Raw genomic sequence first — 56,951 nt, 5'->3', positions numbered from 1 at the left:
TGTGGCTTCCGCGGGCACCCCTCTGGCCGGCGCGAAGCTGATGATCGACGAACCCCAGGGCGTGGCCCGATGCCGAAGCTGCCACGACGACTTCGACCTGACTGACCTGATCCTGCTGTGTCCGTGCGGAAGCGCCGACGTCGAAGTCCTCAGTGGCCGCGAACTCATGCTGATGTCGGTGGAGGTGGTTTAGCCAGTGTGTACAACCTGCGGATGCGGTGACGAGACAAACATCAGGGTTTCCACCATTCAGGAACCTGCCGGCGCCCTGCCGCCGGAACAGCCGCATGCTCATTCGCACGACCACGAGCACGTCCATTCGCACGACAACGACCACGAGCACAACCATTCCCACGAGCACACCCACGACCATTCCCCCGATCACACTCCTGAGATCATCCCCCTGGAGCAGAGCTTGCTCCACAAGAACGAGGTGCTCGCGGCGAGGAACCGGGGCTGGCTGGAGGGCCGCGGAATCCGGGCGCTGAACGTGATGAGCTCCCCGGGTGCCGGCAAGACCACCCTCCTGGTCCGCACCCTTGCGGACCTGGGCGAACAGCTGCGCGCCGGCGTCATCGAAGGCGATCAGGAGACATCCTTGGACGCGGACCGCATCCGCGCGGTGGGACGGCCCGTCGTCCAGATCAACACCGGGGCAGGCTGCCACTTGGACGCCGACATGCTCAGGCGCGGGCTGGACGCGCTGGACCCGGAGGCAGGGTCCACGTTGTTCATCGAAAATGTGGGCAATCTGGTCTGCCCGGCGCTGTTCGATCTGGGTGAAGCAGCCAAAGTAGTAGTTGTTTCCGTGACGGAAGGTGATGACAAGCCGCAGAAATACCCGCACATGTTCAGGGCAGCCGATCTGGTGGTCATCAACAAGTCGGACCTGCTCCCCTACGTTGATTTCGACGTCGACGGGTTCCAGCGCAGGGCCCGGCAGATCAATCCGCGCAGCGATTTCCTGGTCCTTTCGGCCTCCACCGGTGACGGCCTCACCGGCTGGTATGACTGGCTCGGGGGGACCGGTCCCCGCTCATCCACCTTGACCGAATCTTTGACAAACACGCTGAGCCCCTAGGGCCCCGAAAGAGGCAACGATGCCTACCGAAACTTCCCTGAAGGCCGAAGAAGCCCTCATTCACGTGCTGTGGATCAACGCGGGGCTCAGTTGCGACGGCGATTCTGTGGCCCTGACTGCGGCCACCCAGCCCAGTGTCGAGGAAATAGCCCTCGGCGCCTTGCCGGGCCTGCCCCGCATTGCCATGCATTGGCCCCTGATCGACTTCGAGTGCGGCCCGCAGGAAGGGGCCGACGACTTCCTGGAATGGTTCCGCAAGGCGGACCGCGGCGAACTGGAGCCGTTCGTCCTGGTGGTGGAGGGATCCATCCCCAACGAAAAGCTCCACGCCCCGGGCGGCTACTGGTGCGGGTTCGGGAACGACCTCGAGACCGGCCAGCCCATCACCACCAGCGAATGGTTGGACCGCCTTGCCCCCAAGGCCACCGCGATTGTCGCCGCCGGCACCTGCGCTACCTACGGCGGCATCCACGCCATGGCGGGGAACCCGACCGGGGCCATGGGCGTGCCGGACTACCTCGGGTACGACTGGAAGTCCAAGGCAGGCATTCCGATCGTGTGCGTGCCCGGCTGCCCCATCCAGCCGGACAACCTCTCCGAAACCATGACCTACCTGCTCTATCAGGCCACCGGGCAGGCGCCGATGATTCCGCTGGATGAGGCCCTGCGGCCCACGTGGCTGTTCGGCAAGACGGTCCACGAGGGCTGCGACCGGGCCGGGTACTACGAACAGGGCGACTTCGCCACCGAGTACGGCTCCCCCAAGTGCATCGTCAAGCTTGGCTGCTGGGGGCCGGTGGTCAAATGCAACGTGCCCAAACGCGGCTGGATGAACGGCATCGGCGGCTGCCCGAACGTCGGCGGCATCTGCATCGGCTGCACCATGCCGGGCTTCCCGGACAAGTTCATGCCCTTCATGGATGAACCGCCCGGCGGCAGGCTTTCAACCAACACCATCCGCCCGTACGGCACGGCCATCAGGGCGTTGCGTGGAATCACCACCCACACCCTGGACCAGGAGCCCAAGTGGCGCCGGCCCGGCACTGAGCTCCTCACCGGGGCCCGGCGCACCTGGTAACCACCCCTTCCAGACAGGTGAAGAACATGACGTCAACGATTCCAATGCCGTCCGGAAGCGGGACAGGCAACAACAACCTGGTGGAGATGGCGTGGGACCCGATCACGAGGATCGTCGGCAGCCTGGGCATCTACACGAAGATCGATTTCGCGAACAACCAGGTGGTGGAGTGCAAGAGCACGTCCTCGATCTTCCGCGGCTACTCCCTCTTCATGAAGGGCAAGGACCCCCGGGACGCGCATTTCATCACCAGCCGCATCTGCGGGATCTGCGGCGACAACCACGCCACCTGTTCCTGCTATGCGCAGAACATGGCGTACGGGGTGAAGCCGCCCAACCTCGGCGAGTGGATAGTGAACCTCGGAGAAGCCGCCGAGTACATGTTCGACCACAACATCTTCCAGGAAAACCTGGTGGGCGTGGACTACTGCGAGAAGATGGTCTCCGAGACCAACCCGGGCGTCCTGGCCAAGGCGGAAAACACGCCTGCACCGCACGAGGCTGACCACGGCTACCGCACCATCGCCGACATCATGAGGTCCTTGAACCCCTTCACCGGCGAGTTCTACCGCGAAGCCCTGCAGGTCAGCCGCGCCACCCGCGAAATGTTCTGCCTCATGGAGGGGCGCCACGTGCACCCCTCCACGCTCTACCCCGGCGGCGTGGGCACGGTTGCCACGATCCAACTGATGACGGACTACATCACCCGGCTCATGCGGTACGTCGAGTTCATGAAGAAGGTCGTCCCCATGCACGATGACCTCTTCGACTTCTTCTACGAGGCCCTCCCCGGGTACGAGCAGGTTGGCCTGCGGCGCACACTGCTCGGCTGCTGGGGCTCGCTCCAGGATCCGGACTTCTGCAACTTCGAATACAAGGACATGACCGAATGGGGCCGGAAGATGTTCGTCACCCCGGGCGTGGTGGTGGACGGCAAGCTGGTCACCACGGACCTGGTGCGGATCAACCTGGGCATCCGGATCATGCTGGGTTCCTCCTACTACGAGGACTGGGAAGACCAGGAAATGTTCGTCAGCCACGATCCCCTGGGCAATCCCGTGGACCGCCGGCACCCGTGGAACCAGCACACGAATCCGCGGCCGCAGAAACGCGACCTCGCGGAAAAGTACAGCTGGGTGATGTCGCCGCGCTGGTTCGATGGCCAGGACAACCTGGCGCTGGACACCGGCGGCGGACCGCTGGCCCGGCTCTGGGCCACCGCGCTGGCAGGGCTCGTGGACATCGGCTACATCAAGGCCACCGGCCGCAGCGTCCAGATCAACCTGCCCAAGACCGCCCTGAAGGGCCCCGTCACCTTCGAGTGGAACATTCCGGAATGGAGCAACACACTCGAACGCAACCGTGCCCGGACCTACTTCCAGGCTTACGCCGCCGCGGCGGCGCTGCATTTCGCCGAAAAGGCGCTGGAGGAAATCCGCGCCGGCCGCACCAAGACCTGGGAAACGTTCGAGGTGCCGGAGGAAGCCATCAGCTGCGGCTTCACCGAGGCCGTGCGCGGCGTCCTCTCGCACCACATGGTGATCCGGGACGGCAAGATTGCCAACTACCACCCCTACCCGCCGACCCCATGGAACGCCAGTCCCACGGATTCGGCCGGCGTCTCGGGCCCGTACGAGGACGCGGTGCAGGGCCAGCCCATCTTCGAGGAAAACGACCGCGAGCACTTCAAGGGCATCGACATTATGCGCACCGTCCGCAGCTTTGACCCTTGCCTGCCCTGCGGCGTCCACATGTACCTGGGCAACGGCCAAACCCTGCAACGGCTGCACTCACCGACCCAGACCCTGACCGGCGAGTAGCTGGCATGCACGGCGCAGACCAGCCGGGGCAACCCGGCGAGCGCATAGGGACTCTCCTCGACGCCCTCGGCTCCGGCGGGGCGGTGGCCCGCGGGCGCGCCGAAGACCTCGTGCGCGAAGTGACGGACCTGTACGGCGCCGGCCTGGCAAGGATCCTGGAAATCCTGGATGACCGCGGGCAGCTCGACCGGGCCACCCTGGACGCACTGACCGCCGATGAACTGGTGGCCGGCCTGCTGGTGATCCATGGCCTGCACCCGCAGGACACCCAGACCCGGGTGGCCGCCGCACTGGATGGCGTGCGGCCCTACCTCGGCTCGCACGGCGGCGACGTGGAGCTGCTGGACGTCAGCCCCGGCGGCGTCGTGCGGCTGAAGCTGCTTGGCACCTGCCAGGGCTGCCCGTCGTCGTCCGTCACGCTCAAGTTCGCCGTCGAGGAGGCCATTGAGTCGGCGGCACCGGAGGTGACCGCCATCGAGGTGGTCGAGGCGGAGTCGCGCCCCGCCGTCCCTGCCCTGATCCCGGTGGACGCGCTGCTGGTCCGGCTTAACTCGTCGGACCACGCCGGCGGCGGTACAAGCAGCGGCAACGGCACCCGTGCCAGCCAGCACTGGCAGGAACACTCGCCCGGCTCCTGGCAGGCGGTGCCGGAGATCGCCGGGCTGGAACAGGGCGAAGTGGCGGGCTTCCTGGTGGGCGGCTACCCGGTGCTTGCCTGCCGGACGGGGCAGGATCTGTACGCCTACCGGGACTACTGCCCCCGCTGCACCGGGTCCATGGCCGGCGCGGTGCTCCAGCGCGCCCTCGCGGGACCGGTGGGCGGCGGCCTGCTGCGCTGCCCGGGGTGCCGCGCGCATTTCGACGTGCGGCAGGCAGGCTCCTGCCTTGAGGACCGGAGCCTGCACCTTGACCCGCTGCCCCTCCTGGTCCGGTCCGGCGTGATGTCCGTGGCCGTGCCGGCAGTCTCCGGCCAGGACGCCTGAAATGCCGGCGCCTGAAATGCCAGCACCACAGATGTCCGGTCCGGCCCGTGACGCGGGCCGGGCGCCGGGTCTGCCCGTCGCCCTGCTCCGGCGGATCGCCGCCCAGCCGGCAGCCCGGCCGGCCGGCGAGCGCTGCGAAATGTGCGGCGACCCCATCCCCGAGTCCCACCAGCACGTCGTGGACGTCGAAAGCCACGCCATGATGTGCACCTGCCGGCCCTGCTACCTCCTGTTCACCGACAGCACCGCCCACCTGCGCTACCGTTCGGTGCCGGACCGGTACGTCTCCTTTCCGGACTTCGAGCTGGGTCCTGGCCAGTGGGACGAGCTGGAGATCCCGGTGGGGCTGGCCTTCTTCTTCCGCAGTTCACGGCTAGACCGGACCGTCGCCTTTTACCCGGGCCCGGCGGGGGCCACCGAATCCGAGCTTCCCCTGGACGCCTGGGGCGCCGTGCTGGCACGCAATCCGGCCCTTGCCCTGGCGGCCCCGGATACCGAGGCTTTGCTGATCCGCGGCCCCGGACCCGACCGCCCGCAGGCCGACTGCCACCTGGTGCCGGTGGACGCCTGCTACGAGTTGGTGGGACAGCTTCGCCTCGTCTGGCGGGGGTTCGACGGCGGACAGGAGGCCCGCGACCGGCTCGCCGCCTTCTTTGCGGACCTCGGCCGCCGCAGCAAGCCGGCGCAGGACGATACCCGCGAGCCGGTCCCGGGCGGCCCGCAGTGACCGGCCTGGTGTTCGCCGTCGTCGACGTCCGGCCGGAGCCCTACACCGCGGCCCCGCAGCTGACCGCCCGGCTGCGCCTGACCGAAGCCACGGGCACGGCCGTCCATGCCATCGCCCTGCGCTGCCAGGTGCGGATCCTGCCGCAGCGCCGCGGCTACGCGCCGGAGGAGGAGCCGGGGCTGCTGGACCTTTTCGGCGAGCGCGGGCGCTGGCCCACCACGCTCAAGTCCTTCCTCTGGATGCAGTGCAGCACCATGGTCCAGGGCTTCTCCGGCAGCACCGAGGTGGCCCTCCCGCTGCCGTGCACGTTCGACTTCGACGTTGCCGCCGCCAAGTACCTGAACGCCCTGCAGGACGGCGAGATCCCGTTGGAGTTCCTGTTCTCCGGAACCGTCTTCACCAAGGGCCAGACGGGCTTCGGCGTGGAACAGGTGCCCTGGGATCTCGAGGCGCCGTACCGGCTGCCCGTGGCGGCTTGGCGGCAGCTGATGGACATGCACTTCCCCAACACGGGCTGGATTCGGCTGGATCGCGAGGTCCTGGCGGCCCTGTCGCAGTACAAGTCGGTGCGCGGCCTGACCTCCTGGGAGGCCGCCATCGAATCCTTACTGGCGGCGGCAGCCTCGGGGGTGGGCGGGAAGCCGCTGCCATGAACATGAGCCTGAGCCTGGCCCGCGCGGTGGCCGACGCTGTCCTCTACGAGGGCTATCTCCTCTACCCCTACCGGGCGTCCTCCCAGAAGAACCAGGCCCGCTGGCAGTTCGGCATCCTGGGGCCACCCGGCGCCGCGTCCGCCGGTGTCGGGGAAGAACCGGACATGTTCGCCGATTGCCTGCTGGGCCCCGGACCAGATGCGGAGGTGGGGATCCATCTGCGCTTTCTCCAGCTCCAGGCCCGCACCGCGGAGCAAGCGGACGACGCCGGCCGGTTCACTGCGGTGGACGAACTCGCCGTCGGCGCGGCGCGCTGGCTGAGCTGGGACGAGGCCGTGGAGCACGAAACCGCCCTGGGTCCGTTTCCGCTGGCCCAACTGCTGGACGGGGACGCCGGGCTCGTGCTGCCGGTGGACGTCCCCGCCGGCACGGACGTGGAGGAACTGCGCGACGACGCCGGCCGGCTGGCCGGGCGGCTGGTCCGCCGCCGTCGCGCGCTGCACGGCGAGGTGACGCTGAGCGCCACTACCGTCGAAGGCGGACGACAGCGCGGCCTGCTGCGGCTGCGGGTCTCGGCGGCCAACACAATCCCTTCCGTCGGGGAACCGCCGGACCGCCAGACGGCCATCGCCACGTCCTTCATCGGCGCCCACCTGCTCCTGGACCTGCGGGGCGCTGACTTCCTGTCGCTGCTGGACCCGCCGGACTGGGCCACGGGGGCCACGGCGTCCTGCGCGCAGCACCGCTGCTGGCCGGTGCTGGCCGGGCCGCAGGGGCAGACGGATGTGCTGCTGGTGTCCCCGATCATCCTGTACGACCACCCGGCGGTGGCCCCGGAAAGTTCGGTGGCCCTGTACGACTCGACGGAAATTGACGAGATCCTCACCCTGCGGGTGCTGACCCTGACGGCAGAGGAGAAGGCCGAGGCCCGGGCGACGGATCCGCGTGCGGCGGCGATCATCGACCGGTGCGAGGCGATGTCGCCGGAGGAGCTCCAGCAGCTGCATGGAGTCCTGCGCCATCCGCACGCGTTCGACGTTCCGGAACCCCGCGGGAGCTCCGCCGGCGCCGGAGGGGAACCGCCCGTCTGGTGGACGCCGGAAGCGGAAGCCCTCGTCCAGCCGCACGCGGATGCGGTCCAGATCAAGGGTGTTGCGGTGGCCCGGGGCAGCCGGGTCCGGGTGGCACCCAACCGGCGGGCCGACGCGCAGGACCTCTTCTTCGCGGGCCAGACCGGACGCGTCACCAGTGTGCACTTCGACGTCGACGGCAGCACGCACGTGGGGCTTGTCTTGGAAGATGACCCAGCGGCGGATCTTCATGAAGGGTATGGCCGGTCCTTCTACTTCGCCCCCGACGAACTTGAGCCGCTGGAACCGCCAGGTCAGGACACCCGGCCCCGCACCGAGGATGGAAGGGAAACTCCGCTATGAGAATCATTGGAATGGCCACGGTCTGCCTATTGCTGGCGATGGCCGCCGGAGCCGCCTACGTGGGCATCCGGTCGGTCCCCGACATCCGCCGCTACCTGAAAGTGCGCCAGATGTGACCGCCGCCCTCCAGCCCGGAAACGCCGCCGGCGGTCCCGGCTCCGAAGCTGCGCGCGTCCTCGTCGCGGGCGTGGGCAACATGTTCCTGCGCGATGACGGGTTCGGCCCCGAAGTCGCCCGCCGTCTCACCGGGGATCCCCTCGGCCCGGCACCCGGCGTCCGCGTCGAGGACTACGGGATCCGCGGCATGCACCTGGCCTACGACCTGCTGGCAGGCGTGGACCTGCTGGTGCTCGTGGACACCGTGCCGCCGGACAGCCCCGTGGAGCACGGTACGGCGACCGGCCCGGGGAGCATCCGCGTGCTGCGCGTCGGGCCAGAGGACCTCGACAGCGGAGCACCTCTGGATCCGCACGGCATGGACCCCGTCGCAGTCCTGGGTCGGCTCCGGTCGCTGGGCGGTGAGGTGCCGCTTACCTACGTGGTGGGCTGCGTTCCCGCCGACCTCACCGAGGGCATCGGGCTTTCCGCCCCCGCGGCAGCAGCCGTCCCGCGGGCAGTGCAGGTCATAGGCGAGCTGCTCGCACAATACACGTCGACCCAGGCTTAGGAAGGACTCCTCTCATGTGCCTTGGCATACCAGGCCGGGTGGTTCAGCTGCTCGACGGTTACGGCGGCCAGCTGGCCCTCGTGGACGTTGCGGGGGTGCAGCGGAAGATCAACATCGGGCTGCTGGATGAGGGCCCGCTGGAACCCGGCACGTGGGTCCTCATCCACATGGGCTTCGCCCTGGAACGGGTGGACGCCGCGGGTGCCGACCAGGCGATGGACGGCCTGGAGTTGATGGGCCGCCCCAGGGACGCCGACGGCGACGCCGGTCCAGGCTAGGGCCTGCACTTAAACGACCAACCCAGCACACCAAGGAGAGCACAATGTCACCGACGACACCGTCCGGGCCTGCCGAACCGCCCCAGCCCACCGACCCGGCCGAGGTATCCGAATCGGGCAGGACCAACGACGCCGCGGAAGGAACGGCCCCTGGCACGGCCCGCGCTTTCGGGAGCGAACCGCCCCTGAAGGAACCCGCGCAACCGGGACCCGACGAGACCCCCGACGACGCCGCCATGGCCCCCGCCGACGTCGGGGTAAGTACCACCCGGCGGGGCGAGGACGTCATCAAGGAGGAAGGCGAGGAAGCCGGGCGGGAAAAGACCGAAGCCGACGCTTCGCCCTCCGGACGGCCGGCGGGCGAGTCCTCGCCGCGCCTCGCCACGGGAGTCAAGGCCCCGGAGGACCCGGACACCGCCGCGCCCCACGCCCCCTAACCGCCCCCAGCCGGCTTAGCCCTGGGCGTCCCGCAGACGGGACTCGCCCTCCGCGTAGGTGTCCAGCAGTCGCCGGGCGTGCCCGCCGTCGGGGCCTTCTTCGGCCAGCGCGGACCGCATGCCCTCCAGCTTCTGGGCTCCGGCGGGGAACGGCGGAAGAAGCGGAATGTTCGGGTCCGTCAGCACTTCCAGAACCGCCGGCCGGTCAGCGGACAGCACTTCGTCCCAGGCGGCGCCAAGCTGCGAAGGGTCGTCGACGCGGACACCCTTCAGACCCAGCAGTTCCGCGTAGCCGGCATACGGGAAGTCCGGGATGACCTGGCTGGCGGGGAAGCGCGGCTCGGCCTCCGTCTCGCGCTGCTCCCAGGAGACCTCGGCGAGATCGCGGTTGTTGAAAACGCAGACCACGAACCGTGGATCCCCCCAGTCCCGCCATCGGTGCGCGACGGTGATCAGTTCCGCGACGCCCAACATCTGCATGCCGCCGTCACCGGCCAGCGCCAGCAGTGGCCGCTCCGGATGGGCCAGCTTCGCCGCGAGTCCATACGGGATGGCGCAGCCCATGCTGGCGAGAGTTCCGGACAAATGCGCCGGGACTCCCGATGGCACCACCAATTGCCGGGCGTACCAGTAGACGCAACTGCCGACGTCGATACTCAGCTGCACGTCGGCGGGAAGCCTTCCGTTGAGCTCGCGCACCACCCGCTCCGGGTTGACGGGCTCGGCTGCGACGTTGGCGCGTTCCGCCGACAGGTCGCGCCAGGTGCGTACCTGGTCTTCGACGTCGGCCCGCCACTGCGCGCGTGAGGGCTGGTTCGGCTGCTTGTCGAGCCGCGCGCTTAGCTCGCGAAGCGTTGCGGCGGCGTCGCCCACCAGCCCAACTTCCACGGGGTACCGGTTGGCGATCTTCCGGCCGTCGATGTCGATCTGCACGGCCTTGGCCGTGCCGGGTTTGGGGTAGAACTCCGTCCAGGGATCGTTGGACCCAACGATCAGCAGGGTGTCGCAGTTTTCGAGCAGATGCGCGCTCGCCGTCGTGCCCAGGTGGCCCATGGTGCCAGTGGCGAAGGAAAGCGTCTCGTCAACGTACGGCTTGCCCAACAGGCTCGTGGTGATTCCGGCGTTCAACTTTTCAGCCAGGGCGACAACCTCGGCTTGCGCACCGCGGGCACCCTGGCCGACGAAGAGCGCAATCCGCTCGCCCTTCGAAAGCAGCTCTGCGGCGGCGTCCAGTTCTTCCTCGGCGGGCATCACCCGGGCAGGGTGCCATACAGGAGCGGTGACTACTATGCCGTGTTCGTGGTCGAGTTCCGGCGCCTCCGCGGTCTGGATGTCGTGGGGCACGATCACCACGCACGGGGACTTTGTTTCCAGTGCCGTGCGGAACGCGCGGTCTATCAGCATCGGTACCTGCTCCGGGGAGCTGGCCAGCTGCGCGAACTGCGCGGCGACGTCCTTGAAGAGTGTCAGCAGGTCGATTTCCTGCATGTACGCCGAGCCCAGCACGGTGGTGCTTTGCTGGCCGATGACCGCCACCACCGGAACGCTGTCCAGCTTGGCGTCGTAGAGGCCGTTGAGCAGGTGGACGGCGCCGGGACCTTGCGTGGACGTCACCACTCCGACGCCGCCCGTGTACTTACCGTGTCCGACCGCCATGAAAGCTGCCGCTTCTTCGTGCCTTGCCTGCACGAACTCGATGGCGTCCTCGGACCGGCGGAGGGCGCCCATGAAACCGTTGATGCCGTCTCCGCTGTACCCGAAGACCCTCTCCACGCCCCACGCCTGGAGGCGTTCCACTATGAGATCCGAAACCGTTCGCTGAGGCATGCCAGGACTCCTGTAGTCAGTTGATGGTTACCGCCTGGACCATAGTAAGCATGCTTATAGATTCAGCGCAGAACCGACCACGAGCAGCAGCGGAAGGTCAGCGATCGTTCTAGGTCGATCGTTCCAGGGCGATCGCCGCGCCGCGGTGCTCGACGCCGTCGTTCGCAATGCGGAGATGGCGCGCCGTGAAGTGCTTCAGCCGCTGCAACTGATGCGGGGAGAGCCGGTCACACACCCAGTCCCAGTGCAGCGACACCACGTCCCCGACCGCCAGCCCTGCCACAAAACCTGTGCCGTTCACGGCGTATTTCGCGCTCTCCACCACGGGTTCACCCACGGACAGCGCGACGCCGTCCCACACCAGCGGCCGGGACCGCACCACGGCTTCATCGCCGGTGATCGCCAGCACCTCGCCCCACCGGATCCGGCAACGGTCCAGCACGCTCAGGGCAGTGGCGTGGCGCCGATCGTCGCGGAGCAGGCCGAGCCAGGGGTAGATCTCAAAGACATGAAAGCTGTGGTGCGGCACCCCGCCGGCCAGGACGCCCTCGACCAGATGCGGGAACTGGTGCCCGGTGCGGGCCCGGAACCGGTCCTCCATGGAGTTGCCGATGTTGGTGACCCCCACTGAATCCAGGAGGCTGTTGCCCACCCAGTACGCCTCCACCACGCGGCCGTCGAGGGGATCGGCGATCCGGTTGGCCCCTGCGATCAGCTCCAGATAAGGCCACGCGCCGGCGAAGCCCTTGGCCAGCTCACGGAGGCCCGCGTCCGTCACGCCGGACTGCCCGTAATGCAGCAGGGCATCGCTGTCCGGGGGCCCGCAGCTGCCGCGGGAATTGGGCGGGTAGGCATAGCGGACAAACAACTGCGCGCCGTCGAGAACCATCATCTGGCCACCTTCTGCACAAGGTTCTTCGAACGTAGCACCGGCCCTGTGCCCCGGCAAGGGCCACGAACCCGGTTGCCGTTGACAGCCTTGGGCGTCGGGCGGATCCTGTGAAGAACCTACGCACAGGGGGTCAAATCCATGCGAACCGACGATCTCAGCCGGCGCTCCGTGCTGCAGGTTTTCGTGGCAGGCGGCTCGGCGGCCCTCCTGGCCGGATGCGGCGCGTCCGGGCAGTCGCCGGCAGTGTCGCCCAGCGGTTCCGGAACGGTTTCCGAACCCATCAGCATCACGGACCAGCGGGGCAAGACCCTCACCTTCGCCAAGCCGGTCAGCAGTGTGGTCACCATCCCCATGCCGGCCGCGTCGCTGCTGGTCGCCGTCGACGGCAGCGCCGACCATCTGAGCGCCATGCACAACGCGTCGTGGGTGGCGATGCGTGACGGCGTCATGGGAACCATGTTCCCCCGCGCACTTGAACTGCCGCACGACGTCGCGACGCAGGACTTTACGCCGAATGTGGAGACGGTGCGGTCACTGAACCCGGACGTCGTGGTCCAGTGGTCAGACGCCCAACTGGTCGAGCCCCTGGAAAACGCCGGTTTGACGGTGCTCGGCCTCAAAAACACTGGGACGCAGGAGGACGTGGACGCCTGGGTCAGCATGTTCGCCGCCATGCTGGGCAAACCGGAGCGGGCCGCCGAAATCAAGGCGCGCAGCGACAAGGAACTCGCCGAAATCAAGTCGGCGGCGGCAGGGCGCGGCTCCGCGGGACCGAGCATCCTGTATTTCAATCGGTTCACCGGCGGGCTCAAAGTCGCCGCGGCCAACACCTACAACGACTTCTACATCAAGCTGGTGGGCGGCAGCAATCCCGCCACCGGCAAGGACCCGCTGCCGGGCTCCGGCATGGTTGGCCTGGACGTGGAGCAGGTCCTCCGGTGGGACCCCGAGGTCATCCTGCTGGGCAATTTTGACCAGGCGATGCCGCAGGACATCTACTCGGACCCGGTGTGGCAGAACGTCTCCGCCGTGCGCTCCCGGCGTGTCTACAAGGTGCCGCTCGGGGGCTACCGGTGGGACCCGCCCGGCCAGGAGTCGCCTCTCATGTGGCTTTGGCTTTCGGACATCGCGTACCCCCAGGCGCGCTCCGGGCTGCGCGGCAAAGTCACCGAGTACTTCCGGTTCCTCTACAACCACGAGCCAACAGCAGCCGAGCTGGACAAAATCCTCTGGATCAGCGGGAACAGCGGCTCCGCCGACTACCAACAATTCAATGCTGGATGAAACCAGCTCGGCGCGACTGAACCGCCGCCTGCGGGCCCCTCGGCAGGTCCGGCAGGCCCGGCGGCCCGGCAACCCGGAGCGGGTGCGCGGTCCGGCGGTCCTTGGACCCGTCGTCATCGCCGCCGTGTTGCTGGCCGCCGTCGGACTCGTCGCACTAGCCGTGGGCCGTTTCTACGTCCCGCCCGGGCACGTGGTCCAGATCCTCGCCGCCCAGGTTGTGCCTTTCCCCGTCGAGGCGAGCCAGACCGAACAGAATGTGGTCCTGCTGGTCCGGTTGCCGCGGGTCCTGCTCGGGGTGCTGGTGGGCGGCGGCCTGGCCATCGGCGGCGCCGCACTCCAGGCCATCTTCCGCAACCCGCTGGTCAGCCCCGAGATCATCGGCGTTGCGGCCGGCGCGTCGTTCGGCGGCGCCCTGGCCTTGCTGCTCGGGCTGGGCACCTTCCTCCTGGTGGCCGGGTCCTTCGCTTTCGGCATGCTGGCCCTGGGGCTGCTGTTCCTGATTACCTCGGGCCGCGGCGGAACGCCGATGCTCATGATCGTTCTCGGCGGGGTGGTCACGGGTTCGTTCTTCTCGGCCCTGGTGGCGCTGGTGACGTACATCGCGGATCCGAACACCACGCTGCCGGCCATTGTTTTCTGGCTGCTCGGAAGCGTGGCCACGGCTACGTACACCAAAGTCGCCGTCGCCCTGATCCCGGTACTGGGCGGCGCCGTCGTGCTCCTGCTGCTGCGCTGGCGGCTCAACGTGCTCTCCCTCGGCGACGAGGACGCCGCGGCATTGGGCCTCAAACCGCGTCCCCTGCGCTGGGTGGTGCTGGTGGCGGTGGCCCTCATTGTGGCCGGGGCGGTGGCCGTCAGCGGCGCGGTCAGCTGGGTAGGCCTGGTGGTGCCGCACCTGGCGCGGATGTGGGTCGGCCCGGACCACCGTGTGCTCCTGCCCGTGTCCTTCCTCCTGGGCGGCGCCTACATTGTGCTGGTGGACACCGTCGCCCGCACCCTGACCGCAGGAGAGATCCCGCTGGGGGTCCTTACCGCCCTCATCGGGGCCCCCGTTTTCTTCGTGCTCCTGCGCCGCAACCGGGAAAGGATCTGGGAAAGTGCTTGAGCTGGACGGCGTGGGCTTCGGGTACGCCCGGCAGGCCTGGGTGTTCCGGGATGTCACGTTCCGGGTGCCTCCCGGCACGGCCACCGCGGTGCTCGGCCCCAACGGCAGCGGCAAGACCACGCTGATCCGCTGCGCCGCCGGGCTGCTGGAGCCTGCGGAGGGAACGGTGCACCGGGCGGACGGCGCGGGGTATGTGCCGCAGGCCCGCGGCAGCGTGTTCGGTTACGGCGCCCTGGACATGGTCCTGATGGGCCGGGCGCGGCAGGTGGGCGTCTTCCGGACGCCGGGCGCCGCGGACCGGGCCGCCGCCCTGGAGGCCATGGAGAAGGTGGGCGTCGAAGGGTTGCGTGACCGCCGCTTCCCCACGCTGAGCGGCGGCGAGCAGCAGCTGGTCCTGATCGCCCGGGCCCTTGCCACCGGCTGCCCGGTGCTGGTGCTGGACGAGCCCGCCACCGGCCTGGACCTCAAGAACCAGGTCCGTGTCCTGTCGCTCCTGCGCGGATTGATGGCCGACGGCATGGCCCTGCTGCTGAGCACGCACCATCCGGACCACGCCCTGTCCCTGGCCGACCGCGCGGTCCTGCTGGGCCGCGGCGGCGCGCGGACCGGGCCGGCCGAGGAGCTGCTCACCGACCCGGCCCTCAGCGCCCTGTACGGCGTCCCGGTCCGGACGCTCCCCTATTCCGACGGCGGCGCGGCCCGCCGCACGATCGTGGTGCCCTACGGCGAGCCTTAATCCTGACGCCAAAGCCCTGACGCTCCCTCACCTTCGGCATCTAAAACCCGAACGCTCCCGCACGTTCGGCATCTAAAACCCGAACGCTCCCGCACGACGTGAGAGAGCGTTCGGACATTTCCCGCCACACGTGAGAGAGCGTCCGGAAAATACCCGCCACACGTGAGAGAGCGTCCCGAAATTACCCGCCACACGTGAAAGAGCGTCCCGAAATTACCCGCCACAAGTGAGGGAGCGTCCGGAAATTACCTGCCACACGTGAAAGAGCGTCCGGAAATTAGCCGCCACACCTGAGGGAGCGTCGTGGTTGGGCGCAGTGGGCTTAGCCGGTGTTGCGCAGGCCGGCGGCGACTCCATTGACGGTGATCAGCATGGCGCGCTGGAGACGCTCGTCGATCTCGGCGCCAGACATGGTTGTCCCCGCCTCGGCCCGGACGCGGCGCAGGAGTTCCACCTGCAGGTAGCTGATCGGATCCAGGTACTGGTCCCTGATCTCCAGGGAGCGCTTCAGGGTGGGCTGGGCGTCGAGGATGACGTGCTCGCCGGTCAGGTTCTGGATTTCCTGGACGGTGAGCTCGTACTCGGTCCGGATGGCGCGGAACAGGTGGTGCAGCTCCTCCGGCACCAGGGTCGAAACGTAGTAGCCGGCGATGTCCATGTCCGTCTTGGCCAGGGTCATCTCCACATTGGAGATCACCGAGCGGAAGAAGTGCCAGCCCTCGATCATTTCGTTGAGCTGGGCGGAGTTTCCGGCCTCGCGGGCGGCCTTGAGGCCGGAGCCCACGCCGAACCAGCCCGGAACAATCTGTCGTGACTGCGTCCAGCCGAACACCCACGGGATGGCCCGCAGGCCTTCAAGTCCGGCGCCGGAATCGGGCCGCTTGGAGGGGCGCGATCCGATGTTCAAGGACCCCAGCTGCTCCACCGGGGTGGAGGCCATGAAATAGGCCGGCAGGTCGGGGTCGTCAATCAGCGCACGGTAGCGGGCAAACGCGGCGTCGGAAACCGTTTCCATGACGTCGCCGTAGCGCACCCGCTGGTCCTCCGACGTGCGCGGCGCGCGGTGCAGCGCCGAGCCCTGCAGCACCGCGGCGAGGGAGAGCTCCAGGTTTTCGCGGGCCAGCTCCGGCAGGGAGTACTTGTCCGCGATGACCTCGCCCTGTTCCGTGAACTTGATCTCGCCCTCGAGCACGCCGTTGGGCTGGGCCATGATCGCGTCATAGGTCGGGCCGCCGCCGCGGCCCACGGAGCCGCCGCGGCCATGGAAAAGGCGCACCCGGACGCCGTGCTTGGCCGCCACGTCCCGCAGTTTGCGCTGGGTCTTGTAGATTTCCCACTGACTGGTCATGACGCCGGATTCCTTGTTGGAGTCCGAGTAGCCGAGCATGATTTCCTGCACGTCCCCGCGCAGCCGGACCAGTTCGCGGTAGGAGGAATCCGAGAGCAGCCGGTCCACGATCTCCGCGGAGGCGCGCAGCTCCTCGACGGTCTCCAGCAGCGGCGCGAACCCGATCTTGGCGTACGGGGCCTCGCCAAAGAGATTCACCAGGCCGGCCTCGCGGGCCAGCACGGCCGCGGCCAGGACGTCGTCCGCGCCGCGGGTCATGGAGATGATGTAGGTCTCGATCACGTCGGGACCGTAGGTGCGCAGGGCGCGCCGGATTTCGCGGAAGACGTCGTAGGTGCCGTCGGCGGCGCCGTCGAGCTTGATCGGGTGGCCGGAGAGCGGGCGACGGGACGCGAGTTCGGAGCCCAGCACTTCGTGCCGCTCGGCGCGGCTGAGTTCCGCGTACCGGACGCCGGGGCCGCCCAGACGGTCCATGAGCTGCCCGACGGCGTCGTGGTGGTGGTCGGCGTGCTCGCGGATGTCCAGGGTGGCCAGGTGCAGGCCAAAGGAGGAGATGGCCCGGCGGACGCGGGACAGGGCCCCGTCGGCGGCTAGCGCGCCGTGGTGGTTCCGCAAAGACCGTTCCAGCAGTCCCAGCTCGGCGAGGAGCTCCGCGGTGGCGGTGTAATCGCGGCCGGGCTCGTGCGCGGATCCGGCGGCGACCCGCCGGCCGGTGTTGATCAGCTTGGCCTTGATGCAGGTCAGCTTGAGCCGGTACGGCTCCTGCGCGTTCAGCTCCAGGACGCGGCGGTCAATGCCCGGCAGGTTCGCCAGGTCGACGTCGATCGATTCCAGGAGTTCCTGGTCCGCCCCGGCCAGCGCGGTCGAGTTGGACAGGATGGAGATGAGCCCGTCGATCAGGCCGATGCTGATCCGCACGGCGTGCTGGTTCTGGATCTGGAGGATCTCGCGGGTAACGGCAGCCGTGACGTTGGGGTTGCCGTCCCGGTCGCCGCCAATCCATGAGCCAAAACGGATGGGGGCCTTCTCCGGTGGCAGGGTGACGCCGTGCTCGGTCAGCAGTTCCGAAAGGTCGGAGAGCATTTCCGGCATGGCGTCGCTGAGGATGCCGGTCAGGTAGTAGATGGCGTTCCGGGCCTCATCCACGGGGGTGGGCCGGACCTGGCGCAGCTCGTCCGTCTGCCACATCTGGTCGATCACTTCGGAGAGGTTGCGGTCCTGGCGGCGGCGCGCGGACGCGCCCTCCGTGGTGGATTCGGCCAGGATGTCCGAAAGCCGGCGGATCTTGTCCAGCACGGAGCGGCGGGAGGCCTCCGTGGGGTGTGCGGTGAAGATGGGACGGACGTCGAGCTCGTTGACCACTTCCTGCAGCACGGAGTTGCCGGCCTGGTCCGCGATCTCCGCCACGGCCTTGGCGAGCCAGCCGTCCTTCTCCTGCCGCGTGCGCAGGCCGCGGACCCGGTGCACCTGCTCGGCGGCGTTCGCCAGGTGGAAGTAGAACGCGAAGGCGCGGACCAGGTCAGTGGCCTGGTCCAGCGGCAGGGAGCCGAGCAGTTCACGGACCTGGGCGACGACGTCGTACGAGCTCCACGGCCCGGTGGCGTCGGCCCCGCCCCGGGCGGCCTCCTTGGATTCCTTGGTCAGCAGGCGCACCTGCTCGACGAGGTCGAGGAGTTCGGGCCCGTGCTGGCGGACCAGCGATTCGCCCAGGAGGGTGGAAACCCGGCGGACGTCGGCGCGGAGTTCGGCAGCGAGATCGGTATCGGAATGCATTGCAGTGTCAGCCATGGAAACTATCTTTCGAGGGTTCGACTTGGCTCGTACACTGCGCTGGATACTGTGAGCCTGATTACTTCTTCCCATGGGATGTTACTCGCAGGCCTTCCCGGCCGGAATTCCGTCTCAGATAGTGTCAGCCCCTCCAGTTACGCCGGTCGCGGCCGTTTCAACGCGCGTTCAACGCGCGATCTTGAAGTTGAAGTCCGCATTTCCGAAGGCACCCCAGAGCCGCAACCAGACGGGCAGGAGCATCTCCGTGCCGCGCGCCGTGGTGATGTCGCCCAGGTCGATGATGTCGCGGTGGCCGAGATCCGCAAGCAGGCCGCGCACAACGTCCTTGGCGTCAGCGTCGTTGCCCGAGACAAACACGGAGTGGTCGCCGCCGGCAACGCTTGCCGGGTCCACCATGACACTGGCGTTCATCGTGTTGAGCGTTTTCACCACCCGGGCATCAGGGAACGTCCGCTGGATCTGCTCGCCGAGGCTGTCCGTGTTCACCGGGTTTAGCGAGGGCGGGAAGCCTTGGGAAAAGTCGAGCGGATTAGCGATGTCCACGAGCACCTTGCCGGACAGGTTGGCCGCGCCGGCGGCGGCCAGCGCATCCAGGGAACCATTGCCGTTGGTGGCATTGACGACGATGTCGCTGCCGGCAGCGGCATCGGCGAAGGTGGCCAGAGCGATTCCGGCATGCTCGGCGTGCCATTGCGCGAATGGAACGCCGCCCATCGGACCCGGCGCGGTCCGGGCCAGCGTGGCCTGCGGGTCGCGGGTTCCAATGACGACGTCGTGGCCGAGTTTTGCCAGCGCGTCCGCGACGGCGCGGCCCGCCGTGCCGGTGCCGAGCACTGCGATTTTCATGGAGTCCCCACTTCTAGGTCTGGAGTAGACAGGTCCGTCTACCCTTGCTTTGAGGGTACCAGACAGATCTGTCTACAGGCAGACGCCCAGGCTGGAATAGCGGGGCCGCCGACGGGCACCGGAACATGAAGGACCGCCGCACCCTGCACCCTGCCCCTAGACAGACTTGTCTGTGTACGATTGGGTCATGACGCCGCGCCCAGCCTCCGCCGCGCCGGCGGCCCAGGCCCCCGCGGGCCGCGCCGCAAGCCGCGCCGCAGGCCACGCCGCCGCAGGCACGGCCAAGGAAAAGATCCTGGCCACGGCTTTCCGGCTCTTCTATGCGCAAGGCTTCCGAGCCGCCGGCATCGACACGATCATCGCCGAGTCCGGCGTCGCCAAAGCCACGTTCTACAAGTACTTTCCGGCCAAGGACGACCTCATTCTGGCGTACCTGGAGAAGGTCGACGGCGTCTGGTCCCGAGAGCTTCATGCCGCCGCCGAAGCTGCCGGGGACGATCCGGCGGCGCAGCTCGTGGGCCTGTTTGACGCCCTGACTATTGCCTGCCGGCGCGACGGCTACCGCGGCTGCGCCTTCATCAACGCGGCCGCCGAATCCCTCGCCGGCACCCGGGTCCACGACCGGACGGTGGCCCACAAACAGCAGATCCTCGCCTGGATAAGGGATCTGGCCGCCCGCGCCGGCGCCGGGAATCCGGACCAGCTCGCCCGCAGCCTGACCCTGCTGCTCGACGGCGGCCTGGCCAGCGGGGTGCTCGACGGCAGCCCGGACGCGGCCAGCGCGGCGCGGTCCACCGCAGCCCAGCTCGTGGCAGTCAGCCTCAAAACCCCAACCGCCCCCCAAGTGACCCGCAGCCGGCAGCTGGGCTGATACCCCCGGAGGAACCCATGAACATCCAAGACCCGCAGCTTGCCCGCTGGCAGCGCTTCCGGAACAGCCGCAACACCGCCCTCGCGGACGCTCACGGCTGGCTGACGCTGACGTCCTTCCAGTGGCTCGAGGACCAGCCGGCCGGCGTGGAGCTCGCCCCGGGCCTCTGGTCCACCGACGGCACCACGGCATTCCTCACCGCCGCCGCGTCCGACGGCCTGAGCCTCATGGACACCGGCGAACCCGTGGACGGCACGGTGAGCGCCGTGCTAGCGGACGAGGAATCGCTGATGTGGGTGCAGTACGGCGGCGACGACGGCCGCCAGGTTGTGGTGGAGCTCGCCATGCGGGCCGACAAATACGCCATCCGCACCCGGGACTCGAAGTCGCCGGTGTTCACCGAGTTCAACGGCGTGCCCACCTTCGGCTTCCGGCCGGACCTGGCGGTCGAGGCCCGGTTCGTGCCCTACGCGCAGCCCGTGGACGTCCCCATCGGCACCGCCAACCCGTTGGTCGACGGCGTGCACCGCTCGGTGGGCGAGCTGGTCTTCCGGCTTCCCGGCAAGGACCACGAGTTCCGCCTGCAGGCCGAAGAGGAGAAGCTCGGCGCCCTGACCGTGACGTTCCACGACGAAACCAACGGCGAAAGCACTGACGAGTGGCGCAAAGTCTCCACCGCCCGGCCCCGGCCGGACAACACGGTGATCCTTGATTTCAACCGGGCGATCAACTATCCGAGCGCCTTCACCCCGTACGGCACCTGCCCGATGCCGGTGAAAAACAACAGCCTCGACTACCGGATCGAAGCCGGCGAGAAAGAGCCCGCCCTCTTCTGAGGGACCGTCCCGGGACCGGCCACGGCTCCGCTAGACGATCGCGGACACGCCCGTCACGGCACGTCCGGCAATCAGCGTGTTGATCTCGAACGAGCCCTCGTAGGTGTAGATGGCCTCGGCGTCGGCGAAGATCTTGGCCATCCGGTAGTCGGTGACGATTCCGTTGCCGCCCAGCAGGGACCGGCCCATCGCCACGGTCTCGCGCATCCGGGCGCTGACATAGGACTTCGCGAGTGCCACCTGCGGCATGTCCGCCGCGCCCTGCTGCTGCAGCTGCGCGATCCGGACCATCATGCCCATGCTGGCCACGGCGTTGCCGAGCATGGCCACCAGCTGCTGCTGGACCAGCTGGAACTTCGCCAGCGGACGGCCGAACTGCCGGCGTTCGACGGCGTACTGCCGGGCGACGTCGAAGGCCGCCAGCTGCTGCCCCACCGCCTGCCAGGCCACCATGATGCGGGACCCGCGCAGGAGTTCGTTGGTGTCCTCGAAGCTGCTGATGCCGGCGAAGCGGTCCGCCTCGGCCACCAGGACGTCGGTGAAGGTGATGTCCGCGTTCTGCACCGTGCGCAGCGCGATCTTGTTCTCGATCCTGCTCCGGCACACGCCCGGCAGCGTGGCGTCCACGATGAAGCCGCGGATGCCGCCGTCGGCCTCATCCCTGGCCCAGACGAGCATGTAGTCGCAGAACGTCCCGTTGCCGATCCAGCGCTTGGCGCCGTTGAGCACCCAGGCGTCGCCGCCGTCGGCCGCGCCGCCGGGGACCCGCCGCGCCCGGGTTTCCATGCCGCCGGCCACGTCCGAGCCGTGCTCCGGTTCGGTGAGCGCAAAGGCGCCCGTGGTGCGCAGGTTCGCCGCGTCGTCGAGCAGCCGCGCCTTCTGGTCCTCCGAGCCGAAGCCGTAGAGCGATTCCACGAAGAGGTCGTGGTGGACCAGGAAAAAGGTCGCCAGCGACGTGTCCACCCGGGTCATTTCGGCGATGATGATCCCCGCGAACAGGTGGCTGTAGCCGCGCTGGGCGGGGGCGCTGAGCTCCAGGGCCGCCAGCTTGGGCAGGATGTGGGCCGGGAATTCGGCGTTGTTCCACCAGGTGCCAGCGAACGGGGCGACCTCGGCCGCCAGGAACTCCCGCAGCTCGGCCAGCTTCGCCTGCTCGGCGGCGCTGAGCAGGGATTCGAAATCGAAGAAGTCAGCCGCCGGCAGGCCGGCCGTAGCTTCTGCGGCCGCCGCGGCCGGCAAGGTCCCGGTCACTTCGGACCCATGCGGATGGCGCCGTCGAGGCGGATGGTCTCCCCGTTGAGCATGGCGTTGTCCACGATGTGCGCGGCGAGGTTCGCGTATTCGGCGGGGCGGCCCAGCCGTGAGGGATGCGGCACCTGCTGGCCGAGGGAGTCCTGCGCCTCCTGGGGCAGCCCCGCCATCATGGGGGTCTCGAAGATCCCCGGGGCGATGGTGACCACACGGATCAGCGAGCGCGCGAGCTCGCGGGCGATCGGCAGCGTCATGGCGGCCACGGCGCCCTTGGAGGCGGCGTAGGCGGGCTGCCCGATCTGGCCGTCAAAGGCCGCAACGGAGGCGGTGTTGATGATGACGCCGCGTTCGGGGCCGCCGAGCTCCGTGCTGGCGGGCTCTGCGGCAGCCATCGCGGCGGCGGCCAGGCGGGTCACGTTGAAGGTGCCCACGAGATTGATCTGGATGACGCGACTGAACGTCTCGAGCGGCAGGACGCCGTCGCGGCCCAGGACCTTGCCGGGCGTAGCGATTCCCGCACAGTTCACCACGACGCGAAGCGGGCCCAGCGCCACGGCGGCGTCGACGGCGGCCTGCACCTGCGCCTCATCGGTCACGTCGGCCGGGACAAAGACGGCCGTGCGGCCACTAGCCGGGTCCGGCGCGGAAGCGGTCAGCTCGGCTGCGAAGGCGTCCCCGGCGGAGGCCGGCAGGTCCACGAGCACCACCGACGCACCGCCGTCGAACAGGCGCCTGGCCGTGGCGGCCCCGAGACCCGAGGCCCCGCCCGTGATCAGCGCGACAGTACCCTTGATGTCCATCCATCCTCCTTGATGTGGAACCGAATCCCAACACCGAACCCCGGCCGCCAGGCCGACACAAAGCGGCGCCTGCGACAGCGCCCCGCAGGGAACATTAGTTAGTGAATGTTAACTGGAATGCGCACATTCCGCACCTTTGACCGGCAGCCGCGCCCCGCGCCCACGCCGCGCGGGGGTCCGTTCCGGTCACAGCCGCACCGCCACCCGCCATTAGGCTTGGGCCATGACCCGAGCCGGTTCCTCCTCCAACCCCAAATGGTCCTTCCGCGCGGACGAGGCCGCCCGATCGGTGACCAGGCTTTTCGGGCAGCGGCTCTTCTTCCTGCCGGGGACACACATCGCCGCCACCCTCCGCCCCTCGGGCCGGCTGAAAAACCTTTCGCGGCCCTGGCACTACTGGTGGCAAGCGCACTATCTGGATTGCCTCGTGGACACCGGCCGCCGGGAAGTGGGCTCAGCGGAGCATCCGGGGCCCAAGTTCGACGGCGAAAACCGGCCCAGCGCCGGCAGGCTCGCCTCCCGGCTTGTCTCAGGTATCCGGCTGCGCAACTTCTTCACCGTGCCCAGCTTTTCAGGGGCCAAATTCTCCGTAGTCAACAACTACTACGACGATATGGCCTGGCTGGCCCTGGCAACGCAACGGCTGGACAGGCTCGCCGAGGACACCCGCAAACATACCGGCCGCGAGCGCAACGCCAAGATCCTTCAGAGCCTCACGCTGCAGTTCGACTCCGCCTCCACGGACGACCTCGGCGGAGGCACCTTCTGGAGCAGGAAGCGCGACTTCAAGAACACGCCCGCCACCGCGCCTGTCGCCCTCTACTACGCGCGGACGGGCAACCGGGCCAAGGCCCAGGCGCTGCTCGACTGGCTGGACGCCCGCCTCTACGAGCCCGAACAGGGCCTGTACCGGGACGGCCTGCGGATCTCCGGCACGGGCGAAGTGGCGCTGGTGGACACCATTTACACCTACAACCAGGGGCCCGTCCTCGGCGCGCTGCTGGAACTCGGGGGCGACGCGAACCTCGGCCGGGCGGCCGCACTGGTGGACGCCGTAGCGCGAAGCCTCACCGAACCGGCCCCGCTGCTGGGCCGCAGCGCTGCCGTGTTGCGCTGCGAAGGAACGGGCGACGGCGGGCTCTTCACCGGAATCCTGGTCCGGTACCTCGCCCTGGCCGCCGGCGACGAACGGCTGCCCGAGGAAACCCGGGCCACGGCTGCGACACTGGTGAACGATACAGCCGAGGCCTTGTGGGAAGGCCGCCGGATTCTCCCGCCGCAGGACCGCCTGGCCCGGGCCGGGAGCCACCTGGTCTTTTCCGACAGCACGGCGCTTCCCGCACGCCGCAGCTATCCGGAGGGAGCCGCCGTCGAACTCTCCACCCAGCTCCAGGCGTGGATGGTGTTCGAGGCTGCCGCGTCGGTCGCCTCCGCGGCCGCAACCAAGCCCGCCTGAATTAAGTCACGCAATAGTTTCGTAATTCATGTGATCCTGATCACAGAAGGGCCCATCGGGTTGGTTGCTTAGGTTTGGCTAACCTACAGTCGTTGTTAGTGAGCATGCCCTAACTTCCCCGCTCACGGGGAGCAGGCACCTACGACGACTTCCTTGCAGAAAGTAGCCCCATGAAGATCCGCACCAACGCACTGGCGGGCATCGCCCTGGCCGCCACTGCCGCCCTGGGCCTTGCCGCCTGCGGCTCCGGCTCATCCTCCCCTGCCGCCACCGGGGCCGCCACAAACGGCACGGCGTCCGGCGAGATCACGGTCTATAACGCCCAGCACGAGTCCCTGACCAAAGAGTGGGTGGACGCGTTCACCGCCGAAACGGGCATCAAGGTCACCGTGCGCCAGGGCGACGATACTGAGATGTCCAACCAGATTGTCCAGGAAGGTGCGGCATCGCCTGCCGACGTCTTCCTCACCGAGAACTCCCCCGCCATGGCCCAGGTGGAAAACGCCGGCCTCTTCGCGGACGTGGACAAGGCCACTGCCGACCAGGTCCCCGCCGAGTTCCGCCCCTCCACCAACAAGTGGACGGGCATCGCCGCCCGCTCCACCGTCCTGGTCTATGACAAGAACAAAGTCAGCGCCGACCAGCTGCCCAAGTCGATGCTTGACCTGGCCAAGCCCGAGTGGAAGGGCCGCTGGGCCGCCTCGCCGTCCGGCGCCGACTTCCAGGCGATCGTTTCGGCCCTGCTGGAACTCAAGGGCGAGGCCGCCACTGCGGAATGGCTCAAGGGCATGAAGGAAAACTCCAAGGCCTACAAGGGCAACAGCACGGCCATGAAGGCCGTGAATGCCGGCGAGGTGGACGCCGCCCTGATCTACCACTACTACTACTATGGCGACCAGGCCAAGACCGGCGAGAACTCCAAGAACGTCACGCCGTTCTACTTCAAGAACCAGGACCCGGGCGCCTTCGTCTCCATCTCCGGAGGCGGCGTGCTCAAGTCCTCGAAGAACGCGGCAGCCGCCCAGGCCTTCCTGAAGTTCATCACCGGCAAGAAGGGCCAGGAGGTCCTCCAGAAGGGCACCTCGTTCGAATACGCCATCGGCTCGGACGTCCCGTCCAACGACAAGCTGGTTCCGCTCAAGGAGCTCCAGGCGCCCACCGTGGATCCGGCCAAGCTCAACTCCGCCAAGGTCACCGAGCTGATGACCCAGGCAGGACTGCTGTAACTGAAGTGACTAGCAAGCTGGCGATCCCCGCTCCATCTGGGGATACGACGACGGCGGGCAGGGGCAAGCGCCCCCGCCCGCCTTTCGGCGTCTCCGTAGTGTCCATCCTGGCGGTCCTGATCGCCTTGTTCTCCCTGATACCGCTGGTCTACGTGGTCTTCATGACGGCCGCCACCGGGTGGGACACCGCCGTCGCCCTGATCGTCCGCCCCCGGGTGGGCGAGCTCCTGCTGAACACCGTCCTGCTGACAGTTGTCACGGTGCCGCTGTGCCTGGTTCTCGGCGTCGGCGGCGCCTGGCTCGTCGAGCGCACCAACCTGGTGGGCCGGAAGTGGTGGGCCGTGCTGCTCGCAGCCCCGCTGGCCATCCCCGCCTTCGTCAACAGCTACGCCTGGGTGTCCGCGGTGCCCTCCATGGGCGGGCTGTGGTCCGGGGTCCTGGTGGCCACCCTGTCCTATTTCCCGCTGGTGTACATCCCGGCCGCCGCGACGCTCAGCCGCCTCGACCCGGCCATCGAGCAGTCCGCGGCCTCCCTGGGGCTCGGCGCCTGGTCTGCGTTCTTCCGGGTGGTGCTGCCACAGCTGCGCATCGCCATGACCGGCGGCGGGCTGCTGGTCGCGCTGCACCTGCTGGCCGAATACGGCGCCTTTGCGATGATCCGCTTCGACACGTTCACCACAGCGATCATGGTGCAGTACCAGTCCACCTTCAACGGCACCGCCGGGAACATGCTCGCCAGCGTCCTGGTCTTCCTGTGCCTGGTCCTGCTTGTCGTTGAAGTCCGCAGCCGCGGCACCGCCCGGTATGCCCGGATCGGCTCCGGGGCCCAGGCGCGCGCCCTGCGCCTGCCGCTGCACGCCTACCAGCTCCCGGCCCAGCTGTCCCTGGTCGCGCTCACCGGGCTGGCCTTCGGCCTGCCGCTGACGTTCGTGCTGCGCTGGGTGGTCGCCGGGGGCCCCGAGGTCTGGGCGGCGGAGGAGTTTCTGCCGGCCCTGCTGCAGACCCTGGTCTACGGCGTCGCCGCCGCCGCGGTCACCACCCTGGTCGCGTTCCCCATGGCCTATCTGGCCGTGCGGCGCCCCGGCTGGTTCAGCAAATCCCTCGAGCTGTCCAACTACATCACCAGCTCCATGCCTGGGATCGTGGTGGGCCTGGCGTTCGTGACTGTGAGCATCCGGATGCTCCCCAGCATGTACCAGAGCTCCGGGCTCCTGATCGCGGCGTATGTGCTGCTGTTCCTGCCGCGGGCCCTGGTGAACCTCCGCTCCGGCCTGTCCCAGGCGCCGAAGGAACTCGACGAAGCCGCGCAGGCTCTCGGGAAGCCGCCCCTGCTGGCCTTCTGCCGGGTGACGCTGCGTCTCACGGCCCCCGCCGCTGCCGGCGGCGCGGCCCTGGTGTTCCTGGGCATCGTCAACGAACTCACGGCCACCCTGCTGCTCTCGCCCAACGGAACCCGCACGCTCGCCACCGAGTTCTGGAGCAAGAGCAGTGAGATCGACTATGCCGGCGCCGCCCCGTACGCGCTACTGATGATCGTCATCTCGGCGCCCATGACCTACCTCCTTTTCCAGCAGTCCAAGAAAGCAGCCGGACAGTGACCGATTTTTACCCCACGCGCGAGGCACCCTCCCGCCTCCCCGAGCCGCGGATCGCGCCCTCCGTTGCCACCAGCACCAACAGCCATCTGGAGATCGACGCGGTCACCAAGAACTTCGGCTCCCAGGCCGTCCTCCAGGGCGTCAACCTCTCGGTTGCCAAGGGCGGAACGACGGCGATCGTGGGGCCGTCCGGCTCCGGCAAGACCACGCTGCTGCGGCTGATCGCCGGGTTTGAACACCCCGATACCGGCAGCATCTCGCTCAAGGGCAGCAAAGTGGCCGGCGAGAACGCCTGGGTCCCCGCGCACAAGCGCCACGTCGGCTACGTGGCCCAGGACGGCGCGCTGTTCCCGCACCTGACGGTGGGGCAGAACATCTCCTTCGGTCTGGACGCCGGCAAGCTCCCCGGCGGGCACCGCGGCGTCAAGGCGCGGGTGGGCGAACTGCTGGAAATGGTTTCACTGGACGCGGCGATGGCCAGGCGGCGCCCCCACCAGCTCTCCGGCGGCCAGCAGCAGCGGGTTGCGCTGGCCCGGGCACTGGCCCGCGAGCCGGAACTGATGCTGCTGGACGAGCCGTTCTCAGCCCTCGACGCCGGCCTGCGGGTGGCCACGCGCCGCGCCGTGGGCCAGGTCCTGAAGGACGCCGGCGTCACCACGATCCTCGTCACGCACGACCAGGCCGAAGCACTGTCCTTCGCCGACCAGGTGGCCGTGATGCGGGGCGGCCGGCTGGCCCAGATCGGCAACCCCTTCGTGGTCTACACCCGCCCGGCAGACCGGGCCACCGCCGAGTTCCTGGGTGACGCCGTCATCCTGGATGCCTGGATGGAAGGCTCCCTGGCCACCTGTTCGCTCGGCGGCATCCCCGTGCGCCGGCCGCCGGCCCAGGGCCGGGTCCAGCTGATGCTGCGGCCCGAACAGATCCGCATCGCCGAGGACGGCCCCATCCGCGGCACCGTGGTGGACACCGACTACTTCGGCCCCGAGACGACGGTGCGGCTCCAGCTCCCCATCCCGCCGGTCCTGGCCGCCGGCGCCGTTCCGGACCACCGCTACCCCGGCGGCGGGGAAATCATCACCATCCGGCACTGGAACGCCTCCATCGCCCGGCCCGGCACGGAATTGCGGCTGCGCGTGGTGGGCGAGGCCGTGGCCTTCCCGATGGACGAGCAGGCCGCCCCGTAGGGACATGCGGCTAGCCAATCGAGCAGCTCGCCTTATGCCCGTCATAGGGTGGGCGCATGACTGTTCAGCCAGGCCTGCACCGCCAACACTGTTCCATTGCGGCCCCCACCCAGCTGTGGCTCGATCCGGACGGCCGCCTGGCCGGTGAGGCAGGCCCGGCGGGGGCCGGCAACCCCAGCGATCCGGCCGGATTCACCGGCCTCCTCCACGGCGACACCCGGATGCTGTCCCGGGCCCTCGTGCGCGTCAACGGGCTGGAGCCCGAACCTGCCACAGTCGAGACCGAGCCCGGCGGCGTCCTGCGCGTCCGGGGACTCGTCCGGGGCATCCCTGGCCCCACGGAGGATCCCGCGGTGGAGCTCGTGCAGACCTGGACCGTGACGCCCGGCGTGGTGCGGCACAGCCTCCAGCTGCGCACCTCCCTCGATTCCCTCGACGTCGAGGTCGAGGTCGAGCTGGCTGCCGATTTCACGGACATGGCGCAGATCCGCCTCAGCCGCTTCCGCGAGGCGTCGGAGCCGGCCAGGGCCGACCAGTCGGCGCTGCGCTGGCGGGAGGGCGGAAAGACCCTGTCGGTCGCCGCCCCCGGCGCCGTAACCCCGGACGGCCGGCTCGCCTGGCGCGGGAGCCTGGGCCGGGGCCGGACCTTCGAGGCCGAATGGCAGGCCGTCCTCACCGACGATGACGATGCCGTGGTGGCCGCCCGCCCGCCGTCGTCGCGGCCGGCGCGGACCGGGCCGGCGGGGGCTTTGGGCCTGCTCCTGGACAATTCCCTCGATGAAGTGGCCGGGCTCCGGCTGGCCACCCGCCAGTTGCCGGACGCTCCCTTCACCGCCGCCGGGGCGCCGTGGTACTTCACACTGTTCGGGCGGGACTCGCTCTGGGCGGCCCGGCTGCTGCTGCCCCTGGAAGCCGGCCTGGACACCGGGCTTTCCGCAGGAACGCTGCGGGCACTGGCGGCCTTCCAGGGCACGCGGACCGATGCGGCGGCCGCCGAGGAGCCCGGCAAGATCCTGCACGAACTCCGGTCCAAGGAACTCGTGCTCGAGAGCCAGGGCCTGCGCCTGCCGCCGGTGTACTTCGGGGCCGTGGATTCGACGCCGCTGTGGCTTTGCCTGCTCGGCGAACTCTGGCGAGCAGGCCGGAACGACGACGCCGTCCGGTCGCTGCTGCCCAACGCGGCGCGCGCCGCCGAATGGTTGCTCGCCGCCGGGGCTTCCGGAGCCAGCGACGGGGATGGAGCGGGGAACGGGGGGTTCCTCAGCTACCGGGACGCCACGGGGCACGGGCTGAGCAACCAGGGCTGGAAGGACTCCCGGGACGCCATGCAGTTCAGGGACGGCCGCCAGGCCGTGGGACCGATCGCGTTGTCCGAGGTGCAGGGTTACGCGTACCAGGCAGCGCTGGAGACAGCCGAGATATTTGACGCCTACGGCGAACCCGGAAGTCAGGCACTGCGGGACTTCGCCGCCGCCCTCCGGCACAGGTTCCGTGAGCGCTTCTGGGTTGAGGACGACGCCGGCCCGTTTCCGGCCATGGCCCTCGACGGGCAGGGGATTCCCCTCGACATCCCGGGCTCGAACATGGGACACCTGCTGGGCACCGGCCTCCTGGACGAGGCCGAAGCACGCATCGTGGCGGATCGGCTGGTGAGCCCTGAGCTGTTCTCCGGCTACGGGGTTCATACGATTTCGCGGCGCGCTGCAGGGTTCTGGCCCTTCAGCTACCACTGCGGCTCGGTCTGGAGCCACGACACCGCCATCGCCATCCGCGGCCTGCTGGCCGAGGGTTTCATCGCCGAGGCTCGCGTCCTCGCCGACGGCCTGTTGGCGGCCGCGGCGTCCTTCGGGCACCGGCTGCCGGAGGTCTTCGCCGGCATACGGGCCGAGGACTCGGAAGTGGCGGTGCCGTATCCGGCGTCGTGCCACCCGCAGGCGTGGTCCTCAGCGTCCGCGGTGGTGATCGCCCAGGCCATGGGCGTAGGGCTCTGACGGGACTGCCGCCGCAAGGTCAGCGTCCGCCGCCGGCCGCGAGACCCTGGCGGTGCGCAACCCGTCGGCCAGGATGACGATCCCGGTAACGGCGAGCATTAGGCCCATGGAAGCAAGCACGTCCGTAAGCCAGTGGTAGCCCAGGTACAGCCGGCTATAGCCGACCACCAGCGTCCCGGCTGCCGCCGCCGCGAAGGCGAGCACCGACGTCGCCCCTGCGCTGGGCCGTATGGCGGCACGCGGGCCGCGGGCAGCCACCAGCAGGTAGCAGAGGACGAACAAGAAGACGCCGGCACCGAAGGTATGGCCGGAGGGAAATGACAGGGCATCGTCGGGTCCCAGCATGAAATCCCTGGCTGCCGGGCGGGCGCGGCCGACGTCGTGCTTGATGAGCGTGGAGACTGCAAAGGTGGCTGCCATGGCTCCGACCAGCAGGGCGGGACGCCAGACTTCCCGCTTCCACACCGCCCAGACCAGGCCCAACGCGCAGCCGATCACAGTCATCCATAACGGCGACGTGACCGTGGTCACGGCCGTCAGAAAGGCGGTGGTGAGCGAGGTCCGGGACGCCACGATCCCGTCGTGCACGGGCACGTCAAGGGAGGCCACACCACTCTTCGATTGCACCGCGGCAAGCACGGTCCAGAAGACCGTCTCCCCCACAATCAGCAGGCCCGCTGCCGCGAAGAAAAGTCCCCGCTGGGACGGCAGTGCGGTGGAGGGTCGCGGAGCACGCTGGGCAAGGGGCATCGCTCCATCCTGGCAGCAGCAACTACCTGCAGCCCGGAAGATCGCTGGGAGTTCACTGGGACCCGCCTCGGGCGACCGGCGGCCGGCTCGGCCGCAACGGCTGCCGTCACAGTGCGGTGGGCCGTTACAGTTCCGTGGGCCGTTACAGCGCGGCGGCCCGTCACATATCCGTGGGCCGTTTGGCTTGCGGGTACGGCGTTTCGAACCGGGCGAGCATCTCCACGAACCCGGCGATCTTCCGTTCCCGGGTGGAGGCCTGCTTGACCGCGTTTGTCCGGTAGATCAGGGCGTACCGGTTCACAGACGTCAGGACCTCGAACATGGCCTGCGCCCGGGGCTCCGCCGCGATGGCTGCCGCGAGGTCAGCGGGGACTTCCGCCGTGGCTGAGCCCACATAGGCGGCCTCCCAGCGCCCGTCCGCCTTGGCGGAGGCGACGGCGGCCTTCCCGGCCGGGGCCATCCGCCCGGCTGACTCCAGCCGTCCAATCCGCTCCACGTTCCGCGCGGACCACACACTCCTCGGCCCCCGCCGGGTCATCCGCTGGAACGAACTCTCCTCGTCACGCCGCCGGCCCTGACCGTCGATCCAGCCGAAACACAGCGCCTCCTGCAGCGCGGCCTCGTAGTCCAGTTCGGTGACCGAGCCGCCTTTCTTGTGCAGCACGAGCCACACACCCGGACTGTCCGCGTGGTGCCGCTCCAGCCAGGCGCGCCATTCGGCGGCGTCCTTCACCAGCAGTTCCTCAAGTTCAACAGCCATGGCCCCATTGTGCCCCTGGATTGTGCCTCCTGGATTGTGCTCCGGCGGGGCTGACCGGATGAGTGCTTTGGTGGCACGATGTGTTGTGGAGCCAAACCCGTCCTGCCGAGGAGATCCCATGCTGCGCGTCCGCCCCATCCACTACACCTCCCGCATGGATCAGTGGGAGCAGCTGCTGTCCGACCTCGGCATGGTGCGAACGGTCGATCGCGGCGACTGGCAGGAGTTCGACGCCGGTTCGGGCCGCCTTGCCCTGCACCGTGTGGCGCCCGGCGCCGGAGACGGAGCCGTCGGCAGTGCTGCCGGCGCCGGCTCCGGCGGGGACGTGCCGGATGGAAGGACGGACTTCGGCGTCGAGGTCGGGGACCTTGCGGAGTTCGCCCGCCGCACCAACGCGGCCAGCGTGGAGGACGGCAACGCCCCGGCGGAGCTGGTCCAGGCCCGGCATGGCGAGACCTGCCGGATTACGGGCGAGGACGGATTCGGCTTCTTCGCGGACAAGGCCGCCCACGGCGCGCAGTGTGCTGACGCCGATCCTGCCCTGGCCGTCGTCGAGGTCTGGTTCACGCCGGACGCGGCCGGCGCCGCCCAAACGCTGCGGAACATGGGCGCCCGGCTCCGCCCGACCCCGGACGCCGACGAAACCGCGGACTTCACGGCGAAAAACGGCGGGGTGCTGATGGTGCGGCCCGCCAACGGCACCGCCCGGTCCGGCCTGGGCTTTGAATACACGGGCGACCTCACCGCCCTGCGGGACCGCCTGGCGGCGGCAGGCCACCGGGTCAGCATGACGGAAGAGGCCTTCGGGCGGAGCCTGCATGTGGCCAACCCGGACGCGGCCGACCTGCCGGAGAACCCCAACGGCGCGATGCTCTGGATTTCGGCGAAACCGGCGGGCTCCTGACCGGACGTCGTCAGCCCGCAAACGCGGGGATGGGGTAGAACTTAACCATGAATGTGCGCACCCCTGACCCGAATCCCGGCTGGCTCTCCGACGACGACTTGTTTGAAGCCCGGGGCAGGCTGCCGATGGTTTACGTCGAGGCCGTTCCGGTCCGACTGGACCCGCTCGGGTTCGTCAATGAGGTCGGCACCCTCCTGCAGGCGGACGAGGACGGCACCATGGTCCGCTCCCTGGTCTCGGGCCGGGTCCTGTACCGGGAAACCATCCGCGCCGCCCTGCTCCGCCACATGGAGAAAGACCTGGGTCCGCTCGCATTCCCGCAGTTGCCCGTCAGCCCGGTGCCGTTCACTGTGGCGGAGTACTTCCCGTCCCCGTCCCATACCGGCTTCACCGACGACCGCCAGCACGCCGTTGCGCTCGCCTATGTCATTCCCGTCACGGGCGAATGCTCCCCGCGGCAGGACGCCCTGGAGCTGACCTGGATGACCCCGCAGGAGGTCATGAGCTCGGACGTCCAGCTTGAATTCAGTGGCGGCCGCGGCGCCCTCATCCGTCAGGCGCTGGCCTTCGCGGGGGTCGGAAACTAGAGGGCTCTTGTGGGACCGGTGCCTCCCGGGGACGCCCGGGCGAACACCGGCGTCCCCGACTTCACGCACCAGATTTTGTAGACTGTTGGGCGGACTGCAAGAGAACTCTAAGGACTCCCGATGACCCACCCGCCCGCCTCCCGGAACTACAGTGAACAGCAGGCCGGATCTCTGCGGGCCGGTGACCGCCTGATCCTGCCCGACGGAATCCGCTCCGCCGAGGTCCATCGGGTGGACGTCGAAACCGACGATTTCGGTACGCCCGCTATCGTCCTGGCGACCCTGAGCGGCGGCGGCGTGCTCCGGATCGCCGCCGGATCCGCGGTCCGGCTCGCCGAAGACGCCGAGCCCGGACCGGATGCACCGGAGACTGTAGAAATCACGGCCGGAAACGTCGACACAGCAGAAATTTCCCGGAACACGACTCCCCCCGAGCACGCTTCTTCCGCCGCTTCCGACGGCGTTGCCTCCGGGGACTCCCCTGGCGCCCCCGCGGCGCACGCCGTCGTCGTTCCTCCCCAGCCTGCTGCGCCGCCCGCGGTGAGCGGACCCAGCGAAGCGGACCTGGCCCTCATCCCGACGCCGGACGGCACGCCGGAATCCCTGGTGGAGGCGGTCGCCAAAGCGCATCCAGGTGCCGTCGGGGTGCTCCTGCTGAGCGAACGGCTCGCCAAAGGCATCAACACGAAGTCCGGGAGCTGCCTGAAGGACCTCAGCGACCTCGCCCATGAACTCTTCGTCATCCTCAAGGACGCCGAACGCGCCCTGGCGGTCGCGGATCTGCTCAACGTCCTGCCGTTTGACGGCAACCCCGGCCGCTGGGCCTCGGTGGAGGCCTCCCTGGCGCTCTCCAGCTACATTTGCCGCCAGCTGGGCCAGGACGAGCGGGCCGCCGTCTATGAAAAGTTCCTCCGCGCGCCCGAGGTCATGGAAACGGACCCGTTCAAGGCAAGAATGAACGCCAAGGTGCGTCAGCGCTCGCTGAATGAGCCGAACCTGTACGACAAGGAAATCTTCCGCTCGATCGACAGCGCGAACCCGGAGGCCGAACGGGAATGGCGGCTGCTGCGGCTTGAGGCGCTCCTGTTCCTGCGCGCCCACGGCGGCTCTGAGACGATCGGCGCCGCCGAGCTGGAGCGCCGGATCGGCAACGAACTGGACTCGGTCCGCGCCTGACCTACGCGGGGTCCGCCTGTCCCCCGTCGGGCGGACCGGTCCGCTTATCCCTCGGGCCCTACCCGTACCCGGCGCGGCGTTGTAGATTCACCCCATGACGAACAATCTGAGCGTTGTGATCAATTCCGACGCGCAGCAAGTTTGGACCATGCTGCGCGAACCCGCCAGGATCGCCCAATGGCACGGGTGGGAGGCCGATGACCAGGCGGCCGAAATCAACGAAATCTACTTCGGCCCGAATGTGGTCGAAGGCGCGGACCACACTTCCCTGGTGGTCGACGGCGGGGACGTTTTCACACTTAAACCTGTCTCCGACGGCACGGAAGTCAGCGTCACGCGGGCCGCGGTCGACCATAATTCCGAGTGGGCCGCCTGGGACGAGGACATCACCCAGGGCTGGCTGACGTTCCTCCACCAGTTGCGCTTCGCCTTGGAACGCCACCCGCATGGCAAGCGCCGGACCTTCTTCTTCGCCGTCCCCGGTTCCGAGGGGTCAGCGATCGAGAAGCTTGGGCTCGGCGATGTTCCCGCCCGGGGAGAGGCCTATTCGCTCACGCTGCCCACCGGGGAGGAGATCTCCGGCAAGGTGTGGTTCCGCAGCAACCACCAGGTCGGCCTGACGGTCCACCATTACGCCGAGCACGGGGACGGCCTGCTGATCGTCGCGGACCAGCCCGCCGTCGCCGACCTCCGGCCCGACGGCGGATCCCTCGCGATCGTCTCCACTTATGACCTCGGGGCCCATCAGCTGGAGGCGATCCGGAACTACTGGGACAAATGGCGGGCTGAGAACTACCCCACATCGGATCCCGTCCACTAAGGCCTGGGCAGCGTTAGCTGGCACACTTGAACCGTGCCAGCCAATCCTGTCTCCGATCCCCTGTCCGGTCCGGTCGCCGATTCCGTCTCCGGTTCCCTGTCGGCGCCTGCCCTGCAGTCCGAGTTCTCCTTCCGCGTGGGCAAGCGCCTCAGCGAGGCGTGCCCGCCGTCGGCCAGGCAGGTTGCCGCGAACGGCGGGGAGTTCCTGGGGCGGACCGGCACCATCGCCACCCCGCACGGCGAGATCCAGACGCCGGCGTTCATCGCCGTCGGCACCAAAGCCACCGTCAAATCGGTGCTGCCGGAATCCATTGCAGAACTCGGGGCGCAGGCCGTGCTCGCGAACGCCTACCACCTGTACCTGCAGCCGGGCGCCGACGTCCTGGACGAAGCCGGCGGGCTGGGCGCGTTCATGAACTGGCGCGGGCCCACGTTCACCGACTCCGGTGGCTTCCAGGTGATGAGCCTGGGCTCGGGGTTCAAAAAGGTCATCGACATGAAGTCGGTGGACAATTCAGGGCCCGACGACGCCGTCGCCCCGGGCAAGGAACGCCTGGCCCACGTGGACGAGGACGGCGTGTGGTTCAAGAGCCACCTCAACGGCGACCGGCACCGGTTCAGCCCCGAGATTTCCATGAACGTCCAGCACCAGATCGGCGCGGACATCATGTTTGCGTTCGACGAGCTCACCACGCTGCAGAATTCCCGCGGCTACCAGGAGGAGTCCCTGGAAAGGACGCGGCGCTGGGCCGAGCGGTGCATCACCGAGCACTTCCGGCTCACCTCCGCCCGGGCCGGCAAGCCCTACCAGGCCCTGTTCGGCGTGATCCAGGGCGCCCAGTACGAGGACCTGCGGCGCAAGGCCTGCCGCGACCTCGGCGCCATGAACTTCGACGGCTTCGGCATCGGCGGGGCGTTGGAGAAGGAGAACCTCGGCACGATCGTGCGCTGGTGCAACGAGGAGCTGCCGGAGAACAAACCGCGGCACCTGCTGGGCATCTCCGAACCGGACGACATCTTCACCGCGATCGAGAACGGGGCGGACACCTTCGATTGCGTCTCGCCCACCCGTGTGGCCCGCAACTCGGCGTTCTACCACCCCACCGGCCGGTACAACCTCTCCGGGGCCAAGTACAAACGCGACTTCGGCCCGCTCCAGGAAGGTTGCGACTGCTATGCGTGCACGAACTACTCCCGGGCCTACATCCACCACCTGTTCAAGGCCAAGGAGATGGTCTCGGCCACGCTGATCTCCATCCACAACGAGCGCTTCGTGGTCAAGATGGTGGACGACGCCCGGCTCGCCATCGAAGCCGGCAACTTCTTCGACTTCAAGGCCGAAACCCTGGGCCGCTACTACTCCTAGCCCTACGCGCCGTAGCTGGGTTCGCGCCTCTTGACTTTCGAGGCGCCCCGGAACCGGCGTTCCGTAGCCGGCGACCCGCCGTCGTCGTTGTCTGGGGCTGGCGTTAGCGGCGCGAGGCGTCGACCAACCTGCCGTCGTCGTCCGTGCGACCGGCGACCGCGGAACCGGTGGCCGGCTCCCAGGCGTGACCCTGCTCGTGGTCCAGGTGCGTGGACTTCTTGTTCCGCAGGCAGAAGATGTAGACCAGCAGCGAGATGCCGATGGCCACCGTGACGTACGTGAAGAACAGCTCCTCCTGGCCGGCCTTCTGCAGCGCGGCGCCGATCAGCGGGACGGTGCCGCCGAAGAGCGAGTTGGCGATCGCGTAGCCGAGTCCGACGCCGAGGGCGCGGATGGAGGCCGGGAACAGTTCGGCCTTCACCAAGGCGTTGATGGAGGTATAGCCGCCGACGATCAGCAGGCCGCCCATCATGAGCAGGAACGCGGTGAAGGGATCCTTGGTGCCGGCGAGGGTGGACAGGAGCGGCCAGGTGAACAGGAGGCCGGTGACCCCGAACCAGAGCAGCAGGGGTTTGCGGCCGACCTTGTCCGAGATGATTCCGTAGACCGGCTGGAGCAGCATGAAGATGAACAGTGCCCAGAAGTTGATGATCGACGTGTCGGTCTTGGCGATGCCGGAGGTATCGTTCATGAACTTGAGGATGAAGTTGGTGTACGTGTAGAACGCCACCGTCCCGCCAAGGGTGATCCCGATGCAGACCAGGAGCGGCTTCCAATAGCTCGTGAACAGCAGCTTCATGGTCCCCGGCTGCGCCTCACCGGCAGCGGCGGGGGCCTTTGCGGCCTCGATCTGTTCCGTGGAAACCGTTTCCTCCATGGACCGCCGCAGCCACAGGACCACCAGGGCGGCGACGCCGCCCACGGCGAACGGGATGCGCCAGCCCCACTCGCCGAGCTCGGCCTTGGGCATCACGCTCTGCAGTACCACGAGCACCAGCAGGGCCAGCATCTGGCCGCCGATCAGCGTGACGTACTGGAAACTGGAGAAGAAGCCGCGGCGCTTGCTGGTGGCCGCCTCGGACATGTAGGTGGCGCTGGTGCCGTATTCGCCGCCTACGGAGAAGCCCTGGAGTACGCGGATGAGGACCAGCAGGATCATGGCCCAGAGGCCGATCACGTCCTGGGTGGGCAGCACCGCGATGGCGAAGGAACCGGCGGACATCATGGTCACGCTCAGCGTCAGCGCTGCCTTGCGGCCCCTGCGGTCGGCGTAGCGGCCGAAGAACCAGGCGCCGATCGGGCGCATCAGGAACGACGTCGAGAACACCGCCATCGCCTCGAGGCCGGCCTGGAGCTCGTCCTTGGAGTTGAAGAAGTGGGCCTGGAAGTAGGCCGCGAAGACCGTGTAGACGTAGAGGTCGTACCACTCGACAAGGTTGCCTGCCGAGCCTTTGAGGATGTTGCCGACGGCTCTTCGGGTCTGTGCCGCTTCGGACAGTTGGGTGCTCATCAATGAACCTTCCTGGATCCGGCGCCGCCTGCAGGCAACGCCGTCCGCCACCCTAGTCCGCGTGGCCGGGTTCATCAAATGCCTGTTCAGAAGCACAATGCGTGCCGTTGCGGCGAAATGGCAGGATAGGACCATGACTTCTACCGCGTTCGACTCCGCTGCCCTGGCCGTCACCGATACCGCCGCCGGCACTGTCTCCTCCCCCGCTGTCGCGCTGACCATTGCCGGCTCCGAAGCGACCGGCGGCGCCGGCGCGCAAGCTGACCTGAAGACCTTCCAGGAACTCGGCGTCTTCGGGATCGCGAATCTGACCTGCATCGTGTCCTTCGATCCCCAGGACAACTGGAACCACCGGTTCGTCCCGGTGGACCAGCAGGTCATCGCCGACCAGCTGGAGGCGACGACGGCGGCCTACGGCGCAGCGTCCGGCGCACCGGTGCTGGACACGGTGAAGATCGGCATGCTCGGCAGCCCGGCGACGATCTCGACGGTGGCCGAGGCGCTGGCTGACGGGCAGTTCGCCAACGTGGTGCTGGATCCGGTGCTGATCTGCAAGGGCCAGGAGCCGGGGCACGCGTTGGACACGGACCAGGCGCTCAAGGCCCAGATCCTGCCGCTGGCCACGTTCGTGACGCCCAACCACTTCGAGGCGGAGTCGCTCTCCGGTCTGGAAATCACCGACGTCGAATCCCTCAAGGCCGCCGCGGTCCGCATCCATGAACTCAGCGGCGCCGCTGTCCTCGCCAAGGGCGGCGTGCGACTGGCCGGGCCGGACGCCGTCGACGTCTACTTCGACGGCGAAACGCTGGAAGTCCTGTCGGCCCCGAAGGTGGGCGAAGTGGCCGTGTCCGGCGCCGGGTGCTCGCTGGCCGCCGCCGTGACGGCCGAACTCGCCAAGGGTGCGACCCCGCTCGAGGCAGCCCGGACGGCCAAGGCGTTTGTGACCGCGGGAATCCGGAACCGGGTGGCCTCAGGTGCCCCGTTCGATGCGCTCTGGCAGGGCGGCCCGCGCTAACCCCGCCACCCCCGACGCTCCCTCACGTGTGGGAGCTTCCACCCCGACGCTCCCTCACGTTTGGGAGCTTCCATCCCGACGCTCCCTCACGCGCTGCTGTCGGCCCCCTTTTCTTGCGTGCAGGATCCGAGGGAGCCCTTCATCAGGAGCGGGGATCGGCCACGGTTCCCATAAACAGGGGCAGCCCGGATTCGACATGCACGATCTCGTAGTGGAACGGCCGGTCGAAGTCGATGGTCCGCTCCGGCTGCGGCGGGACACCGGTGACTGCGCCGTTGATCTGGGTCACGGCCGCGGCCACGGTGCCCTTCTCTGCGACCGTGATGTTGGCGGCCTGGGCCGCCTGCGTCAGCGTCAGCTTCGGCTGGATGGCGTTGAAGTCCTCCGCAGTGCTCAGCGTTTTGTGCAGTCCGAGGGAGCCGAGGACCTTGCGCAGGTCAAAACTGCATTTGTGATCCCACCGCGGCAACTGGATCTGCACGGTTTCCGTCTGCGCCGCGTCGAAGGCTTCCGCAATCTCCGTCAACTTCCCGACGGCGAACGCCGTGGCCGGCGGGCCGGAACCGGCGTCGGGCAAAACCAGCCGCATGACGAAGCCGTCCGCATACGGCAGATCAACTCCGCGCCAGCCCTCGCCGGCTGCGTACTTCATTTTCAGTTCGTTGTGCATGGCGGGAGTGGTGATTTCCACGCCATCAGCCGTGGTGAAGGCAAGGTCCGAGGTGTTGTTCGGATCAAACGGTGCACTCCAGGCGGCGGCGAAGTACAGCGCATTGAGCAGGCTGAAGGTGTTGTCCGGGTCGTATTTCGCCGGCGCCTCCTTGATCCGGCCGCCGGTGTTCTCCTCCACCCAGGTATCCATAGCAGGCTTCGTGGAGCGCTCGTCTCGGAAGTCCACGGGGTACACACCCGTTCCATAATGCAGGGCGAGGGTGTCAAGGTACTCCTCGCCCGTGGACACGCTTTTGTCCACAAAGAGGCCGGTCGCCATGTGCATCACTGGTATACGCGGCGGGTTCTTCTCGTCCACGGCCCCAGGGTCGCCGTCGAATTTTTCGAGGGAGGCCAGCAGCGCGTTCATGGCTGCGTCCCGCCGGTCCGTGGGGAGGCCCAGCATCTCGTCCAGTTCGGCGGCCGTGTCTCCGGTGGCGCCAGCCCGCAGCATCGCCAGGGCGATCAGCAGGCTTCCGGGCGAGGAAACGACGTTCCCGTTGAGACCGTCGCCGCCGTCGGACAGCAGCGCTCCGCCGAGTTTGTGGGCGGATGCCCGGAAGGCCCTTAGTTCAGCGGCATATGCGGCGCTGTCGGCCGGAATCCGTTCCACGCCATTGGCCTTCAAGAGCGCGGGGCCCGCATGCGAACACGCGGTGAGGGCCACGATGGCTCCCGCCGCTGCGATTCTGGCGGTCTTCAACGTCTTCATGGCTGCCCTCCGACCGGTGCGTCCGACTATTGGCAGAAATCCACCTCTCCACAGTCAACCAGCCGGAACCTGGTGGGACGATGCCAGTACGGTCACAGTTTGCCGTCGTCTCAGCGCCGCGGGATGTTGCGCAGGTTGCTTCGGGCCATGCTGACGGCCTCGCCGGCACCCCGGTTGAGGACCACTTTGGACATGGCCGTGGCGAAGCCCAGAACCTGCGCGCCCTTGATCTTTGGCGGGAGGGACAGGGCCTGGGGGTCCGTGATGAGCTCCACCAGCGACGGCCCGGGGTGGGCAAAGGCCTCCCGGTACGCGGCCTCGATGCGGGTCGGGTCCGTGACGCGGACGGCGTGGAATCCCAGCGCCCGGGCAACGGCCGCGTAGTTGGCGTCCGGGACGTCCACGCCGAAGTCAGGCAGCCCGTCCACCAGCATCTCGAGTTTCACCATGCCCAGGGTGGAGTTGTTGAACACCACGACGTTGACCGGAAGCCGCTGCGCCGCGACCGTGATGAGCTCGCCCAGCAGCATGGACAGGCCGCCGTCACCTGACACGGAGACCACCTGCCGGCCCGGGTAGGCCAGCTGTGCGCCGATCGCGTGCGGCAGCGCGTTGGCCATCGAACCGTGCAGGTACGAGCCGATCAGCCGCCGGGTGCCGAGCGGGTTGATGTAGCGCGCGGTCCAGACGTTGCACATGCCCGTATCCGCCGTGAAGATCGCGTCCTCCGCCGCCACCTGGTCCAGCAGCGAGGCCGCGTACTCCGGGTGGATCGGCTGTCTCGTCCCCACGTTCCGGGTGTACGCCCCCACGGCCTTGTTCATGAGCTTGTCGTGCTTCTTGAGCATCGCGTCGAGGAAACGGCGGCTCTTCTTGGCCGACAGCAGCGGCGTGAGGGCTGCGAGGGTCGGGAGGACGTCGCCATGCACGGCGATGTCGACGTCGGTCCGCCGCCCCAGCTTGTGGGCGGCCCGGTCCACCTGCGCCGTGCGGGTTGCCGGGAGGAACTGGTCGTAGGGAAAGTCGGTGCCCAGCAGGAGCAGCAGATCAGCGTCCTCAATGCCTTCGGCCGCGGCACCGTAGCCCAGCAGCCCTGTCATCCCGATGTCGTACGGGTTGCTGTACTGCATGAAGTCCTTGCCGCGCAGCGAGTGGCCGATGGGCGCCGCGATCAGTCCGGCGAGCGCCACCACCTCGTCGTGGGCGCCCTCGACGCCGGCACCGGCGAAGATGGCCACCTTGCCGGCGGCGTTGATGGCGTCAGCCAGTTCCTGCACACTGGCCGGGTCCGGCACCAGCGTCGCGGGCCGGAAGGACGCGGGAGTCGGGGTTTCCGCCGTCGCCTCCAGGCCGGCGATGTCGCCGGGAAGGGTCACGACGGCGACGCCCCGGAGCCCGACGGCGTGCTGGATGGCGCTGTGCATGACCCGCGGCGCCTGCTCCGCGGTGCTGATGAGCTCGGAGTAGACGGAGCATTCGTTGAAGAGCCGGTCCGGATGGGTTTCCTGGAAGAAGCTGCTGCCGATCTGTTTGCTGGGAATGTGCGAGGCGATGGCCAGCACCGGCGCTTCGGAGCGGTTGGCGTCGTAGAGCCCGTTGATCAGGTGCAGGTTGCCGGGCCCGCAGGATCCGGCGCACACAGCGAGCCGGCCCGTCAGCTGGGCTTCCGCCGCCGCGGCGAAGGCGGCCGCCTCCTCATGCCGCACATGGATCCAGTCGATCCCGCCCTTCTGCGAGCCGCCGGTCTGGCGGACGGCGTCTACGATCGGGTTCAGGCTGTCGCCCACGATCCCGTAGATCCGCTGCACGCCGGCAGCCTGGAGTTGTTCGATGAGCTGGGTGGCAAGTTCCTTGGCCATGGGTGCACGCTCCCGGAAGTCGGTTGATGAGCTGACACAGGCCAATATAGTCCGCCCGCCTGTCAGCCACGCCCAGGAAACGCTCCCCCACCCTTGGCGACCAACTGCCGGACGCTCCCTCACCTTTGGCCGCCAACTGCCGGACGCTCCCTCACCTTTGGCCACCAACTGCCGGACGCTCCCTCACCTGCGATGGCTAACGGGAACGGCTAACGGGAGTCGGCGGAGACGTAGGTGTTCACCGGGCGGCCGGTGGTGCCGTACTCAAGGTGCAGGGTCACGCGCTCCTTTCGTTCGAGCTCGCTCAGGTACCGCTGCGCCGTGGGCCGCGAGATGCCGACGAGGTCCGAGATGTCCTGCGCGCCCAAGGGCCGGCCGGCCGTGACGACGGCGTCGAGGACCTTCTGCATCGTCGGCGGGAGGCGCCGCGCGGAGCCCGGGCCCGCGCCGGGCGAAGCGGCTGCCCGCCGCGAGGCAAACAGTGCATCCACGTCGGTCTGGCCGGTGATGCGGCGCGACTCGGCATCGGCGCGCCACCTCTGGTAGGCCCTGAGCTGCTCGGCGAGCTGTTCGAACCCGAAGGGCTTCACGAGGTAGTACACCGCTCCGCCGCGCATCGCCGCACGTACGGTCCCGACGTCGCGCGCCGCGGTGATGATGATGACATCCAGGTCCTCGCCCGCCTCGCGAAGCGACTGCAGCAGGGAGATGCCATCCTCATCCGGCAGGTAGACGTCCAGGAGCAGGAGATCGGGGCGCTCGCTCGCGATCGCGGCACGCGCCTCGGCCACTGTGTGCGATTCACCGACGCACTCGTACCCCGGAACGCGCGCAACCTGGGCGGCATGGAGCCGCGCGACGCGGTAGTCGTCGTCGACAACGAGCACACGGATCATCCTTCTGCCCCACTTTTCGGAATCCACACTTCGAAGCGTCCGCCCGGTCCGGCGAACACGTCCATCGTGCCACCTGCACGGCGCACGATCCTCGCTACGAGCGCCAGGCCGATGCCGCGGCGCAATGCGTGGCCGCCGGCTCCGCCTGGCCGTTCGGTTTTCGTTGTATAGCCGTCGCGTACGACGTCGTGCACGGACTCCGCGGGCACGCCCGGACCGTTGTCGGTCACCGACACGAAAACGCCGGAAGAGTCATCCAGGGTGAGTGTGACTTCCCGCTGGCCGGGAAGGCTGGAGACGGCGTCGACCGCATTGTCGAGCAGGTTCCCCACAATCGTGAGGAGGTCCTGCGTCCCGAGCCCCGGTTCGCGGAGGCGTGACTCGTCAGACACGGCCACGCTGACGTCCTGTTCCGCGGCCACCGTGGTCTTGGCATAGATGAGGGCAGCGAGTTCGGGCGGCTCGATCCGTGCCCGCAGTCCCTCGCCGAGCGAACGCGACGTGTCTGCGATGCCGGAGATGAAGGTCCGCGCCTGCTCAATGTCACCGAGGTGGAGGAGGGCGCCCACGGTGTGGAGGCGGTTGGCGTACTCGTGCTCCTGCGCACGCAGGGCTGCCATGAGCCCTTCCAGCGCCCGCAGGTCCCGCACCAGTGCCTCCACCTCCGTGCGGTCGCGCAGGGTCACGACAGCGCCCACACTTCGGCCGCCCACACTCACGGGCATGCGGTTCGCCACGAGCAGTGAGTCGTCGGTGATGATCGTCTGGTCCGCGCCGGGCGCCCCGCCCGTGAGGACATCACGGAGCCTGCCTGCGGGGATGAGCTCCTCAACCGGGCGGTCCAGGGGACTGTTCTCGAGGTGCAGCAGGCGCCGGGCCTCGCCGTTAATCACGGTGACCCGGCCGGCGTCGTCAATTCCCACCATGCCCTCGCGGATGCCGTGGAGAAGAGCCTCCCGCTCCTGGAGGAGCGATGCGATCTCCGCCGGCTCGAGACCGAACGTCGCGCGCTTGATGGCCCGTGCCAGCAGGAACGAGCCCGCACCGCCGATCAGGAGGATGAGCACCGAGGATCCGCCGACGATGCCAGCGTCCCGCTCGAGCTCCATGCTGACGGTCGTCTCGAGGATGCCCACCGAGACCTGTCCGACGACATTTCCCGAGGCGTCCAGGATCGGTGCCTTGGCGTTGGCCGAGTCGCCGAGGCTGCCCTGGTCGGTGCCCACCTGGGTCTGGCCGTCGAGGACCGCGACGGGCTCCTCGAGGCGCTTCCCGATGAGCGACGGCGTGGGGTGCGAGAAACGAATCCCGTCCCGGTCGGTGACCACCACGTAGTCCGTCTGTGCGCGGGTGCGCACCTGTTCAGCCACCGCCTGGATCTCATGGTTCGCGTCGCCGGACGCCACACCGGCTGCCACCTCCGGCATCTGCGCCACCGACTCCGCGACGCCGAGGGCACGCAGACGGAATTGCTCGTCGAGGACCTGGCCGGTGATGCGGTCGGTCACCAGGCCGCCGAGAGCCACGGTGACCACGATCAGCACCAGCGTCCACACCAGAATCTGCGATGCGAGCGGCCGGGCGCCCCACCATGCCCGCGCGCTGCTCACTGCTGGCCCCGGACGGCGCTTCGAGCAGTCCGGACCGCACTTCGAGCAAAAGGTTCAAAAGATGAATGAAGGCTAGTAACCCTCACAAGGCACGCAAGCGTGGCTGTACCACGGCAGTGCTTTCTAGGGTGGGTGCACTGATCATGACTCATGTCACACGGCACGGAGAGTTGCTGGGCATGACTAAAGGATCCACCGGACAATGGCGCCGCCGCAAATGAGGCGGCGGCGCCGATTCAACAGAGAGGCTTTACGCCATGGGTGTAAACCACCGCATCCGCCCACCCGCGGATGCCGGCAACGAGGCGGGCAACGATGCCGGCATCGAAATAATCGGGCTGACCAAGCGCTACCTCACGCCGAAGGGCGAAACGTTCACCGCGATTCGAGACGTGGCGCTTTCCGTCGAGCCCGGGCAGTTCTGCTCGATTGTCGGCCCCACGGGCTGCGGCAAGTCGACCACCTTGGCCCAGGTTTCCGGGCTGGAGCGTCCCAGCCAGGGTTCGGTGCGCGTCGGCGGCAACACCGTAGAGGGCGTCACGGACGGTGTCAGCTACATGTTCCAGGCGGATGCGCTCTTCCCCTGGAAGAGCGTGCTCAGCAACGTGATGATGGGACCGATCCTGCTGGGAACCCCGAAGCGCGAGGCCACCTCGCTCGCCAGGGACTGGCTGCGCCGTGTGGGGCTGGCCGGTTTCGAGGACCGCTACCCGCATCAGCTCTCTGGGGGCATGCGAAAGCGCGTGGCCATGGCAGCAGCGCTCATCAACAATCCGAGGATCCTGCTCATGGATGAGCCGTTCGGTGCCCTCGACGTGCAGACCAAGGCCATCATGCAGAATGAGCTGCTGAAGCTCTGGGAGGAGCTCCGGCCCTCGGTCCTGTTTATCACGCACGACCTCGACGAGGCCGTGGCGCTCTCCGACCGCGTGGTCATCATGACCAGCAGCCCCGGCACGGTCAAGGACGTCTTCGACATCGATCTGCCCCGGCCGCGCGGCAACGTGCAGGAAATCCGCCACGAGGAACGCTTCCTTGAGCTTCAGGGCCAGATCTGGCAATCGCTCAAGGACGAGGTCACCCGTGCCTACGCCCGATCGGCAGGTGCAGCAGCATGACCACTCTTGTGCAAGGGGAAAAGGTGAACTCGCAGGAGCAGCAGCAGGCAGCGGCCGTGCAGTCCGGAAAAGCATCGCACCGGCGCCGCACGACTGCCATCTGGGTGGGCCGCGCCGCCCTCGCAGTGGCCGTGGTGGGCGGTTGGCAGTGGTTTACCGAGGAAGGCTGGGTGGACAAGTTCTTCTTCGGCCAGCCCAGCGAGATCTGGAACAGCCTGGTGACGCTCTTCACGGACGGAACAGCGTTCGGGACCATCTGGGAAAACCTCGGGGTCACCATGGAGGAAGCGGTCCTCGGTTTCGCGCTGGGCACCTTCGTCGGCGTGGTGCTCGGGATCCTGCTGGGCTCGAACAAGTACCTCTCGGCCGTCGTCGGCCCGTACATCAGGATCGTCAACTCGATTCCCCGCATCGTCCTCGGCTCGATCTTCATCGTGGCCTTCGGGCTCGGCGTGTTCCCCAAGGTCCTGCTCGCCGCAGTGCTGGTCTTCTTCGTCGTCTTCTTCAACGCCTTCCAGGGCGTGCGTGAGGTGGACCAGAACCTCGTCGCGAACGTCCGCGTACTCGGGGCATCCCCTGTCCAAGTCGCGATTCACGTGACCATCCCCTCGGCGATGACGTGGATCATCGCAAGCCTCCACACGGCCTTCGGGTTCGCGATTATCGGCGCCTTGGTCGCGGAGGTGCTCGGTGCCCAGCAAGGTATCGGCCTGATCATCAGCCAGGCCCAGGGCACCTTCGATCCGAACACGGTCTTCGCGTGCATGGTGATCATTGCCGTGATCACTCTCGCGGCCGAATACCTGATCAGCCTGCTGGAACACTCACTCCTCAGATGGCGGCCACCGAACCGTTCCGAAGCCCAGGCCATCTGACAAATTTTTCACCGTCAACAACGCAATATCCATGAAGAGAATAAGGAAAAGTGCCCCAATGATGAAGCACAAGATCTACGCCACCGCTGCCCTGGGCGTGGTTGCGCTCAGCCTCGCCGCCTGCGGCGGCAGCACCTCGGCCAGCTCCACCGCCTCCAGCGGTTCCGGCAGCACCGCGTCCGCGGACACCTCGACGATGCCCACGGTCAAGCTCATGGTCGGCGGCATCGACAAGCAGATCTACCTCCCGTACCAGCTCGCGGAAAGCCTCGGCAACTACAAGAAGTACGGGGTGAATGTCGAGCTCTCCACGGAGCAGCACGGCGGCGTCGGCGCGGAGGAAGCCATGGCGTCCGGACAGGTGGACATGGCCGGGGCGTGGTACATCCACACCGTCGACTTCCAGTCCAAGGGCAAGAATGTCATCGACCTCGTGCAGCTCTCCAGCGCCCCGGGCGAGCGCATCATGTGCAACCCCAAAGCCAACGTCCACTCCGCGGCGGACCTCAGGGGCAAGACCGTCGGCGTGACCGACCTCGGCTCCGGCACCGATGAGCTCACCCAGTTCATCGCCGCCAAGGCCGGAGTCAAGAAGAACGACTACCACACCATCGCCGTGGGGGCTGGTTCCACTGCCATCGCTGCGATCCAGCGCGGATCCGCGGACTGCGTCATGACAACTCAGCCCACCGTCGGCGCGCTCGAGAGCAAGAACCTGGCCGTCTCCGCGATCGACCTCGCGACCTCGGACGGTACCAAGACTGCGCTCGGCGGTTCCTGGCCGGCGGCCAGCGTCCTCGCCCAGTCCGACTGGGTCAAGTCGCACGAGGATGCGGCCCAGAAGGTTGTGAACGCCCTCGTTGACACCATGCACTGGATCAGCACCCACTCGGCGGCGGATATCGCGGACAAGCTGCCCACCTCCTTCGTCCAGAACAGCACCATCTCCAAGGACCAGTACGTCAAGGCGCTGGACACGGACAAGGGGCAGTTCCTGCCTGACGGCATCATGCCGGCTGGCGGGCCCCAGACGATCTTCGCGATGGAGAAGCAGAACGGGGTGGACGCTTCCAAGATCCACTTCACCGACACGTTCACCAACAAGTACGCGGAGGCCGCGCTCAAGCTCGAGGGCTACACCCCGACGACGACGGCCGCCGGCTCAGACGGCTGACGCCACCGCCCGCGGCCCTTTAGTTCCGAACGGCTTAGTACCGAACGGCTTAGTATCGAACGCCATTTGGCCGAACCCGACCACGCCCGTGGTCGGGTTCGGCTTTTTGCATCCCCACCCCTGACAAAGCTGCGGAAGCGTTGGGAAATGGGTGGCCAAAAGTGCGGGAGGGTCGGGTAAGGGGCGGCAAGAAGGGAGGGAGGGTCAGCTCCCGGAGTGCGCCTGCAGGAAGGAGTAGACCTCGGTCTCGTCCACGCCGGGAAAGGCGCCCGGCGGCATGGCGGCCAGCAGGTGCGAGTGCGCACGCGCCGAGGGCCAGGCATTGCCGGCCCATTCTGCGGTCAGCGACGCCGGCGGCCGGCGGCAGCAGCTTTCGTCCGGGCAGGTGGACTTGGACCGCTCCGTGGTGTCGCGGCCGCGGAACCACTTCACGTGCGCATACGGCACGCCCACGGACAGCGAGAACTCCCCGTTCGCGGAGCGTTCCGTCCGGGCCGTGCACCAGTAGGTCCCGGCCGGGGTGTCGGTGTACTGGTTGTAGGCACTGAACTTGTCCGGGACATCGAACACCACCCGGGACGTCCAGTTCTTGCACGAAGGCTGGCCCTCGATGGCGCCGGTGTGGTCCTGCGGGAACGTCACGCCGTCGTTCTCATAGGCCTTGTAGATGATGCCGCTCTTGTGGGTTTTCTGGAAGTGCGTGCGAATGTCCAGGTGCTCGGTGGCGAGGTTGGTGAACCGGTGCGCGGCCGTCTCGTAGGACACGGCAAAAGCGTCCCGGATGTCCTCGACGGCGATTTCCTTGGCCTGTTTGGCCCGCTGCAGGAACTCAACGGTCGCCTGCTCGGGCAGCAGAAGCGCGGCGGCGAAGTAGTTTGTGGCCACGCGCTGCATCAGGAAATCCCCGTAGTTCGAAGGAGTCTGGTGTCCCAGGACGTAATGGCCGAGAGCCTGCAGCAGCACCGAGCGGGGGTCGTGATCGGTGCGGACGTTCTGCGTGAGGTAAATTCTGCGGTTCTTAAGATCCGTCACCGAGCGGGTGGAATGCGGCAGGTCCCCCACATGATGGAGGCTGAATCCGAGGTGCCCGGCGATGTCCGCAATGACGTGCTGGGACAGCGGCCCGCTCGTGTGCCCCACCGAGGCCAGCACCTTCTGCGCCTCCGCCTCGTACTCCGGGAAGTAGTTGTTCCGCTCCCGCATCATGGCGCGCAGCCCAGCGTTGGCGCGGCGGGCCTCCTCCGGCGTCGCCACCTGCTCGTTCAGCCGGCGCTCCAGCTCGTGCTGCAGCCCCACCATGGACTCCAGCACATCCATCGGAAGCCGCGAACTGATGCGGATCTTCGGCAGGTTCAGGGATTCGTAGAGCGGGCTGCGCTGGTAGCGTTCCAGCTCGATTTCCAGCGCAGCGCGGCGGTTGGGCGGCTCTGCGCCGAGCAGCTCGTCGATGCTGACGCCCAGCGCCGCGGCGAGCTGCTGGAGCAGGCCGAGCTTGGGTTCGCGCTTGCCGTTTTCGATGAGGCTCAGCTGGCTCGGGGCGGTCCCGACGGCGGCGCTCAGGTCATCGAGCGTGAGGCCGGCCGCCTTGCGCAAATGGCGGACCCGGCGGCCCATGCTGATGACGTCCAGCTCCGGCGCGGCGGTTGAGGGGAAGGACGAGACCTGGCGATTCCAGCTGGCGGCGTGCATTTCTTGAGGATATGCGAAGAAGTGCATTTCTTTCCACGGTTTTCATCTAGAAACCTCTTGGAAAGTGAAGAAAAGTAGTTCTCACGAAGCCCCGCCGCTTCCGGAACAGCCTTTCGGACCAGCCGGCCGGGACCTGCAGAGATGCAGGCCGGCCGGCCCGGAACCCACCAAGGAGACAAAGATGACTGCAGCATTTGAGCCCACCCAGCAGACGCCCGGCCAGCAGACCGCCGCTCTGGAGCTCGAGTGGGCCGCCAACCCGCGCTGGGAAGGCGTCACTCGGGACTACTCAGCCTCCGACGTCGTCCGCCTCCGCGGCCGCGTCTCCGAAGAGCACACGCTGGCCCGCCGCGGTTCCGAGAAGCTGTGGAAGCAGCTCACCGAGGAGCACGCCACCGGCAAGTACACCAACGCCCTGGGCGCCCTGACCGGCAACCAGGCCGTGCAGCAGGTCAAGGCCGGGCTGCGCGCCATCTACCTCTCCGGCTGGCAGGTCGCTGCGGACGCCAACAACTCCGGCCACACCTACCCCGACCAGTCGCTCTACCCCGCCAACTCGGTCCCCACGGTGGTCCGGCGCATCAACAACGCGCTGCTCCGCGCGGACCAGATCGAGTTTTCCGAGGGCATCCAGACGGTCGAGGACTGGCTGGTCCCGATCGTGGCCGACGCCGAGGCCGGCTTCGGCGGCCCGCTGAACGCCTACGAGCTCATGAAGTCCATGATCCAGGCCGGCGCCGCGGGCGTGCACTGGGAAGACCAGCTCGCCTCGGAGAAGAAGTGCGGCCACCTCGGCGGCAAGGTCCTGATCCCCACCCAGCAGCACGTCCGGACGCTGAACGCGGCCCGGCTGGCCGCCGACGTCGCCGGCACGCCGTCGGTCATCATCGCCCGCACCGATGCCGAGGCGGCCACGCTGATCACCTCCGACGTCGACGAGCGGGACCGGGAATTCATTACCGGTGAACGTACGGCGGAAGGCTTCTACAAGGTCCGCAACGGCATCGAACCCTGCATCGCCCGCGCCAAGGCCTATGCCCCGTACTCCGACCTCATCTGGATGGAAACGGGCACCCCGGACCTGGAGCTGGCCCGCAAGTTCGCCGAATCCGTCAAGGCCGAGTTCCCGGACCAGATGCTCTCCTACAACTGCTCGCCGTCGTTCAACTGGCGCAAGCATCTCGACGACGCCACGATCGCGAAGTTCCAGCGCGAACTCGGCGCCATGGGCTTCACCTTCCAGTTCATCACCCTGGCCGGCTTCCACGCCCTGAACTACTCGATGTTCGACCTTGCCCACGGCTACGCCCGGGAAGGCATGAGCGCCTACGTCGAGCTGCAGGAGAGGGAATTCGCCTCCGAGTCCCGCGGCTACACCGCAACCAAGCACCAGCGCGAAGTCGGCACCGGCTACTTCGACGACATCGCTACTGCGCTCAACCCGAACGCATCCACCCTCGCCTTGGTCGGATCGACCGAAGAGGGTCAGTTCCACTAGTCCCCAGCCGCCCCTCCGCTCGCAAGCTCGCGAGGGAACCCGGCGGCCGTGGGCCCATTCCGCCCAAAGTGAGCTGTTCATTCCGCTCACCCGAAGGCACGACGGCGGCGGGCACCCATGGTGCCACTGCCACCGGGGCCGGGGAAGGTGATCCGGAAGCGTGCGTAAAAGGGGCCCTGTCCCCGCCCGGCCGAGCTCTGCGAGGCCCAAGGCGGGGATGGGGAATAGCACGCGGAGGATTGCCTTTTTCGGCCCAAACCGCACCCGCCGTCGAACATCTGCTTCTCCGAGGAGAGATTTGAAATGAACAGCTTCACTGACAACTTCACCATCAATGGGGTTACCTTGACTGCGCAGCCGATTTGCCGGCAGGGCGAGGTCCTCACGCCGGACGCGCTGGCCTTCGTTGCCAAGCTGCACAAGGCGACTGCCGGGCGGCGGCAGGAGCTGCTGCAGGCACGGCGGGAGCGCCGTCAGCAGATCATCAAGGGCCAGGACCCGCGGTTCCTTCGTGAGACCGAGTCCGTGCGCAACGACCCGAACTGGCGTGTGGCTCCCCCGGCTCCGGGCCTGGAGGACCGCCGCGTGGAAATCACCGGGCCGGTCGACAAGAAGATGACCATCAATGCGCTGAATTCCGGCGCCAAGGTGTGGCTCGCGGACATGGAGGACGCCTCCACCCCCTCGTGGCGGAATGTAATCCAGGGCCAGCTGAACCTCACGGATGCGCTGGAGCGCCGGATCGACTTCACGTCAACCGAGGGCAAGGAGTACAAGCTGCGCGCCGCCGGTGAACTGCCCACCATCGTGGTCCGTCCCCGCGGCTGGCACCTGCCGGAAAAGCACATGCTCGTTGACGGCACCCCGATCGCCGGCGGGATCGTGGACTTCGGGCTGTACTTCTTCCACAACGCCCTCCGCCTCATCGCCCAGGGCAAGGGACCGTACTTCTACCTGCCCAAGATCGAGAACCGCCTCGAGGCCCGCCTGTGGAACGACATCTTCATCCTGGCGCAGGACCTGCTGGGCATCCCGCAGGGCACCATCCGCGCCACGGTGCTGATCGAGACCATCACCGCGGCGTTCGAGATGGAGGAGATCCTCCACGAACTCCGGGACCACGCCGCTGGCCTGAACGCCGGCCGGTGGGACTACATCTTCTCGCTGATCAAAAACTTCCGTACCCGCGGACCCCGGTTCGTGCTGCCGGACCGCGGCCAGGTCACCATGACCCAGCCCTTCATGCGCGCCTACACCGAACAGCTCGTCCGGGCCTGCCACAAGCGCGGCGCCATGGCGATCGGTGGCATGGCCGCCGCCGTCCCCAACCGCAAGGACGCCGCAGCCAACGCGATCGCCTTCGAGAAGGTCCGCGCGGACAAGACCCGTGAAGCCGACGACGGTTTCGACGGCTCGTGGGTGGCGCACCCGGATCTGGTGCCGGTCTGCCGTGAAGTGTTCGACGGCGTCCTTGGCGACCGGCCGAACCAGCTGGACCGCCTCCGCGAAGACGTCACGGCGGACGACCGCGCACTGATCGACATCTCCTCCACCACCGGGACCATCACCCAACAGGGCATCCGGAACAACATCGAGGTGGGGATCCGCTACATCGAATCCTGGCTGCGCGGCAACGGAGCGGTGGCCATCCACAACCTGATGGAGGACGCCGCCACCGCGGAGATCTCCCGCTCGCAGCTGTGGCAGTGGATCTTCTCCCGGGCCATCACGGACGACGGCGATGTGGTGACGCGCGAGTGGGTGGAGGACATGCTGGACGAGGAATTCGCCAGGCTGGAACGCTTTGAAGGGGACCGTTTCGCCGACGCGCGGGACATCTTCGAGGAGGTCACGCTCAGCAACGAGTTCCCCGCCTTCCTGACGCTCCCGGCCTACGACCGCTTCCTGCATGAGGCTCGGGCCGGCGTTGACGCCCCCAGCGAGAACCCGGCCCTCGTCCCGGCGTAACCCCTGTAACCCCAGGATTCCGTCCGCTGGGCTTCCCGCCCTTCGCAACAGGCAGCCCGAGATCCGGGTGGCGGCCCAGCAGCGGAACCCCTTCAGCTCGCCAATGGCGTCGAGTTGGCAGTTAAGGCCCATGTTTTCGAAAAACATGGGCCTTAACTGTCGTCTCGGGAGGGGAAGACCTACCGCGGCTTCGGCACGCGGCGCAGGGACACCGCAGTGCCCAGGATGAACGCGGTCACGGAGCAAAGGATCATCAGGAGGGGTCCAGTCCAGGCGCCGGAGACGCCGTGCACGTAGCCCAGGAGGGTCGGGGCCACCGCCCCGAAGGAGTATCCGGTGCCCTGGACTACGGCGGACATCCGGGCCGCGGAGGCCTGGTCCTGGGCCAGCCTAATGATGGCGAGGAAGATCAGCGTGATGCCGCCACCCTGGGCCACGCCGCCGAGGGAACACCACAGCCACCACAGCTCCGGCCCGAACAACAAGCCGAGCGGTACCGTGAGCCACAACAGCCCCAGGGTGAGGCCCACCGCCGTCGTGCTGGCGAAGCGGGCCGCCAGCGGGACGCCCAGCCCGCCCAGAATGGCGAGGATCTGGAAAAGCGAGGACGCCGCCCCGGCGGCCGAGGGCGCCATGCCGAGTTCGTCCGCCAGCAGGCTCGGCAACCAGGCCGTCACTCCGTAGTAGGAGAACGCCTGGCCCGCAAAGGCGAACGTCAGCGCCGCCGTGATCCACCGCGATGCAGGCCTGCGCCCCGGGCGCCCCGGCTCCGCCGCGGGAACTGGTTCAGGGGTGAAGGCCCGCCGGCCGACGGCGATCGCCCAGACGGCGAGGGCCGCCAGGGCAAAAAGGCCGCTCGCGGCAATCGCGGGCCGCCAGCCCAGCAGGTCGGCCAGCGGCGCCGACACCATGGACGTGAGGAACGAACCTATGTTGAGAGCCGCCGTGTAGGTTCCCATCGCCGCTCCCTGCCGGGCCGGGGTGAAGTCCCGCCGGATGATCAACGGCACCACGATATTGCCGATGGTGATGGCGACGCCAAGGATCACGGTGCCCAGCATGACGAGCGCGCCGCCGCCCGCAGAGCGGACCACGACGCCCAGGAGCACACCCAACAGGGTCAGCGTGATGGCGAACTCGGGGCCAAGTTTGCGTCCGGCCAGCGACGCCAACGGTGCGGCCAGGGCAAAGCACAGGACCGGGATCCCGGTCAGGAATCCCAGTTCCACCGGGGTGAACCCTAGGTCGTCACGCATCTGCGCGACCACCGGTGCCACAGCCACCAAGGGACCGCGCATGTTCAGCGCGATGAGCCCGATTGCGAGCATGAGGAGCCAGGCGCGCGGCGTCCGCGTGAAATGGCTCATGGGGTGGTCCGTTGCCGCCCGTTGGGCGGCAAGAAGTATGGTTTCATCAGTCACATTGCTATCACGGGCCACTGGTTCACCATCAATTCGCGAGCCGCCGCCCGTAGCAAAACCGCCGCCGGCAACCCGACTCCCGGACGCGCTTGCCAGAAATCTGCTCCCTGCCTATGGGCGTGCAGTCCTTCTTCCAGCAGAATCAAACGGACAGGACATCCGTAACTTCCCCTACTTGGAAACAACCGACGGCCAGCAAAGGAATCCCGTGTCGTATTCAATCCAGCTGTACACCCTCCGCAACGCCCTCCAGGAAGACCTGCCCGGCACCATCAGACAAGTCGCCGAGCTCGGCTTCACCCAGGTGGAGCCCTACAACTTCGTCGCGACGGCCAGGGAACTCAGCACGGCCCTCCAGGACAACAGCCTGACGGCCCCGTCCGGCCACGCCCCGCTGTTGGGCCAGGACCAGGACGCGATTTTCACTGCCGCCAAGGAACTGGGCATCACCACCGTGATCGATCCCTACCTCCCGGCCGAGCACTGGCAGTCCGCCGAGGACATCCAGGCCACCGCCGCGAAGCTGAACGCGGCAGCGAAAAAGGGCGCCGAATACGGCATCCGCGTCGGCTACCACAACCACGCCTGGGAGCTGGAGTCCAGCATCGAAGGCCAGACGGCACTGGAATACTTTGCCGGCCTGCTGGACCCGGAACTCGTCCTGGAAGTGGACACCTACTGGGCCGCCGTCGGTGGCCAGGACCCGGTGCAACTGCTGCAGCGCCTCGGCGACCGGGTCAAGTTCATCCACATCAAGGACGGCCCCATCAGCACGGACACCAAGGCTCAACTGCCGGCCGGCCAAGGCAAGATCCCGGTGTGGGACGTCATTGCCGCGGCGCAGTCCCTCGAAGTCGGCGTCGTGGAATTTGACGACTACTCCGGCGACATCTTCGACGGCATTGCCCAGAGCCTCGGCTACCTGCAGGCCGGTTCCGCCAACGAGCAGGGCGTGAACCCATGAGCGCCGCACAGAACCCGACGGCAGGCCGGCCCACCGGCCGCGGTCCGGTGGGCGTCGCCGTCATCGGCGCCGGCGTCATCAGCAAGCAGTACCTGGACAATCTGACGGTCTTCCCGGACCTCAAGGTCCGCGTCATAGCGGACCTCTTCGAAGACGCCGCCGAGGCGCGGGCCAAGGAATACGGGGTCCCCGAATGGGGCGGCGTGGACGCCGCGCTGAACCACCCCGACGTCGAGATCGTCGTCAATCTGACCATCCCGGCGGCGCACGTGGAAGTGGCCACGGCCGCCGTCAATGCCGGCAAGCACGTCTGGACGGAAAAGCCGTTCTCACTGGACCGGGACTCCGGGCTGGGGCTGCTGAAGAGCGCCGACGCCGCCGGGCTCCGGCTCGGCTGCGCCCCGGACACGTTCCTCGGTGCCGGGCTGCAGACGGCCCGGCGCATCATTGAGCGCGGCGACATCGGCACGCCGCTGACGGCCATGACCATGTTCCAGACGCCCGGTCCGGAGTCCTGGCACCCCAACCCGGCCTTCCTGTTCCAGTACGGCGCCGGGCCCCTGTTCGATATGGGCCCGTACTACCTCACCGCGCTGGTCCAGACGTTCGGTTCCGTGCGCCGGGTCGCGGCCATCGGCTCCAAAGCCAAGGAAGTCCGGGTGATCGGCTCCGGACCCAAGCTGGGCGAGGAGTTCACCGTGGACGTCCCCACCCACGTGTCCGCGATGGCCCAGTTCGACGGCGGCGCGTCCTCGCACAGCGTCTTCTCGTTCGAGTCGCCGCGGCAGCGGATGGGCTTCGTGGAGATCACCGGTACGGAAGCCACCATTTCCCTGCCGGATCCCAACTACTTCACCGGCGACGTCAAGCTGTGGCGCGCAGGCGACGAGGACTGGACCAACGTTCCCGCCACCGGCCCCAGCCAGGGCCGCGGCATGGGCGTGCTGGACATGGCCCGCTCCATCCGGGCCGGCATCCCGCACCGGGCCACCGGAAATCTCGCCTACCACGTGCTGGACACGATGGTCTCGATTTCCGAATCGGTGGAATCAGGCACCTTCGTCAATGTCGAAAGCTCCGCCACGGCCTCCCCGGCCCTCCCCGAGGACTGGGACCCCACCGCTTCCACACTCTAGGAACCAGGCAATGAACTCCCCAGAAAGCAAGGACAGCACCACCCCGGAGAACCCTGCCTTGGGCGTGGGGATGGTCGGCTATGCGTTCATGGGCAAAGCCCACCCCACCGAAGGAGCCTGACATGCCCCGCCCATACACCCTGTTCACCGGCCAGTGGGCCGACCTGCCCTTCGAGGAAGTCGCCAAGCTCGCCTCCGGCTGGGGCTACGACGGCCTGGAAATCGCGGTGT

Annotated in this window: 50 protein-coding genes and 1 pseudogene (1 of these 51 running past the window's edge); 36 read left to right on the top strand and 15 right to left on the bottom strand. The window is 67.9% G+C overall.

The window, feature by feature from the left end:
• The 12 genes in view from ACFVVK_RS09845 to ACFVVK_RS09790 are tightly spaced (at most 44 nt apart) and all read left to right on the top strand, a layout consistent with a single transcriptional unit that may run on beyond the window.
• On the top strand, positions 1-193 hold the 3' portion of the coding sequence (locus ACFVVK_RS09845) for a hydrogenase maturation nickel metallochaperone HypA (protein WP_390266237.1). Its footprint begins 137 nt before the window's first position; the window shows 193 of its 330 coding nt (coding positions 138-330); its start codon lies off the left edge, out of view; the stop codon is at positions 191-193.
• Between the two features lie 3 nt (positions 194-196).
• A complete protein-coding gene (gene hypB / locus ACFVVK_RS09840; RefSeq protein ID WP_390266236.1) occupies positions 197-1,081 on the top strand; it encodes a hydrogenase nickel incorporation protein HypB in 885 nt (294 codons plus the stop codon).
• Between the two features lie 19 nt (positions 1,082-1,100).
• Positions 1,101-2,159, top strand: coding sequence for a hydrogenase expression protein HypE (locus tag ACFVVK_RS09835; RefSeq protein ID WP_390266235.1), 1,059 nt, complete (start codon positions 1,101-1,103; stop codon positions 2,157-2,159).
• A 26-nt stretch (positions 2,160-2,185) separates the two neighbouring features.
• A complete protein-coding gene (locus ACFVVK_RS09830) occupies positions 2,186-3,979 on the top strand; it encodes a nickel-dependent hydrogenase large subunit (protein WP_390266234.1) in 1,794 nt (597 codons plus the stop codon).
• A 5-nt stretch (positions 3,980-3,984) separates the two neighbouring features.
• Positions 3,985-4,962, top strand: a complete 978-nt coding sequence (locus ACFVVK_RS09825; RefSeq protein ID WP_390266233.1) for a NifU family protein — start codon at positions 3,985-3,987, stop codon at positions 4,960-4,962.
• Positions 4,963-4,978: 16 nt separating this feature from the next.
• The gene (locus tag ACFVVK_RS09820; RefSeq protein ID WP_390266232.1) at positions 4,979-5,689 is read left to right on the top strand and encodes a DUF5947 family protein; all 711 of its coding nucleotides are present in this window, start codon (positions 4,979-4,981) and stop codon (positions 5,687-5,689) included.
• Entirely contained in the window at positions 5,686-6,342 is a 657-nt protein-coding gene (locus tag ACFVVK_RS09815) for a DUF6084 family protein (RefSeq protein WP_390266231.1), read from the top strand. The genes ACFVVK_RS09820 and ACFVVK_RS09815 overlap by 4 nt, the downstream gene beginning before the upstream one ends.
• Positions 6,339-7,775: a hypothetical protein gene (locus ACFVVK_RS09810; RefSeq protein WP_390266230.1), complete on the top strand. Its 1,437-nt coding sequence runs from the start codon at positions 6,339-6,341 to the stop codon at positions 7,773-7,775. The genes ACFVVK_RS09815 and ACFVVK_RS09810 overlap by 4 nt, the downstream gene beginning before the upstream one ends.
• On the top strand, positions 7,772-7,891 hold the full coding sequence (locus ACFVVK_RS09805; protein WP_390266229.1) for a DUF6893 family small protein: 120 nt from the start codon (positions 7,772-7,774) through the stop codon (positions 7,889-7,891). Before ACFVVK_RS09810 ends, ACFVVK_RS09805 begins: the two co-directional genes overlap by 4 nt.
• Positions 7,888-8,442 carry a hydrogenase maturation protease gene (locus ACFVVK_RS09800; protein WP_390266228.1) on the top strand — a complete coding sequence of 185 codons (555 nt, stop codon included), beginning with the start codon at positions 7,888-7,890 and terminating at the stop codon, positions 8,440-8,442. Before ACFVVK_RS09805 ends, ACFVVK_RS09800 begins: the two co-directional genes overlap by 4 nt.
• A 14-nt stretch (positions 8,443-8,456) precedes the next feature.
• The gene (locus ACFVVK_RS09795) at positions 8,457-8,720 is read left to right on the top strand and encodes a HypC/HybG/HupF family hydrogenase formation chaperone (protein WP_390266227.1); all 264 of its coding nucleotides are present in this window, start codon (positions 8,457-8,459) and stop codon (positions 8,718-8,720) included.
• 44 nt (positions 8,721-8,764) lie between these two features.
• The gene (locus tag ACFVVK_RS09790; protein ID WP_390266226.1) at positions 8,765-9,157 is read left to right on the top strand and encodes a hypothetical protein; all 393 of its coding nucleotides are present in this window, start codon (positions 8,765-8,767) and stop codon (positions 9,155-9,157) included.
• A gap of 15 nt (positions 9,158-9,172) precedes the next feature.
• Here the strand turns inward: ACFVVK_RS09790 and ACFVVK_RS09785 are convergent, their stop codons facing one another.
• Positions 9,173-10,984, bottom strand: coding sequence for a thiamine pyrophosphate-requiring protein (locus ACFVVK_RS09785; RefSeq protein WP_390266225.1), 1,812 nt, complete (start codon positions 10,982-10,984; stop codon positions 9,173-9,175).
• Positions 10,985-11,093: 109 nt separating this feature from the next.
• On the bottom strand, positions 11,094-11,876 hold the full coding sequence (locus ACFVVK_RS09780; protein WP_390266224.1) for a DUF6390 family protein: 783 nt from the start codon (positions 11,874-11,876) through the stop codon (positions 11,094-11,096).
• Positions 11,877-12,014: 138 nt separating this feature from the next.
• On the opposite strand from ACFVVK_RS09780, the gene ACFVVK_RS09775 reads away from it, so the two are divergent.
• Genes ACFVVK_RS09775 through ACFVVK_RS09765 form a run of 3 tightly spaced genes read left to right on the top strand, consistent with a single transcriptional unit; the run spans position 12,015 to position 15,001 of the window.
• On the top strand, positions 12,015-13,160 hold the full coding sequence (locus ACFVVK_RS09775; RefSeq protein WP_390266223.1) for an ABC transporter substrate-binding protein: 1,146 nt from the start codon (positions 12,015-12,017) through the stop codon (positions 13,158-13,160).
• Positions 13,150-14,265: a FecCD family ABC transporter permease gene (locus ACFVVK_RS09770; RefSeq protein ID WP_390266222.1), complete on the top strand. Its 1,116-nt coding sequence runs from the start codon at positions 13,150-13,152 to the stop codon at positions 14,263-14,265. The genes ACFVVK_RS09775 and ACFVVK_RS09770 overlap by 11 nt, the downstream gene beginning before the upstream one ends.
• Positions 14,258-15,001 (top strand): ABC transporter ATP-binding protein, encoded by a 744-nt coding sequence (locus ACFVVK_RS09765; RefSeq protein ID WP_390266221.1) that lies wholly within the window; start codon positions 14,258-14,260, stop codon positions 14,999-15,001. The genes ACFVVK_RS09770 and ACFVVK_RS09765 overlap by 8 nt, the downstream gene beginning before the upstream one ends.
• A gap of 322 nt (positions 15,002-15,323) precedes the next feature.
• Here ACFVVK_RS09765 and ppc read toward each other — a convergent pair whose 3' ends face one another.
• Both ppc and ACFVVK_RS09755 read right to left on the bottom strand, forming a co-directional pair.
• On the bottom strand, positions 15,324-18,137 hold the full coding sequence (gene ppc / locus ACFVVK_RS09760; RefSeq protein WP_390266220.1) for a phosphoenolpyruvate carboxylase: 2,814 nt from the start codon (positions 18,135-18,137) through the stop codon (positions 15,324-15,326).
• Between the two features lie 168 nt (positions 18,138-18,305).
• On the bottom strand, positions 18,306-18,986 hold the full coding sequence (locus tag ACFVVK_RS09755; RefSeq protein ID WP_390266219.1) for an NADPH-dependent F420 reductase: 681 nt from the start codon (positions 18,984-18,986) through the stop codon (positions 18,306-18,308).
• A gap of 187 nt (positions 18,987-19,173) precedes the next feature.
• On the opposite strand from ACFVVK_RS09755, the gene ACFVVK_RS09750 reads away from it, so the two are divergent.
• Together ACFVVK_RS09750 and ACFVVK_RS09745 are read left to right on the top strand one after the other, a co-directional pair.
• The gene (locus tag ACFVVK_RS09750) at positions 19,174-19,857 is read left to right on the top strand and encodes a TetR/AcrR family transcriptional regulator (RefSeq protein ID WP_390266218.1); all 684 of its coding nucleotides are present in this window, start codon (positions 19,174-19,176) and stop codon (positions 19,855-19,857) included.
• 17 nt (positions 19,858-19,874) lie between these two features.
• Entirely contained in the window at positions 19,875-20,693 is an 819-nt protein-coding gene (locus ACFVVK_RS09745) for a DUF1684 domain-containing protein (RefSeq protein WP_390266217.1), read from the top strand.
• A gap of 30 nt (positions 20,694-20,723) precedes the next feature.
• On the opposite strand, the gene ACFVVK_RS09740 is transcribed toward ACFVVK_RS09745, so the two are convergent.
• A complete protein-coding gene (locus ACFVVK_RS09740; protein ID WP_390266216.1) occupies positions 20,724-21,944 on the bottom strand; it encodes an acyl-CoA dehydrogenase family protein in 1,221 nt (406 codons plus the stop codon).
• Positions 21,941-22,744, bottom strand: a complete 804-nt coding sequence (locus tag ACFVVK_RS09735; protein ID WP_390266215.1) for an SDR family NAD(P)-dependent oxidoreductase — start codon at positions 22,742-22,744, stop codon at positions 21,941-21,943. Before ACFVVK_RS09735 ends, ACFVVK_RS09740 begins: the two co-directional genes overlap by 4 nt.
• Before the next feature lie 223 nt (positions 22,745-22,967).
• Between ACFVVK_RS09735 and ACFVVK_RS09730 the strand changes: the two genes are divergently transcribed.
• The 5 genes from ACFVVK_RS09730 (at position 22,968) to ACFVVK_RS09710 (ending at position 30,202) form a co-directional block, all read left to right on the top strand.
• Positions 22,968-24,200: a glycoside hydrolase family 76 protein gene (locus ACFVVK_RS09730; protein ID WP_390266214.1), complete on the top strand. Its 1,233-nt coding sequence runs from the start codon at positions 22,968-22,970 to the stop codon at positions 24,198-24,200.
• 170 nt (positions 24,201-24,370) lie between these two features.
• The gene (locus ACFVVK_RS09725; RefSeq protein ID WP_390266213.1) at positions 24,371-25,426 is read left to right on the top strand and encodes an iron ABC transporter substrate-binding protein; all 1,056 of its coding nucleotides are present in this window, start codon (positions 24,371-24,373) and stop codon (positions 25,424-25,426) included.
• A gap of 5 nt (positions 25,427-25,431) precedes the next feature.
• Positions 25,432-27,024 (top strand): ABC transporter permease, encoded by a 1,593-nt coding sequence (locus ACFVVK_RS09720; RefSeq protein ID WP_390266212.1) that lies wholly within the window; start codon positions 25,432-25,434, stop codon positions 27,022-27,024.
• 50 nt (positions 27,025-27,074) lie between these two features.
• The gene (locus ACFVVK_RS09715; protein ID WP_390266348.1) at positions 27,075-28,211 is read left to right on the top strand and encodes an ABC transporter ATP-binding protein; all 1,137 of its coding nucleotides are present in this window, start codon (positions 27,075-27,077) and stop codon (positions 28,209-28,211) included.
• 56 nt (positions 28,212-28,267) lie between these two features.
• Positions 28,268-30,202, top strand: coding sequence for a glycogen debranching N-terminal domain-containing protein (locus ACFVVK_RS09710; protein ID WP_390266211.1), 1,935 nt, complete (start codon positions 28,268-28,270; stop codon positions 30,200-30,202).
• Here ACFVVK_RS09710 and ACFVVK_RS09705 read toward each other — a convergent pair.
• Both ACFVVK_RS09705 and ACFVVK_RS09700 read right to left on the bottom strand, forming a co-directional pair.
• Entirely contained in the window at positions 30,155-30,952 is a 798-nt protein-coding gene (locus ACFVVK_RS09705) for a phosphatase PAP2 family protein (RefSeq protein WP_390266210.1), read from the bottom strand. The genes ACFVVK_RS09710 and ACFVVK_RS09705 overlap by 48 nt on opposite strands.
• A gap of 160 nt (positions 30,953-31,112) precedes the next feature.
• Entirely contained in the window at positions 31,113-31,712 is a 600-nt protein-coding gene (locus ACFVVK_RS09700) for a YdeI family protein (RefSeq protein ID WP_390266209.1), read from the bottom strand.
• Between the two features lie 118 nt (positions 31,713-31,830).
• On the opposite strand from ACFVVK_RS09700, the gene ACFVVK_RS09695 reads away from it, so the two are divergent.
• The 5 genes from ACFVVK_RS09695 (at position 31,831) to tgt (ending at position 36,564) form a co-directional block, all read left to right on the top strand.
• Positions 31,831-32,616, top strand: coding sequence for a VOC family protein (locus ACFVVK_RS09695; protein ID WP_390266208.1), 786 nt, complete (start codon positions 31,831-31,833; stop codon positions 32,614-32,616).
• Between the two features lie 47 nt (positions 32,617-32,663).
• Positions 32,664-33,203, top strand: a complete 540-nt coding sequence (locus ACFVVK_RS09690; protein WP_390266207.1) for an NUDIX hydrolase family protein — start codon at positions 32,664-32,666, stop codon at positions 33,201-33,203.
• Positions 33,204-33,323: 120 nt separating this feature from the next.
• Positions 33,324-34,379, top strand: a complete 1,056-nt coding sequence (locus ACFVVK_RS09685) for a DUF6707 family protein (protein WP_390266206.1) — start codon at positions 33,324-33,326, stop codon at positions 34,377-34,379.
• Between the two features lie 94 nt (positions 34,380-34,473).
• Positions 34,474-35,199: an SRPBCC domain-containing protein gene (locus tag ACFVVK_RS09680; RefSeq protein ID WP_390266205.1), complete on the top strand. Its 726-nt coding sequence runs from the start codon at positions 34,474-34,476 to the stop codon at positions 35,197-35,199.
• A gap of 33 nt (positions 35,200-35,232) precedes the next feature.
• A complete protein-coding gene (gene tgt, locus ACFVVK_RS09675) occupies positions 35,233-36,564 on the top strand; it encodes a tRNA guanosine(34) transglycosylase Tgt (protein ID WP_390266204.1) in 1,332 nt (443 codons plus the stop codon).
• 103 nt (positions 36,565-36,667) lie between these two features.
• Here tgt and ACFVVK_RS09670 read toward each other — a convergent pair whose 3' ends face one another.
• Positions 36,668-38,074 carry an MFS transporter gene (locus ACFVVK_RS09670; protein ID WP_390266203.1) on the bottom strand — a complete coding sequence of 469 codons (1,407 nt, stop codon included), beginning with the start codon at positions 38,072-38,074 and terminating at the stop codon, positions 36,668-36,670.
• A gap of 133 nt (positions 38,075-38,207) precedes the next feature.
• Between ACFVVK_RS09670 and ACFVVK_RS09665 the strand changes: the two genes are divergently transcribed.
• Positions 38,208-39,089, top strand: a complete 882-nt coding sequence (locus tag ACFVVK_RS09665) for a hydroxymethylpyrimidine/phosphomethylpyrimidine kinase (protein ID WP_390266202.1) — start codon at positions 38,208-38,210, stop codon at positions 39,087-39,089.
• 142 nt (positions 39,090-39,231) lie between these two features.
• Here ACFVVK_RS09665 and ACFVVK_RS09660 read toward each other — a convergent pair whose 3' ends face one another.
• The 4 genes from ACFVVK_RS09660 to ACFVVK_RS09645 all read right to left on the bottom strand — a co-directional run bounded on the left by ACFVVK_RS09660 (position 39,232) and on the right by ACFVVK_RS09645 (position 44,877).
• A complete protein-coding gene (locus ACFVVK_RS09660) occupies positions 39,232-40,512 on the bottom strand; it encodes a serpin family protein (protein ID WP_390266201.1) in 1,281 nt (426 codons plus the stop codon).
• Positions 40,513-40,622: 110 nt separating this feature from the next.
• A complete protein-coding gene (locus ACFVVK_RS09655; RefSeq protein WP_390266200.1) occupies positions 40,623-42,371 on the bottom strand; it encodes a pyruvate dehydrogenase in 1,749 nt (582 codons plus the stop codon).
• Positions 42,372-42,580: 209 nt separating this feature from the next.
• Positions 42,581-43,258 (bottom strand): response regulator, encoded by a 678-nt coding sequence (locus ACFVVK_RS09650; protein ID WP_390266199.1) that lies wholly within the window; start codon positions 43,256-43,258, stop codon positions 42,581-42,583.
• A gap of 5 nt (positions 43,259-43,263) precedes the next feature.
• A complete protein-coding gene (locus ACFVVK_RS09645; RefSeq protein WP_390266198.1) occupies positions 43,264-44,877 on the bottom strand; it encodes an ATP-binding protein in 1,614 nt (537 codons plus the stop codon).
• A 257-nt stretch (positions 44,878-45,134) separates the two neighbouring features.
• Here ACFVVK_RS09645 and ACFVVK_RS09640 point away from each other — a divergent pair, with 257 nt between their 5' ends.
• From ACFVVK_RS09640 to ACFVVK_RS09630, 3 genes are read left to right on the top strand one after another with little or no spacing between them, the layout of a single operon-like run.
• Positions 45,135-45,995, top strand: coding sequence for an ABC transporter ATP-binding protein (locus ACFVVK_RS09640; protein WP_390266197.1), 861 nt, complete (start codon positions 45,135-45,137; stop codon positions 45,993-45,995).
• Positions 45,992-46,870 (top strand): ABC transporter permease, encoded by an 879-nt coding sequence (locus tag ACFVVK_RS09635; protein ID WP_390266196.1) that lies wholly within the window; start codon positions 45,992-45,994, stop codon positions 46,868-46,870. The genes ACFVVK_RS09640 and ACFVVK_RS09635 overlap by 4 nt, the downstream gene beginning before the upstream one ends.
• 58 nt (positions 46,871-46,928) lie before the next feature.
• Complete coding sequence (locus tag ACFVVK_RS09630) at positions 46,929-48,044, top strand: ABC transporter substrate-binding protein (RefSeq protein WP_390266195.1); 1,116 nt, start codon at positions 46,929-46,931, stop codon at positions 48,042-48,044.
• A 204-nt stretch (positions 48,045-48,248) separates the two neighbouring features.
• On the opposite strand, the gene ACFVVK_RS09625 is transcribed toward ACFVVK_RS09630, so the two are convergent.
• On the bottom strand, positions 48,249-49,760 hold the full coding sequence (locus tag ACFVVK_RS09625; RefSeq protein ID WP_390266194.1) for a helix-turn-helix domain-containing protein: 1,512 nt from the start codon (positions 49,758-49,760) through the stop codon (positions 48,249-48,251).
• Between the two features lie 154 nt (positions 49,761-49,914).
• On the opposite strand from ACFVVK_RS09625, the gene aceA reads away from it, so the two are divergent.
• Both aceA and aceB read left to right on the top strand, forming a co-directional pair.
• Entirely contained in the window at positions 49,915-51,231 is a 1,317-nt protein-coding gene (gene aceA / locus ACFVVK_RS09620) for an isocitrate lyase (RefSeq protein WP_390266193.1), read from the top strand.
• A 303-nt stretch (positions 51,232-51,534) separates the two neighbouring features.
• On the top strand, positions 51,535-53,199 hold the full coding sequence (gene aceB, locus ACFVVK_RS09615) for a malate synthase A (RefSeq protein ID WP_390266192.1): 1,665 nt from the start codon (positions 51,535-51,537) through the stop codon (positions 53,197-53,199).
• Positions 53,200-53,378: 179 nt separating this feature from the next.
• Here the strand turns inward: aceB and ACFVVK_RS09610 are convergent, their stop codons facing one another.
• The gene (locus tag ACFVVK_RS09610) at positions 53,379-54,566 is read right to left on the bottom strand and encodes a CynX/NimT family MFS transporter (RefSeq protein ID WP_390266191.1); all 1,188 of its coding nucleotides are present in this window, start codon (positions 54,564-54,566) and stop codon (positions 53,379-53,381) included.
• Positions 54,567-54,828: 262 nt separating this feature from the next.
• Here ACFVVK_RS09610 and ACFVVK_RS09605 point away from each other — a divergent pair, with 262 nt between their 5' ends.
• The 3 genes and pseudogenes from ACFVVK_RS09605 to ACFVVK_RS09595 all read left to right on the top strand — a co-directional run.
• Positions 54,829-55,584 carry a sugar phosphate isomerase/epimerase family protein gene (locus ACFVVK_RS09605; RefSeq protein ID WP_390266190.1) on the top strand — a complete coding sequence of 252 codons (756 nt, stop codon included), beginning with the start codon at positions 54,829-54,831 and terminating at the stop codon, positions 55,582-55,584.
• Complete coding sequence (locus tag ACFVVK_RS09600; RefSeq protein ID WP_390266189.1) at positions 55,581-56,720, top strand: Gfo/Idh/MocA family protein; 1,140 nt, start codon at positions 55,581-55,583, stop codon at positions 56,718-56,720. Before ACFVVK_RS09605 ends, ACFVVK_RS09600 begins: the two co-directional genes overlap by 4 nt.
• A 122-nt stretch (positions 56,721-56,842) precedes the next feature.
• Positions 56,843-56,951, top strand: a pseudogene (locus tag ACFVVK_RS09595) (sugar phosphate isomerase/epimerase); the annotation flags it as partial.

The sequence above is a fragment of the Arthrobacter sp. NPDC058192 genome (assembly GCF_042883665.1).
Lineage (GTDB): Bacteria > Actinomycetota > Actinomycetes > Actinomycetales > Micrococcaceae > Arthrobacter.
This window is presented reverse-complemented; position numbering and strand designations above follow the sequence as displayed.

Bases quoted from the DNA above. Each gene is read 5' to 3' on its own strand.
- ACFVVK_RS09835 (WP_390266235.1), top strand. From the start codon at position 1,101: ATGCCTACCGAAACTTCCCTGAAGGCCGAAGAAGCCCTCATTCACGTG.
- ACFVVK_RS09830 (WP_390266234.1), top strand. From the start codon at position 2,186: ATGACGTCAACGATTCCAATGCCGTCCGGAAGCGGGACAGGCAACAAC.
- ACFVVK_RS09825 (WP_390266233.1), top strand. From the start codon at position 3,985: ATGCACGGCGCAGACCAGCCGGGGCAACCCGGCGAGCGCATAGGGACT.
- ACFVVK_RS09820 (WP_390266232.1), top strand. From the start codon at position 4,979: ATGCCAGCACCACAGATGTCCGGTCCGGCCCGTGACGCGGGCCGGGCG.
- ACFVVK_RS09810 (WP_390266230.1), top strand. From the start codon at position 6,339: ATGAACATGAGCCTGAGCCTGGCCCGCGCGGTGGCCGACGCTGTCCTC.
- ACFVVK_RS09805 (WP_390266229.1), top strand. From the start codon at position 7,772: ATGAGAATCATTGGAATGGCCACGGTCTGCCTATTGCTGGCGATGGCC.
- ACFVVK_RS09795 (WP_390266227.1), top strand. From the start codon at position 8,457: ATGTGCCTTGGCATACCAGGCCGGGTGGTTCAGCTGCTCGACGGTTAC.
- ACFVVK_RS09790 (WP_390266226.1), top strand. From the start codon at position 8,765: ATGTCACCGACGACACCGTCCGGGCCTGCCGAACCGCCCCAGCCCACC.
- ACFVVK_RS09785 (WP_390266225.1), bottom strand. From the start codon at position 10,984: ATGCCTCAGCGAACGGTTTCGGATCTCATAGTGGAACGCCTCCAGGCG.
- ACFVVK_RS09780 (WP_390266224.1), bottom strand. From the start codon at position 11,876: ATGATGGTTCTCGACGGCGCGCAGTTGTTTGTCCGCTATGCCTACCCG.
- ACFVVK_RS09775 (WP_390266223.1), top strand. From the start codon at position 12,015: ATGCGAACCGACGATCTCAGCCGGCGCTCCGTGCTGCAGGTTTTCGTG.
- ACFVVK_RS09770 (WP_390266222.1), top strand. From the start codon at position 13,150: ATGCTGGATGAAACCAGCTCGGCGCGACTGAACCGCCGCCTGCGGGCC.
- ppc (WP_390266220.1), bottom strand. From the start codon at position 18,137: ATGGCTGACACTGCAATGCATTCCGATACCGATCTCGCTGCCGAACTC.
- ACFVVK_RS09755 (WP_390266219.1), bottom strand. From the start codon at position 18,986: ATGAAAATCGCAGTGCTCGGCACCGGCACGGCGGGCCGCGCCGTCGCG.
- ACFVVK_RS09750 (WP_390266218.1), top strand. From the start codon at position 19,174: ATGACGCCGCGCCCAGCCTCCGCCGCGCCGGCGGCCCAGGCCCCCGCG.
- ACFVVK_RS09745 (WP_390266217.1), top strand. From the start codon at position 19,875: ATGAACATCCAAGACCCGCAGCTTGCCCGCTGGCAGCGCTTCCGGAAC.
- ACFVVK_RS09735 (WP_390266215.1), bottom strand. From the start codon at position 22,744: ATGGACATCAAGGGTACTGTCGCGCTGATCACGGGCGGGGCCTCGGGT.
- ACFVVK_RS09730 (WP_390266214.1), top strand. From the start codon at position 22,968: ATGACCCGAGCCGGTTCCTCCTCCAACCCCAAATGGTCCTTCCGCGCG.
- ACFVVK_RS09725 (WP_390266213.1), top strand. From the start codon at position 24,371: ATGAAGATCCGCACCAACGCACTGGCGGGCATCGCCCTGGCCGCCACT.
- ACFVVK_RS09710 (WP_390266211.1), top strand. From the start codon at position 28,268: ATGACTGTTCAGCCAGGCCTGCACCGCCAACACTGTTCCATTGCGGCC.
- ACFVVK_RS09705 (WP_390266210.1), bottom strand. From the start codon at position 30,952: ATGCCCCTTGCCCAGCGTGCTCCGCGACCCTCCACCGCACTGCCGTCC.
- ACFVVK_RS09700 (WP_390266209.1), bottom strand. From the start codon at position 31,712: ATGGCTGTTGAACTTGAGGAACTGCTGGTGAAGGACGCCGCCGAATGG.
- ACFVVK_RS09695 (WP_390266208.1), top strand. From the start codon at position 31,831: ATGCTGCGCGTCCGCCCCATCCACTACACCTCCCGCATGGATCAGTGG.
- ACFVVK_RS09690 (WP_390266207.1), top strand. From the start codon at position 32,664: ATGAATGTGCGCACCCCTGACCCGAATCCCGGCTGGCTCTCCGACGAC.
- ACFVVK_RS09685 (WP_390266206.1), top strand. From the start codon at position 33,324: ATGACCCACCCGCCCGCCTCCCGGAACTACAGTGAACAGCAGGCCGGA.
- ACFVVK_RS09680 (WP_390266205.1), top strand. From the start codon at position 34,474: ATGACGAACAATCTGAGCGTTGTGATCAATTCCGACGCGCAGCAAGTT.
- ACFVVK_RS09670 (WP_390266203.1), bottom strand. From the start codon at position 38,074: ATGAGCACCCAACTGTCCGAAGCGGCACAGACCCGAAGAGCCGTCGGC.
- ACFVVK_RS09665 (WP_390266202.1), top strand. From the start codon at position 38,208: ATGACTTCTACCGCGTTCGACTCCGCTGCCCTGGCCGTCACCGATACC.
- ACFVVK_RS09660 (WP_390266201.1), bottom strand. From the start codon at position 40,512: ATGAAGACGTTGAAGACCGCCAGAATCGCAGCGGCGGGAGCCATCGTG.
- ACFVVK_RS09655 (WP_390266200.1), bottom strand. From the start codon at position 42,371: ATGGCCAAGGAACTTGCCACCCAGCTCATCGAACAACTCCAGGCTGCC.
- ACFVVK_RS09640 (WP_390266197.1), top strand. From the start codon at position 45,135: ATGGGTGTAAACCACCGCATCCGCCCACCCGCGGATGCCGGCAACGAG.
- ACFVVK_RS09635 (WP_390266196.1), top strand. From the start codon at position 45,992: ATGACCACTCTTGTGCAAGGGGAAAAGGTGAACTCGCAGGAGCAGCAG.
- ACFVVK_RS09630 (WP_390266195.1), top strand. From the start codon at position 46,929: ATGATGAAGCACAAGATCTACGCCACCGCTGCCCTGGGCGTGGTTGCG.
- ACFVVK_RS09625 (WP_390266194.1), bottom strand. From the start codon at position 49,760: ATGCACTTCTTCGCATATCCTCAAGAAATGCACGCCGCCAGCTGGAAT.
- aceA (WP_390266193.1), top strand. From the start codon at position 49,915: ATGACTGCAGCATTTGAGCCCACCCAGCAGACGCCCGGCCAGCAGACC.
- aceB (WP_390266192.1), top strand. From the start codon at position 51,535: ATGAACAGCTTCACTGACAACTTCACCATCAATGGGGTTACCTTGACT.
- ACFVVK_RS09610 (WP_390266191.1), bottom strand. From the start codon at position 54,566: ATGAGCCATTTCACGCGGACGCCGCGCGCCTGGCTCCTCATGCTCGCA.
- ACFVVK_RS09600 (WP_390266189.1), top strand. From the start codon at position 55,581: ATGAGCGCCGCACAGAACCCGACGGCAGGCCGGCCCACCGGCCGCGGT.